The sequence below is a fragment of the Yoonia rosea genome (assembly GCF_900156505.1).
Taxonomy (GTDB): Bacteria; Pseudomonadota; Alphaproteobacteria; order Rhodobacterales; family Rhodobacteraceae; genus Yoonia; species Yoonia rosea.
Genome location: NZ_FTPR01000004.1, coordinates 173015 through 227885, shown reverse-complemented (window position 1 = coordinate 227885; position 54871 = coordinate 173015). Strand labels below are relative to the sequence as shown.

64 protein-coding genes (2 of these 64 cut by a window edge) are annotated in these 54871 nt (G+C 58.7%); 33 read left to right on the top strand and 31 right to left on the bottom strand.

What is annotated here, in order from left to right:
* From B0B09_RS17345 to B0B09_RS17335, 3 genes are all read left to right on the top strand, one after another.
* Window positions 1–478: the end of a sigma-54 interaction domain-containing protein gene (locus B0B09_RS17345; RefSeq protein ID WP_076661132.1), read on the top strand. The gene continues 1370 nt to the left of window position 1, outside the view; 478 of the gene's 1848 nt are visible here — the last part of the coding sequence; its start codon lies off the left edge, out of view; the stop codon is at window positions 476–478.
* Window positions 479–544: 66 nt separating this feature from the next.
* Window positions 545–1147 carry a hypothetical protein gene (locus tag B0B09_RS17340; protein WP_242654492.1) on the top strand — a complete coding sequence of 201 codons (603 nt, stop codon included), beginning with the start codon at window positions 545–547 and terminating at the stop codon, window positions 1145–1147.
* Window positions 1148–1303: 156 nt separating this feature from the next.
* Window positions 1304–1627, top strand: coding sequence for a hypothetical protein (locus B0B09_RS17335; RefSeq protein ID WP_055296015.1), 324 nt, complete (start codon window positions 1304–1306; stop codon window positions 1625–1627).
* On the opposite strand, the gene B0B09_RS17330 is transcribed toward B0B09_RS17335, so the two are convergent.
* Window positions 1584–2012 carry a low molecular weight protein-tyrosine-phosphatase gene (locus B0B09_RS17330; protein ID WP_076661131.1) on the bottom strand — a complete coding sequence of 143 codons (429 nt, stop codon included), beginning with the start codon at window positions 2010–2012 and terminating at the stop codon, window positions 1584–1586. The genes B0B09_RS17335 and B0B09_RS17330 overlap by 44 nt on opposite strands.
* A gap of 106 nt (window positions 2013–2118) precedes the next feature.
* On the opposite strand from B0B09_RS17330, the gene B0B09_RS17325 reads away from it, so the two are divergent.
* The 5 genes from B0B09_RS17325 (at window position 2119) to B0B09_RS17305 (ending at window position 7372) form a co-directional block, all read left to right on the top strand.
* Window positions 2119–2790: an NAD-dependent deacylase gene (locus tag B0B09_RS17325; protein WP_076661130.1), complete on the top strand. Its 672-nt coding sequence runs from the start codon at window positions 2119–2121 to the stop codon at window positions 2788–2790.
* A 39-nt stretch (window positions 2791–2829) separates the two neighbouring features.
* Window positions 2830–3855, top strand: a complete 1026-nt coding sequence (meaB, locus tag B0B09_RS17320; RefSeq protein WP_076661129.1) for a methylmalonyl Co-A mutase-associated GTPase MeaB — start codon at window positions 2830–2832, stop codon at window positions 3853–3855.
* A gap of 153 nt (window positions 3856–4008) precedes the next feature.
* Window positions 4009–4293 (top strand): 50S ribosomal protein L28, encoded by a 285-nt coding sequence (rpmB, locus tag B0B09_RS17315; RefSeq protein ID WP_076661128.1) that lies wholly within the window; start codon window positions 4009–4011, stop codon window positions 4291–4293.
* 147 nt (window positions 4294–4440) lie between these two features.
* On the top strand, window positions 4441–6846 hold the full coding sequence (gene hrpB, locus B0B09_RS17310; RefSeq protein WP_076661127.1) for an ATP-dependent helicase HrpB: 2406 nt from the start codon (window positions 4441–4443) through the stop codon (window positions 6844–6846).
* 67 nt (window positions 6847–6913) lie between these two features.
* A complete protein-coding gene (locus B0B09_RS17305) occupies window positions 6914–7372 on the top strand; it encodes an NUDIX hydrolase (protein ID WP_076661126.1) in 459 nt (152 codons plus the stop codon).
* Between the two features lie 156 nt (window positions 7373–7528).
* Here the strand turns inward: B0B09_RS17305 and B0B09_RS17300 are convergent, their stop codons facing one another.
* The gene (locus B0B09_RS17300; RefSeq protein WP_055296022.1) at window positions 7529–8137 is read right to left on the bottom strand and encodes a GcrA family cell cycle regulator; all 609 of its coding nucleotides are present in this window, start codon (window positions 8135–8137) and stop codon (window positions 7529–7531) included.
* Between the two features lie 212 nt (window positions 8138–8349).
* On the opposite strand from B0B09_RS17300, the gene B0B09_RS17295 reads away from it, so the two are divergent.
* Window positions 8350–9144 (top strand): ABC transporter permease, encoded by a 795-nt coding sequence (locus tag B0B09_RS17295; RefSeq protein ID WP_110550010.1) that lies wholly within the window; start codon window positions 8350–8352, stop codon window positions 9142–9144.
* On the opposite strand, the gene B0B09_RS17290 is transcribed toward B0B09_RS17295, so the two are convergent.
* Together B0B09_RS17290 and B0B09_RS17285 are read right to left on the bottom strand one after the other, a co-directional pair.
* A complete protein-coding gene (locus tag B0B09_RS17290; RefSeq protein WP_076661125.1) occupies window positions 9141–9554 on the bottom strand; it encodes a hypothetical protein in 414 nt (137 codons plus the stop codon). The two genes, B0B09_RS17295 and B0B09_RS17290, sit on opposite strands and share 4 nt — an antisense overlap.
* Window positions 9555–9612: 58 nt before the next feature.
* The gene (locus B0B09_RS17285; protein WP_076661124.1) at window positions 9613–10497 is read right to left on the bottom strand and encodes a DMT family transporter; all 885 of its coding nucleotides are present in this window, start codon (window positions 10495–10497) and stop codon (window positions 9613–9615) included.
* A gap of 259 nt (window positions 10498–10756) precedes the next feature.
* Between B0B09_RS17285 and B0B09_RS17280 the strand changes: the two genes are divergently transcribed.
* From B0B09_RS17280 to rimO, 4 genes are all read left to right on the top strand, one after another.
* Window positions 10757–11938 (top strand): aspartate aminotransferase family protein, encoded by a 1182-nt coding sequence (locus B0B09_RS17280; RefSeq protein ID WP_076661123.1) that lies wholly within the window; start codon window positions 10757–10759, stop codon window positions 11936–11938.
* Window positions 11931–12413: a GNAT family N-acetyltransferase gene (locus B0B09_RS17275; RefSeq protein WP_076661122.1), complete on the top strand. Its 483-nt coding sequence runs from the start codon at window positions 11931–11933 to the stop codon at window positions 12411–12413. Before B0B09_RS17280 ends, B0B09_RS17275 begins: the two co-directional genes overlap by 8 nt.
* Window positions 12414–12451: 38 nt before the next feature.
* A complete protein-coding gene (gene argF / locus B0B09_RS17270; protein WP_076661121.1) occupies window positions 12452–13357 on the top strand; it encodes an ornithine carbamoyltransferase in 906 nt (301 codons plus the stop codon).
* Window positions 13358–13458: 101 nt separating this feature from the next.
* Complete coding sequence (rimO, locus tag B0B09_RS17265; protein ID WP_076661190.1) at window positions 13459–14853, top strand: 30S ribosomal protein S12 methylthiotransferase RimO; 1395 nt, start codon at window positions 13459–13461, stop codon at window positions 14851–14853.
* Between the two features lies 1 nt (window position 14854).
* Here the strand turns inward: rimO and B0B09_RS17260 are convergent, their stop codons facing one another.
* The 4 genes from B0B09_RS17260 to B0B09_RS17250 form a co-directional block, all read right to left on the bottom strand.
* A complete protein-coding gene (locus B0B09_RS17260; protein ID WP_076661120.1) occupies window positions 14855–16213 on the bottom strand; it encodes a hypothetical protein in 1359 nt (452 codons plus the stop codon).
* 169 nt (window positions 16214–16382) lie between these two features.
* Window positions 16383–16523, bottom strand: coding sequence for a hypothetical protein (locus tag B0B09_RS18045; RefSeq protein ID WP_165689347.1), 141 nt, complete (start codon window positions 16521–16523; stop codon window positions 16383–16385).
* A 77-nt stretch (window positions 16524–16600) separates the two neighbouring features.
* A complete protein-coding gene (locus B0B09_RS17255) occupies window positions 16601–16960 on the bottom strand; it encodes a YigZ family protein (RefSeq protein ID WP_076661119.1) in 360 nt (119 codons plus the stop codon).
* Between the two features lie 15 nt (window positions 16961–16975).
* Window positions 16976–17197, bottom strand: coding sequence for a hypothetical protein (locus B0B09_RS17250; RefSeq protein ID WP_076661118.1), 222 nt, complete (start codon window positions 17195–17197; stop codon window positions 16976–16978).
* Between the two features lie 157 nt (window positions 17198–17354).
* On the opposite strand from B0B09_RS17250, the gene ppk2 reads away from it, so the two are divergent.
* Complete coding sequence (gene ppk2, locus B0B09_RS17245; protein WP_084190897.1) at window positions 17355–18209, top strand: polyphosphate kinase 2; 855 nt, start codon at window positions 17355–17357, stop codon at window positions 18207–18209.
* A 127-nt stretch (window positions 18210–18336) separates the two neighbouring features.
* Here the strand turns inward: ppk2 and B0B09_RS17240 are convergent, their stop codons facing one another.
* From B0B09_RS17240 to B0B09_RS17230, 3 genes are all read right to left on the bottom strand, one after another.
* Window positions 18337–18591 carry a DUF6455 family protein gene (locus B0B09_RS17240; RefSeq protein ID WP_055296032.1) on the bottom strand — a complete coding sequence of 85 codons (255 nt, stop codon included), beginning with the start codon at window positions 18589–18591 and terminating at the stop codon, window positions 18337–18339.
* A 71-nt stretch (window positions 18592–18662) separates the two neighbouring features.
* Window positions 18663–19193: a hypothetical protein gene (locus B0B09_RS17235; protein ID WP_076661117.1), complete on the bottom strand. Its 531-nt coding sequence runs from the start codon at window positions 19191–19193 to the stop codon at window positions 18663–18665.
* A gap of 82 nt (window positions 19194–19275) precedes the next feature.
* Window positions 19276–19635, bottom strand: a complete 360-nt coding sequence (locus B0B09_RS17230) for a diacylglycerol kinase (protein WP_076661116.1) — start codon at window positions 19633–19635, stop codon at window positions 19276–19278.
* A gap of 136 nt (window positions 19636–19771) precedes the next feature.
* On the opposite strand from B0B09_RS17230, the gene trhA reads away from it, so the two are divergent.
* Complete coding sequence (gene trhA, locus B0B09_RS17225; RefSeq protein WP_076661115.1) at window positions 19772–20410, top strand: PAQR family membrane homeostasis protein TrhA; 639 nt, start codon at window positions 19772–19774, stop codon at window positions 20408–20410.
* Here the strand turns inward: trhA and B0B09_RS17220 are convergent.
* Window positions 20407–21111: a M48 family metallopeptidase gene (locus B0B09_RS17220; protein ID WP_076661188.1), complete on the bottom strand. Its 705-nt coding sequence runs from the start codon at window positions 21109–21111 to the stop codon at window positions 20407–20409. The genes trhA and B0B09_RS17220 overlap by 4 nt on opposite strands.
* A 150-nt stretch (window positions 21112–21261) precedes the next feature.
* Here B0B09_RS17220 and B0B09_RS17215 point away from each other — a divergent pair, with 150 nt between their 5' ends.
* Together B0B09_RS17215 and B0B09_RS17210 are read left to right on the top strand one after the other, a co-directional pair.
* Entirely contained in the window at window positions 21262–21495 is a 234-nt protein-coding gene (locus tag B0B09_RS17215) for a DUF8831 family protein (protein WP_055296036.1), read from the top strand.
* Between the two features lie 6 nt (window positions 21496–21501).
* Window positions 21502–22599, top strand: coding sequence for a histone deacetylase-like amidohydrolase (locus B0B09_RS17210; protein ID WP_076661114.1), 1098 nt, complete (start codon window positions 21502–21504; stop codon window positions 22597–22599).
* Window positions 22600–22756: 157 nt separating this feature from the next.
* Here B0B09_RS17210 and B0B09_RS17205 read toward each other — a convergent pair whose 3' ends face one another.
* Together B0B09_RS17205 and B0B09_RS17200 are read right to left on the bottom strand one after the other, a co-directional pair.
* Window positions 22757–22990: a hypothetical protein gene (locus B0B09_RS17205; RefSeq protein WP_131825043.1), complete on the bottom strand. Its 234-nt coding sequence runs from the start codon at window positions 22988–22990 to the stop codon at window positions 22757–22759.
* 166 nt (window positions 22991–23156) lie between these two features.
* The gene (locus B0B09_RS17200) at window positions 23157–23603 is read right to left on the bottom strand and encodes a hypothetical protein (protein WP_076661112.1); all 447 of its coding nucleotides are present in this window, start codon (window positions 23601–23603) and stop codon (window positions 23157–23159) included.
* Window positions 23604–23856: 253 nt separating this feature from the next.
* On the opposite strand from B0B09_RS17200, the gene B0B09_RS17195 reads away from it, so the two are divergent.
* Both B0B09_RS17195 and B0B09_RS17190 read left to right on the top strand, forming a co-directional pair.
* Window positions 23857–24435: a nitroreductase family protein gene (locus B0B09_RS17195; RefSeq protein WP_076661111.1), complete on the top strand. Its 579-nt coding sequence runs from the start codon at window positions 23857–23859 to the stop codon at window positions 24433–24435.
* Window positions 24432–25121, top strand: coding sequence for an EI24 domain-containing protein (locus B0B09_RS17190; protein WP_076661110.1), 690 nt, complete (start codon window positions 24432–24434; stop codon window positions 25119–25121). The genes B0B09_RS17195 and B0B09_RS17190 overlap by 4 nt, the downstream gene beginning before the upstream one ends.
* On the opposite strand, the gene B0B09_RS17185 is transcribed toward B0B09_RS17190, so the two are convergent.
* Both B0B09_RS17185 and mce read right to left on the bottom strand, forming a co-directional pair.
* Window positions 25108–25395 carry a DUF1467 family protein gene (locus B0B09_RS17185; RefSeq protein ID WP_076661109.1) on the bottom strand — a complete coding sequence of 96 codons (288 nt, stop codon included), beginning with the start codon at window positions 25393–25395 and terminating at the stop codon, window positions 25108–25110. The two genes, B0B09_RS17190 and B0B09_RS17185, sit on opposite strands and share 14 nt — an antisense overlap.
* 64 nt (window positions 25396–25459) lie before the next feature.
* Complete coding sequence (mce, locus tag B0B09_RS17180) at window positions 25460–25864, bottom strand: methylmalonyl-CoA epimerase (protein ID WP_055296042.1); 405 nt, start codon at window positions 25862–25864, stop codon at window positions 25460–25462.
* A 125-nt stretch (window positions 25865–25989) separates the two neighbouring features.
* On the opposite strand from mce, the gene B0B09_RS17175 reads away from it, so the two are divergent.
* On the top strand, window positions 25990–26703 hold the full coding sequence (locus tag B0B09_RS17175) for a response regulator (protein ID WP_076661108.1): 714 nt from the start codon (window positions 25990–25992) through the stop codon (window positions 26701–26703).
* Between the two features lie 10 nt (window positions 26704–26713).
* Here B0B09_RS17175 and aspS read toward each other — a convergent pair whose 3' ends face one another.
* The 3 genes from aspS to B0B09_RS17160 all read right to left on the bottom strand — a co-directional run bounded on the left by aspS (window position 26714) and on the right by B0B09_RS17160 (window position 29680).
* Window positions 26714–28567, bottom strand: coding sequence for an aspartate--tRNA ligase (gene aspS / locus B0B09_RS17170; RefSeq protein ID WP_076661107.1), 1854 nt, complete (start codon window positions 28565–28567; stop codon window positions 26714–26716).
* 164 nt (window positions 28568–28731) lie between these two features.
* Window positions 28732–29244 carry a bacteriochlorophyll 4-vinyl reductase gene (bchJ, locus tag B0B09_RS17165; protein WP_207552174.1) on the bottom strand — a complete coding sequence of 171 codons (513 nt, stop codon included), beginning with the start codon at window positions 29242–29244 and terminating at the stop codon, window positions 28732–28734.
* On the bottom strand, window positions 29210–29680 hold the full coding sequence (locus B0B09_RS17160) for a cobalamin-dependent protein (protein WP_076661106.1): 471 nt from the start codon (window positions 29678–29680) through the stop codon (window positions 29210–29212). Before B0B09_RS17160 ends, bchJ begins: the two co-directional genes overlap by 35 nt.
* An 89-nt stretch (window positions 29681–29769) precedes the next feature.
* Between B0B09_RS17160 and carB the strand changes: the two genes are divergently transcribed.
* The 3 genes from carB to B0B09_RS17145 all read left to right on the top strand — a co-directional run bounded on the left by carB (window position 29770) and on the right by B0B09_RS17145 (window position 34422).
* Window positions 29770–33099: a carbamoyl-phosphate synthase large subunit gene (gene carB / locus B0B09_RS17155; RefSeq protein ID WP_076661105.1), complete on the top strand. Its 3330-nt coding sequence runs from the start codon at window positions 29770–29772 to the stop codon at window positions 33097–33099.
* 283 nt (window positions 33100–33382) lie between these two features.
* Window positions 33383–33769 (top strand): hypothetical protein, encoded by a 387-nt coding sequence (locus B0B09_RS17150; protein WP_131825042.1) that lies wholly within the window; start codon window positions 33383–33385, stop codon window positions 33767–33769.
* Between the two features lie 8 nt (window positions 33770–33777).
* Window positions 33778–34422 (top strand): TIR domain-containing protein, encoded by a 645-nt coding sequence (locus tag B0B09_RS17145; protein ID WP_076661103.1) that lies wholly within the window; start codon window positions 33778–33780, stop codon window positions 34420–34422.
* A gap of 7 nt (window positions 34423–34429) precedes the next feature.
* Here B0B09_RS17145 and B0B09_RS17640 read toward each other — a convergent pair whose 3' ends face one another.
* On the bottom strand, window positions 34430–34873 hold the full coding sequence (locus tag B0B09_RS17640) for a BrnA antitoxin family protein (RefSeq protein ID WP_207552173.1): 444 nt from the start codon (window positions 34871–34873) through the stop codon (window positions 34430–34432).
* 169 nt (window positions 34874–35042) lie between these two features.
* On the opposite strand from B0B09_RS17640, the gene B0B09_RS17135 reads away from it, so the two are divergent.
* A complete protein-coding gene (locus tag B0B09_RS17135) occupies window positions 35043–36161 on the top strand; it encodes a beta-ketoacyl-ACP synthase III (RefSeq protein WP_076661102.1) in 1119 nt (372 codons plus the stop codon).
* Window positions 36162–36279: 118 nt separating this feature from the next.
* Here B0B09_RS17135 and B0B09_RS17130 read toward each other — a convergent pair whose 3' ends face one another.
* Window positions 36280–36729, bottom strand: coding sequence for a hypothetical protein (locus tag B0B09_RS17130; protein ID WP_055296049.1), 450 nt, complete (start codon window positions 36727–36729; stop codon window positions 36280–36282).
* A gap of 267 nt (window positions 36730–36996) precedes the next feature.
* Here B0B09_RS17130 and B0B09_RS17125 point away from each other — a divergent pair, with 267 nt between their 5' ends.
* The gene (locus tag B0B09_RS17125) at window positions 36997–37596 is read left to right on the top strand and encodes a thymidine kinase (RefSeq protein WP_076661101.1); all 600 of its coding nucleotides are present in this window, start codon (window positions 36997–36999) and stop codon (window positions 37594–37596) included.
* A gap of 46 nt (window positions 37597–37642) precedes the next feature.
* Here B0B09_RS17125 and B0B09_RS17120 read toward each other — a convergent pair whose 3' ends face one another.
* On the bottom strand, window positions 37643–39835 hold the full coding sequence (locus B0B09_RS17120; RefSeq protein ID WP_076661100.1) for a primosomal protein N': 2193 nt from the start codon (window positions 39833–39835) through the stop codon (window positions 37643–37645).
* Between the two features lie 83 nt (window positions 39836–39918).
* Here B0B09_RS17120 and fsa point away from each other — a divergent pair, with 83 nt between their 5' ends.
* The 4 genes from fsa (at window position 39919) to B0B09_RS17100 (ending at window position 43076) form a co-directional block, all read left to right on the top strand.
* A complete protein-coding gene (fsa, locus tag B0B09_RS17115) occupies window positions 39919–40572 on the top strand; it encodes a fructose-6-phosphate aldolase (protein ID WP_076661187.1) in 654 nt (217 codons plus the stop codon).
* 148 nt (window positions 40573–40720) lie between these two features.
* Window positions 40721–41416: a DUF484 family protein gene (locus B0B09_RS17110; protein WP_055296052.1), complete on the top strand. Its 696-nt coding sequence runs from the start codon at window positions 40721–40723 to the stop codon at window positions 41414–41416.
* A 4-nt stretch (window positions 41417–41420) separates the two neighbouring features.
* Entirely contained in the window at window positions 41421–42335 is a 915-nt protein-coding gene (locus tag B0B09_RS17105; protein ID WP_076661186.1) for a tyrosine recombinase XerC, read from the top strand.
* A 42-nt stretch (window positions 42336–42377) separates the two neighbouring features.
* A complete protein-coding gene (locus B0B09_RS17100) occupies window positions 42378–43076 on the top strand; it encodes a CDP-alcohol phosphatidyltransferase family protein (protein WP_055296053.1) in 699 nt (232 codons plus the stop codon).
* Here the strand turns inward: B0B09_RS17100 and B0B09_RS17095 are convergent.
* The 3 genes from B0B09_RS17095 to ileS are packed head-to-tail and all read right to left on the bottom strand — an operon-like array spanning window position 43073 to window position 46859.
* On the bottom strand, window positions 43073–43522 hold the full coding sequence (locus B0B09_RS17095; protein ID WP_076661099.1) for a methylated-DNA--[protein]-cysteine S-methyltransferase: 450 nt from the start codon (window positions 43520–43522) through the stop codon (window positions 43073–43075). The genes B0B09_RS17100 and B0B09_RS17095 overlap by 4 nt on opposite strands.
* Window positions 43519–43956 (bottom strand): PaaI family thioesterase, encoded by a 438-nt coding sequence (locus B0B09_RS17090; RefSeq protein ID WP_076661098.1) that lies wholly within the window; start codon window positions 43954–43956, stop codon window positions 43519–43521. The genes B0B09_RS17095 and B0B09_RS17090 overlap by 4 nt, the downstream gene beginning before the upstream one ends.
* On the bottom strand, window positions 43956–46859 hold the full coding sequence (ileS, locus tag B0B09_RS17085) for an isoleucine--tRNA ligase (protein ID WP_076661097.1): 2904 nt from the start codon (window positions 46857–46859) through the stop codon (window positions 43956–43958). The genes B0B09_RS17090 and ileS overlap by 1 nt, the downstream gene beginning before the upstream one ends.
* A 299-nt stretch (window positions 46860–47158) precedes the next feature.
* Between ileS and B0B09_RS17080 the strand changes: the two genes are divergently transcribed.
* On the top strand, window positions 47159–48340 hold the full coding sequence (locus B0B09_RS17080; RefSeq protein WP_076661185.1) for an FAD-dependent oxidoreductase: 1182 nt from the start codon (window positions 47159–47161) through the stop codon (window positions 48338–48340).
* On the opposite strand, the gene B0B09_RS17075 is transcribed toward B0B09_RS17080, so the two are convergent.
* From B0B09_RS17075 to rpsD, 4 genes are all read right to left on the bottom strand, one after another.
* Window positions 48337–49158 carry an extensin-like domain-containing protein gene (locus tag B0B09_RS17075; RefSeq protein ID WP_076661096.1) on the bottom strand — a complete coding sequence of 274 codons (822 nt, stop codon included), beginning with the start codon at window positions 49156–49158 and terminating at the stop codon, window positions 48337–48339. The two genes, B0B09_RS17080 and B0B09_RS17075, sit on opposite strands and share 4 nt — an antisense overlap.
* Entirely contained in the window at window positions 49155–50078 is a 924-nt protein-coding gene (locus tag B0B09_RS17070; protein ID WP_207552172.1) for a prephenate/arogenate dehydrogenase family protein, read from the bottom strand. The genes B0B09_RS17075 and B0B09_RS17070 overlap by 4 nt, the downstream gene beginning before the upstream one ends.
* Window positions 50078–51163: a histidinol-phosphate transaminase gene (hisC, locus tag B0B09_RS17065; protein WP_076661094.1), complete on the bottom strand. Its 1086-nt coding sequence runs from the start codon at window positions 51161–51163 to the stop codon at window positions 50078–50080. The genes B0B09_RS17070 and hisC overlap by 1 nt, the downstream gene beginning before the upstream one ends.
* A 150-nt stretch (window positions 51164–51313) precedes the next feature.
* Window positions 51314–51934, bottom strand: coding sequence for a 30S ribosomal protein S4 (rpsD, locus tag B0B09_RS17060; RefSeq protein WP_055296059.1), 621 nt, complete (start codon window positions 51932–51934; stop codon window positions 51314–51316).
* A gap of 281 nt (window positions 51935–52215) precedes the next feature.
* On the opposite strand from rpsD, the gene B0B09_RS17055 reads away from it, so the two are divergent.
* The 3 genes from B0B09_RS17055 to B0B09_RS17045 are packed head-to-tail and all read left to right on the top strand — an operon-like array spanning window position 52216 to window position 53525.
* Window positions 52216–52617 (top strand): hypothetical protein, encoded by a 402-nt coding sequence (locus tag B0B09_RS17055; RefSeq protein ID WP_076661093.1) that lies wholly within the window; start codon window positions 52216–52218, stop codon window positions 52615–52617.
* Window positions 52618–52635: 18 nt separating this feature from the next.
* Window positions 52636–53103: a DMT family transporter gene (locus B0B09_RS17050; RefSeq protein ID WP_076661092.1), complete on the top strand. Its 468-nt coding sequence runs from the start codon at window positions 52636–52638 to the stop codon at window positions 53101–53103.
* On the top strand, window positions 53100–53525 hold the full coding sequence (locus tag B0B09_RS17045; RefSeq protein ID WP_076661091.1) for a DMT family transporter: 426 nt from the start codon (window positions 53100–53102) through the stop codon (window positions 53523–53525). Before B0B09_RS17050 ends, B0B09_RS17045 begins: the two co-directional genes overlap by 4 nt.
* Here B0B09_RS17045 and B0B09_RS17040 read toward each other — a convergent pair.
* Window positions 53522–54358: an NAD-dependent epimerase/dehydratase family protein gene (locus tag B0B09_RS17040; RefSeq protein WP_076661090.1), complete on the bottom strand. Its 837-nt coding sequence runs from the start codon at window positions 54356–54358 to the stop codon at window positions 53522–53524. The genes B0B09_RS17045 and B0B09_RS17040 overlap by 4 nt on opposite strands.
* Window positions 54355–54871, bottom strand: partial view of an HpcH/HpaI aldolase family protein gene (locus B0B09_RS17035; RefSeq protein ID WP_076661089.1) — the 3' portion only. 269 nt of this gene lie beyond the right edge of the window; the window shows 517 of its 786 coding nt (coding positions 270–786); the start codon falls outside the window, past its right edge; the stop codon is at window positions 54355–54357. The genes B0B09_RS17040 and B0B09_RS17035 overlap by 4 nt, the downstream gene beginning before the upstream one ends.

The window sequence follows — 54871 nt, the reverse complement described above, 5'->3', positions numbered from 1 at the left end:
GCGACCGGAACTCGTGTTCTTTCTCAACGTTTTTCCGATCCACTGCACGCCCCTGCGCGAACGCCCCGATGATATCCCGCTGCTGGCCGCACATTTCCTCAATCTCGTGTGCAAAAGGCTCAGCCGCACGCCTCCCATCATCACCGAAGGGACAATCCGCACCCTGCAACAATACGACTGGCCCGGAAACGTGCGTGAGTTGGCCAATGTGATCGAGCGCGGCGCGATTGTGTCGCAAGGAGGCAAGCTGGTGGTTGATATCCACCCCGACGCGGCCCCCGCCACACGCAAGATCACGACACTGCTGAGCGAGGCGGATATCGAGCAAATCCGCGTGGCCAATACGATTGCCTGCCTGCAGGAAACCAACGGTCGCGTGTCAGGCCCCAACGGGGCGGCGGCGCTTTTGGGCGTCAAACCAACAACGCTCTATTCGCGGATCAAGACGCTTGGTCTGTCACCCGACGACTGGGCCTAGAAAAACATACCCACCGCAAAATTCGTGATAGGGGTCATTGCAACGCGCAAACATATCGGACCCCAGATGACATCCCCACTTATGAAATTCGGCAAGCCCCGTACCGTCATTGCACTTACTGTCGTACTGGCTGTCGCGGTTGGCGGCATCGCTTTATGGCGCACGAATACCTTCTACTTGTTGTCACACCACATGGCTGGCGGCGGGCACATGCACGGTGCCGACGGGACGGGACATGATGAGGTGAACATGCCGGGCCTGCGCGGCCGAAACGCGACACCCGAAGAAAGCAACGAACTTGCGGTTCTGTTCCGCAATTTTGAAACCATCACGCGCGAAGTTACCAATCTGCCAAACGGGATCACAACAGTGACACGCTCTTCGGATCCAGAAGTGATGGATCAGCTGGTAAGCCATGTCGTTGGTATGATCGCCCGCGTCGAAAACAAGGACGACCCCGAGATCCTGATCCAAAGCGGCACGCTGGATATCTTTTTTGCGCGCGGCGACGAAATCGACACCGATATAGCCGTCACTGACGATGGCATTGTAGTGATGCAGACAGCACTGGACCCCAAACTTGTCGCCGCCCTGCATGAACACGCAGCCGAGGTGACCGCAATGTCCGACCGCGGCATGGCTGCAGTCCATGAGATGATGATGCAGTAGCCCCCTTTTGGCCCAACTGCATCGCCAGAAGACGCGGTGCTGTGCCGCATCGCGAAAATGGATCGTTGCTTTGCACCCTGCATCGGCTAAATTGCACCCGAGACGCGAACATGGATCACCCGGGGCAAACCCGGGGGCCGGGCAGAGGATTGGCAAATGCGGTATTTCTTGATGGCAGGTGCATTGGCATCAGTGGCAGCTTGTGGCGGCGGCAGCCGTGGCGCAACCGGTGACATCTCGCGCGCTTGCCTTGATGCGGACCGTCGCGCGGCGTCACCTGCATTGTGTTCATGCATCCAACAAGTGGCCAACCAATCGCTCTCGGGCAGCGATCAGGCGCGCGTGGTCGGCTTTTTCGCGGACCCGCAACTGGCACAGGATACCCGCCAGTCCGACCGCCCCGGTGATGAAAACTTCTGGGTGCGCTACCGCGCGTTCACAGATCTTGCCGGCGAGATATGTCAGCCAGTAGACGCTTAGCGGCGCGCTCGATCATCGCCAGCGCCCCATCAAAATCCCGCGTGTAGTAGGGATCGGGCACATCATTATCGGCCAGACACTGGACAGGAGTCGCGTTGCCTTTGGGTCTCAGCCGTTCGATATCGGCCTTGTTCTGGCGGTCCATCGCAACGATCAGGTCAAAATTTTCAAAATCCCTGCGCGTGAACTGCCGCGCCCGTAATCCGCTCAGGTCATACCCCCGCGTATGTGCGGCCTCTTGCATCGGCCCGTAAGGGGCATCACCCACATGCCACCCTCCCGTGCCCGCGCTATCCAGCGTCAGATGCGGTGCGAGCTTGCGCATCACCCCTTCGGCAGCAGGTGAACGGCAGATATTACCTAGACAAACAAAAACAATCCGCATTCCTAACCCCTTGTAATGCATCAAGCCTAGCAAACCGAAAACACGGCGACCAGAAAGTTGGGTAAAACACTTGCCGCACCGGCCAATTCGCGCCCACACTCCGGACATGAAGATTGCAATTCTAACAGGCGCCGGCATCTCGGCGGAAAGCGGATTGGGCACGTTCCGCGATGTGGACGGGCTTTGGACGCAATACGATCTGAACGAGGTCGCAACTCCCGAAGGCTTCGCCCGCAACCCTGCGCTGGTGCATGATTTCTACAATGCACGGCGCGCCAATTGCGCCGAGGCGTCACCCAATGCAGCGCATGCGGCGCTTGCCGCCCTTGCCGCAAGCGCGCATGACGTGACCCTGATTACCCAGAACATTGATGATCTGCACCACCGTGCAGGTTCGCCGGATGTAATCCATATGCATGGGGAACTGATGCGCGCGCTTTGTGCGCAATGCGATGCCCGCTGGGACGCGCCCCTCGTCATGTCCACACAAGACCCCTGCCCCGCCTGCCGCGCAGAAGCCACACGCCCCGATGTCGTCTGGTTTGGCGAAATTCCCTATCACATGGACGCAATCGCCCACGCCGTTGCAACCGCTGATCTTTTTGTGGCCATTGGCACCTCGGCCGAAGTCTATCCCGCCGCCGGTCTGGTGGAACTGGCGCAGGGACAGACGCTCGAGATCAATCTGGAACCCTCGGCGCGGGCAAACGCATTTGACGCGCATCGCTTTGGGCCCGCCACACAGGCCGTGCCTGCATGGGTGGCAGAGCTGTGCTGAGGGCTGGACCTTTGGCCCCCACCGGATAAGAAAGGTGCCATGAGCAGGACGACTGATATCAAGGCCCTGGCCGAGGGCGTGCAGCGCGGTGACAGACGCGCACTGGCGCGCGCCATTACGCTGGTGGAAAGCGGCCGTGCGGACCACCGCGCCGATGCGTTGGCGTTACTCGAGACGCTGGGCACCGGAAAACAGGCCCTGCGGATCGGCCTCTCAGGCACCCCAGGTGTGGGCAAATCCACATTTATCGAAAGTTTCGGGCTCATGCTGACCGGTCTGGGCAAGCGCGTGGCAGTTCTGGCGGTTGATCCGTCTTCCGCACGTTCGGGCGGGTCGATTTTAGGTGATAAGACCCGCATGGACCATCTGGCCCGCGATCCAAACGCCTTTATTCGCCCCTCGCCCAGCCAGACCCAATTGGGCGGTGTCGCGCGGCGTTCACGCGAAGCGGTGGCACTCTGTGAAGCGGCTGGATTTGATGTCGTGCTGATCGAAACCGTGGGCGTCGGGCAATCCGAGACTGTCGTGGCACAGATGGCCGATCTTTTTGTGCTGCTGCTTGCCCCTGCGGGCGGGGACGAATTGCAAGGCGTCAAGCGTGGCATCATGGAAATGGCTGACCTGATCCTCGTAAACAAAGCCGATGGCGATCTGAAGCCGCAAGCGATGCGCACCTGCGCCGACTATGCGGGCGCGCTGCGCCTATTGCGCAAACGCATGCAGGACCCCGACGGATTTCCCAAAGCGCTCACGATTTCCGCGCTTGAAGTCGAGGGGCTAGAGGCTGCGTGGAAGGAAATGGAAACACTGATCCAGTGGCGGCGTGACAACAGCATCTGGACGGCCACGCGCGAGGCACAGGCGGCCTATTGGTTCGGCGAAGACGTCCGCAACGGCCTGCTGGATATGTTGCAAAATGATCCGCAAACCGCCGCCTGCATGAAGGCCGCCGAGGCGGACGTCAAAGCCGGCCGTACCCCGCCCACAGCCGCCGCGGAACAGGTCTTGGGGCCATTGCGTCTGCGGCTTGGTGGTGACGCGGGCAAAACGGGGTCAGAAACCTGACCCTTCACGCGGCAAAGCGGTTGACGGGATCAAGGAATCCGCCTATCTCGCGCTAATCTTATTCACGACCCTGCCGATGCGGGGTCCATAACCCGTATCACAGGATACCCCACCACCCGGGTGGCGGATGTCCAAAGAACAAGGATAACGCTCATGTCGCGCCGTTGCGAACTGACTGGAAAAGGCCCGATGTCTGGCAACAATGTCAGCCACGCCAAAAACCGTACCCGCCGCCGTTTTTTGCCAAACCTGCAGGACGTCACTTTGATGTCCGACGTGCTGGGCCGGTCTTTCAAACTGAAAATCTCCAACGCGGCACTGCGCACTGTTGATCACCGCGGTGGTCTGGACGCATTCATGGCAAAAGCCAAAGATGCAGAGCTTTCCGCTGATGCGCTGAAAATCAAGAAAGAGATCGCCAAGGCAACTGCAGCCTAAGCTGATCTTCCTTGAGACAGATTTGAACCCGGTCGTGCAAGCGGCCGGGTTTTTCTGTGTGACGTGGATTGAAACCAACCTTCCGGCATTGGACCGCAGCACCATGTAAGGTGGCGTCTTGATCCGCCTTATGGCAAAGCTTGCGGCATGACCGCCTTGCCGATTGATCCTGTCCTGCCCGAACTGATGGCGGCCCTTGCCGCCTCCGGCTGTGCCGTTCTGCAAGCGCCACCAGGGGCAGGCAAAACCACCCGCGTGCCATTGGCGATGCTTGAGGCAAAGCTCACCACCGGCAAGATCATCATGCTCGAACCCCGCCGCCTTGCCGCTCGCGCCGCGGCCGAGCGTCTGGCCGAAGGGTTGGGTGAGGCACCGGGCCAAACCGTCGGTTACCGTATGCGCGGCGATAGCAAAGCCGGCAGCAGGATCGAGGTCGTTACCGAAGGCATCCTGACCCGCATGATCCAGTCCGATCCTGAACTGACAGGCATCGGTGCCGTGATTTTTGACGAATTCCATGAACGCTCGCTGAATGCAGACCTTGGCCTTGCGCTCACATGGGAAAGCCGCAGCGTGCTGCGCCCCGACCTGATCGTGCTTGTCATGTCCGCAACGCTCGACGCGGCCCCCGTTGCCACAATGCTTGACGACGCCCCCGTGATCACCTCCGAAGGCCGCGCTTTTCCCGTCACCACACATTTCCTTGATCGCTCCGTGCCGAAAACCCAAAGGCTGGAGCAAGCCACAGCCGATCTGGTTGCCACCGCCGTGGCCGAGACGCAAGGCGGCGTCCTTGTTTTCCTGCCGGGTGAAGGTGAAATCCGCCGGACCGCCGCCCTTTTGCAAGACCGCCTGCCCACCGACTGCACCATCCGCCCGCTCTATGGCGCGCTGCCCTTTGCCGAGCAACGCAAAGCGATAGCGCCGCTGAAAGAGGGCCGCAAAATTGTGCTGTCCACCTCGATCGCCGAAACCTCGCTCACCATCGAGGATATCCGCGTGGTCGTGGATGCTGGCCGCGCCCGCCGCGCGCGGTTTGATCCAAGCTCTGGCATGTCGCAGTTGGTCACTGAAAAAGTCAGCAAGGCCGAAGCCACCCAACGTGCAGGCCGCGCAGGCCGTGTGGCCCCCGGCGACGCCTATTGCCTGTGGACCAAGGGCGAACACGGCGCATTGCCCGCTTTCGCGCCTGCCGAAATCGAAGCTGCTGATCTCGCAGGCCTCGCGCTGGAACTGGCCGTCTGGGGCAGCGATGATCTGGCTTTCCTTACCCCCCCGCCGATAGGCGCATTGACCGAAGCCCGCGCCTTGCTGCGAAGTCTTGGTGCGCTGGACGGCGCGCACCGTATTACCCCACATGGGCGCGCACTCGCAGCCCTGCCCTTGCATCCGCGTCTGGCCCATATGCTGCAGATTGCAGGCAAGGCTGCAGCCCCACTTGCGGCCCTGCTGGCGGCGCGCGATCCGCTGCGCGGCGCGCCTGTTGATCTGGCGCTGCGCATCGCGTCACTGAAGGGGCGCTACGACGGGCCCGGCACCGCGCATCCCGCGGCACTGGCGCAAATCAAATCCGAAATCCCGCGCTTGTCTAAAGGCCTGCCCGACAAAGCCCCCCTCACGCTGGGCCAGCAAGCCGCCCTCGCCTACCCGGACCGCATCGGCCTGCGGCGCAAAGGCGATGACCCGCGCTATGTGCTGTCAGGTGGCAAAGGGGCTGTGCTCGACGCCGCCGACCCGATGGCGGGGGCGCGGCTGATCGTGGCCACCGATCTGGATGGCGACACGCGCGAGGCCCTTATCAGGCAGGCTGTCACGGTCACAGAACGCGAATTGCGCGACCTTTTTGCCGACCAGATCGCATGGACCGACATCTGCGAATGGTCCAAACGCGACCGCAAGGTCATGACCCGCCAGCAGGAACGGTTTGGCGCATTGGCACTGGATGACAGGCAGTGGTCGGATGCGCCGGATGAGGCCGTGGCAAAGGCCATGCTTGATGGTGTGCGCCAGCTTGGGCTACGCCCGTCGCCCGCGGCTGATCGCCTGCGCGCGCGCGTTGCTTTGGTAGAAGGCCTGCCAGCAATGGATGATGCAACGCTACTGAACACGCTGGAGGACTGGCTGCTCCCGCATCTGACTGCTGTGCGAAGCGCCGAGGACTGGAAACGCTTTGATATCCTGCCCGCCCTGCGTGCCATGCTGGACTGGGACCAGATGCAGCGGCTTGACCATGCAGCGCCCGCACATTTCGAAACGCCGCTGGGGCGCAAGATCCCGATTGACTACGACGGCGACGCCCCCGCAATCACCCTGCGCCTGCAAGAAATGTTCGGCGTCACCACGCACCCAACCGTCGGACGCACACCATTGAAAATCACCCTGCTGTCACCGGGGCAAAAGCCCGTGCAGGTCACACAGGATATCGTCGGCTTTTGGGCCAGCTCTTATGCTGATGTCAGGCGCGACATGCGTGGGCGCTATCCACGCCACCCATGGCCCGAGGACCCGACCGAAGCAGACCCCACCCTGCGCGCCAAACCCCGCGGCAGCTGACACCATTTGCGCATTGATTCGCTCTGTGTTATCAAGAACGTAATAAAAATACGCCATTGGCAGGTATATGAGTAATCTTGACCGCTCTTTTTGGACGGGCCGCGAGGTCCGTGTCGTTGATCCGACTGCAATTGTGCAGGTCGGCGCGCTTTGCCTGCGCGACGGAAAGGACGAAAAAGAGGTGCTTTTGGTGAAATCCTCGCGTGGGCGCTGGATCGTGCCCAAGGGTTGGCCGATGGACGGCCACACCGACGCCGAAACCGCCAAGATCGAAGCCTGGGAAGAGGCCGGATTACGCAAAGGCAAGGTCAGCAAAGCCCCGATTGGCGGCTACGTGACCGAGAAACGCTTTGACGACGGACGGGTCGCGCCCTGCCATGTCAGCGTGTACCGGATCGACGTGAAACAGATGACCAAAACCTACCCCGAAGCGGGCCTGCGCAAGCGCAAATGGGTGCCGCTGAAAAAGGCGATCAAGAAAGTCGATGATGTGGGTTTGCGGGCGTTCTTGGGCGCGCTGAAGTAGGCTTTGCGCGATGCCTCGCAAGTGGCCGCAATCACTTCGTAGCATCGACCATTTTTTCCGACATTCAAACGCGTCTCGCAGAACGCAAAAAGCCGCCCCTGAGGGCGGCCTTTGCGGCGAGGGCAAATCATGATCTGCCTTATACCGTACATCACCTTAGCGGCGGCGGTCGCGGCGCGAGGACATCGGCTGAAACGCCACGCCGACGTGGGCTTCGCAATAGGGTTTGCCTTGCTGCACAGCCAATCCGCAGAACCAGAAATCATCGGTGGCAGGATCGCCAACCGGCCATTTGCAGGTCTTTTCCGTCAGTTCCATCAAGGTCAACTTCTTGGCAGTCTTTTCGACTTCACTGACTTTGGCCAGTGCTTCGGGGCTGATTTCATTGGCCGACGGCTGTGGCGGCAAAGGTTGACCGGCCGGAATGATCGCGCGGCGCGCGGCAGAAATCGGAATGCCGTTCTCGTCAAGCTCGGGCTCTTCCTTGGGCGGCGTCGAAGCGGGCGCAGCCTTGGGCTTGGGTGCTGCTGCCGGTTTCGCTGCAGGTTTGGCCGCAGCGGCAGGCGCTGCCGCCGGTTTTTCTTTCGGCGCTGCCTTGGCGGGCGCCCCGGCCGAGCCTGCCCTGTTGGATAATCCCAAACGGTGCACTTTGCCGATCACTGCATTGCGGGTGACCCCGCCAAGTTCTTTGGCGATCTGGCTTGCGGACTGGCCTTCGCCCCACATCTTCTTGAGCGTCTCAACGCGCTCGTCTGTCCAGGACATATCTGTTCCTTTGGTTTTTCGGCAGGGATCCATGATGCACGGATCAGGCCTTATTGGTCAACTTGACCTTATATTAAACACTGCGGCAGGTGATGTGAAGGCAGTGGAGTGCCTTTTCGCAATGTTATAACGAGCAGCGCCCCCCGAGGGCTGGCCATCCGCGCGAAAACCACTATGTCAGGGCGCGACAAAGGAAGACTATAATGCAAGATATGAACCAGATGGGCGTACGGCGCTTCGGGCGCGTGAATTGGCTTGGAACCTGGACTTTGGTCCGCCGCGAGGTCAGCCGGTTCATGAATGTCTGGTCGCAGACTGTCATGGCCCCCTTGATCAATGCGGGCCTGTTCTTGTTGATATTCACCATCGCTATCGGATCACAACGTGGCGATGTGATGGGCGTGCCGTTCATGGTGTTTCTGGCGCCCGGCATCCTGACCATGACGGTGATCCAGAACGCGTTTGCCAATACCTCATCCAGCCTCGCCTCTGCCAAGGTGCAGGGCAATATCGTCGATACGCTTATGCCGCCTTTGTCAGCGGGAGAGTTGGTGACAGGCTACATCGGCGGCGCCGTGGCGCGCGGTGGTTTGGTCGCGATTGTGATTGCGGCGGGGTCGGCTCTATTTCTGGGCGTGGGAATGGAAGCACCACTCTGGGTCATCGTCTTCGTGCTGCTTGGGTCCATCCTGATGGGCGGCTTGGGGATGATTGCGGGAATCTTTGCCAATAAGTTCGACCAGCTTTCCGCGATTTCCAACTTTCTGATCACACCTTTGGCGTTTCTGTCAGGCACCTTCTATTCGATCGAGGCGCTGCCGCCATTCATGCAAACCCTGAGCCATGCGAACCCGTTCTTTTATATCATCGACGGGGTGCGCTTTGGGATGATCGGGGTCAGCGACAGCAGTCCTTGGCTGGGGCTTGTGGTGGTGACGGCGGCCTGTGTCGTGGTGTTGGGTATCTGTTTGCGCTGGATGCACACAGGCTATCGCCTCAAGGCCTAAGAGACCTCGCGCACCGGTGTGCCGCGCTCTGCCAGTACGGCAATCAAGGTGTCGATATCTGGCAGATCACCCGAGAATATGTCCTCTACGGTGCCATCGCGGTAAACAATCGCAACTTCGGTATCCAGACCTGCCTCGCTGACACGCAGGTAGGCGATATCATCAAGCGGGATCGGCCGCGGATCGCGCCATGCGGCAAGCGTCAGATGGTCTGAATCAATCCGAACGCCAGACACAGGTTGCGGTAGCAGCATCCAAGCAATCAACACTGCACCGATGACCCATGCAAGCGCCTGCAACTGCGTGGCTTCAAAGTAAAAGATGGCAACAAGAAGCAAAATCATCCCGAGTAAGGCAAGCCAGATAGGCCCCTTGCTCGGTGCGCGGCGGTACTCGTAAACATCACTCATTTATTCATCTTCTCCCAGAAGATGGCATTACTGTGTCCAAGCTAAAGGGGCCGCACGTTTAACGCAAGAAGCGGACCCGCCGTTCGCGCCACGCGAGAAGCGATGCGCCACTCAGAATAATAAGCGCGCCAAGGATGCTTATCCAGTCCGGCCAGACATCGAAAAGCAACAGATCATAAAGACCGGCAAAGATCAGCGTGACATAGCTGAAAGGTGTGATGAAGCTCGCGTCTGCACGTGCCATGGCGTTGACAAAGCATGCCTGTGCGGTGGCCATCAACACACCCAAGGCGGCCAGCGCGCCCCATTGTGCGCCTGTCGGCGGCGTCCAGACGGGCAGAACGGCCAGTGTCGCGATGCACAGCCCGATGGCATTGTTGATCAGCAAGATCTGAAACCCCGGTTCGCGGTTGGCCAGTTTCTTGATGAAGATCAGCTCCATCCCCATCAAAAACGCGGCCCCCAGCGCCAGCAGACCAGCCAGCTGAAAGCTCTCCGGTCCGGGCCTGAGCAAGATCAGCGCACCAATCAAGGCAGTGCCGGCGGCACCCCAGCGCCACGGCCCCACCCGTTCGCCCAGCAGCGGAATAGCAAGAAGCATACCGAACACAGGGTTGAGAAAGCTGATCGCCGTAGCATCTGACAGCGGAATAAACGCCACGGCGGAGAACATGAAGGTCACGCCACCCCAGCCAAAGAGCGTCCGGCCAAAATGTAATTTCAGGTTCGGCTCTGCAATCCTCGGCCGCAGCACTGCTGCCGCTGTCGCAATCGCGATAAATGCAAACAAAAAGCGGCCATGGCTGATTTGCAAAGGGTGTAAGGGCGGGCCCAAAGTATCGGTGCCCAACGATTTCGCCATGACCATCGTCGCCGCAATAAACGCGGTCGCCGTCATCATGAAGGCAATAGCAAGAGGCGGGTTGGCGGCACGCAGGGTCATGTGCCGCTCATTGAACCTGTTCGCACAACCGCGCAAGACAGTTTGTCACGCCAGAACAGACAGTACTGCTTTTTTTTGCAGCTTCCCTTGGGGCAGAAACTGCGCTACGTTTTTCGCATGATGAACCGTGCAACAGTTGAGATCCGACGCCGACGCTAACCTGCGCCGCCCTTTGTCACGTCCATCATAAATCCCTAACATTATTGACAGCCCTCGCTTGGTCCTGCACCAATCGGGCTTACCTTCAAGGAAGATCGCCATGATCCCATCTATTCTGCCGACCTACGCACGCGCGCCGCTGACTTTCGTTTCCGGCGAAGGCTCTTGGTTGACGGAAGCTGATGGACGACGCTTTCTCGATCTGGGCGCGGGAATTGCGGTGAATGCGCTGGGGCATGCCAACCCCGCTCTGGTTGCGGCACTGACCGCACAGGCACAGGCGCTGTGGCATGTGTCGAACCTTTATAACATTCCCGCCCAGCAACAGCTGGCCGATGCGCTGGTCGCGCAGACTTTTGCCGATACCGTGTTCTTCACCAACTCGGGCACCGAGGCCTGCGAGTTGGCCGTCAAAATGGCCCGCAAATACTGGTACGACAAAGGCCAGCCCGAACGGACCGAGATCATCACCTTCACGGGGTCTTTCCATGGGCGCTCCAGTGCGGGGATTGCGGCAGCCGGTTCCGAGAAGATGGTCAAGGGCTTTGGTCCGTTGCTTCCCGGTTTCACCCATCTGGAATTTGGCGACCATGATGCCCTGCAAGCTGCAGTGTCCGACAAGATCGCGGCAATCATGGTCGAGCCAGTGCAGGGCGAAGGCGGCATTCGTCCTTTGCCCGATGTCTGCCTGAAGGGGCTGCGCGATCTGTGCGACCAACACGGCATCCTGCTGATCCTTGATGAGGTGCAATGCGGCATGGGCCGGACCGGTAAGCTTTTTGCCCATGAATGGGCGGGTATCAGCCCTGATATCATGATGGTTGCCAAAGGCATCGGGGGCGGCTTCCCGCTCGGGGCGGTGCTGGCCACGGAAAACGCGGCATCCGGCATGACGGCAGGCACGCATGGGTCCACCTATGGCGGCAACCCTCTGGCCTGTGCTGTGGGTGCCAAAGTCATGGAGATCATCGGCGACGACGCGTTTCTGGCCGAGGTCAACCGTAAGGCCGGTATGATGCGCCAAAAGCTCGAAGGGCTGGTGGCGGCATATCCCGATGTGTTCGAAGCCGTGCGCGGATCGGGCCTGATGCTTGGTCTGAAATGCAAGGCCACAAATAGCGATGTCGTCACGGCAGGTTTTGCCCAAGGGGTGCTGACCGTGCCTGCCGCGGACAATGTCGTGCGCTTGTTGCCCGCGCTTAATATCACTGACGCCGATATCGCGCTGGCGGTGGACAAGCTTGATGCTGCGGCATCCCATGTAAAGGAGGCCAATGCGTAATTACACGTTCCGCCCCCTGACCGAGGCAGACCTGCCTTTGATGCGCCGCTGGTTACAGACGGCGCATGTCAAAGTCTGGTGGCCCGATGCGGACAAGCAAATTGCGCTGATGGAAAGAGACATGGACAGTGCCGCGATTGACATGCGGGTGGTGAGCCTGATCGACCACCCCTTTGCCTATATCCACGATCACGACGCCCGCGCCTTTGAGATGCCGCAATATGCGGACCTGCCGTTTGGCGCCCGGGTCATGGCCACCTTTGTCGGCGATAGCGATTTCATGGGACAGGGCCATTCTGTCGGCTATATCGAAGGGTATATCCGCAGCCTGCGTCTGAAATACCCCATGGTGGCCGTGGCGCCGGGGACGACTGACACCCGCACCATCACAATCTATAAACAGGCCGGTTTCATGAACCGACGTCTGACCACGACAGCCGAAGGACGCCTTGTCCAGGTAATGACCCATCTCTGAACTGACTGGTCGGAAACGGCCCAACAAAAGCGAAACACATGACCCATTTTCTTGATATCCATACGACCCCCACCGATGCGCTGCGCAACATCATCGACAATGCCAAAGCGATGAAAACCGCCCGCGCCGGTCTGCACAAGGGCACGCCGGATGCGGATCAGCCGCTCGCCGGGCATATGGTGGCGCTGATTTTTGAAAAGCCGTCAACAAGGACCCGTGTGTCCTTTGACGTGGGTGTGCGGCAGATGGGCGGGCAGACGATGGTGCTGTCTGGGGCGGATATGCAACTGGGCCATGGCGAGACGATTGCCGATACCGCACGTGTGCTGTCGCGCTATGTCGACCTGATCATGATCCGCACATTCGAGGAACAGACCCTGCTGGATATGGCCGAATACGCCACGGTGCCGGTCATCAACGGGCTGACCAACCGCACGCACCCTTGCCAGATCATGGCCGATATCATGACGTTCGAGGAACATAACGGCCCCATCAAAGGCAAAAAGGTTGTCTGGTCGGGTGACGGCAACAATGTCTTTGCCAGCTTTGCCCATGCCGCCAAACAGTTCGAATTCGATCTGGTGTTCACAGGCCCGCCGCCGCTTGATCCTGAACCTGCGCTCGACGGGCTATATACAACCGTGCGCGATCCCAATGAGGCGGTGCAGGGCGCTGATCTGGTGGTGACCGATACGTGGGTCAGCATGCACGATCCGCAATCCGCACGCGAACGGCGGCACAACCAGCTGCGCGGCTATCAGGTGAATGACGCGCTGATGGCCAAGGCCAAGGATAACGCGCTGTTCATGCACTGCCTGCCCGCCCACCGCGATGACGAGGCGACCAGCAGCGTCATGGACGGGCCCCATTCGGTCATCTTTGACGAGGCCGAGAACAGGCTGCACGCACAAAAGGCGATCATGCGGCACTGCCTTGGGGTCTGAAGGCCCAGCCGATTAGCGGACGACGCCTGCGGCAGCTTTGGCTTGAGGCTTAGGTCAACACCCCCATTCCCAACACCTCCGCCCCGCGCTATATGCGGCGCATGACACAGAACCCGCCAAACCTCCGCCCAGACCTCGCCCCCAAGGCGCGCCTCACCGATACCCCCCGCGCGGGCCAGCCGACGATCGGTATGGTCAGCCTTGGCTGCCCCAAGGCATTGGTTGATAGCGAACGCATCCTCACCCGCCTGCGTGCCGAAGGTTACGCCATCAGCCCTGATTATGCGGGGGCCGAGGCCGTGATCGTCAACACCTGCGGGTTTCTGGATAGCGCCAAGGCCGAAAGCCTTGATGCGATTGGCGAGGCGCTCAAGGAAAACGGCAAGGTCATCGTCACCGGCTGTCTGGGGGCCGAACCCGATTACATCCGCGAACACCACCCGCAAATTCTGGCAGTCACCGGCCCGCATCAATACGAACAAGTGCTCGATGCTGTGCATGGCGTGGTGCCGCCCGCGCCCGACCCGTTCATTGACCTGCTGCCTGCCAGCGGGGTGAGCCTGACACCGCGCCACTACAGCTATCTAAAGATTTCCGAAGGCTGTAACCACAAATGCAAATTCTGCATCATCCCCGATATGCGCGGACGGCTGGCATCGCGCCCGGCCCATGCGGTGCTGCGCGAGGCGGAAAAGCTGGTCGAGGCCGGCGTGAAGGAACTGCTCGTCATCTCACAGGACACATCCGCCTACGGGCTGGACCGCAAGTATGATCTGAACCCGTGGAAAGACGGCGAGGTGCGCAGCCATATTACCGACCTGACCCGCGAGTTGGGGCAACTGGGGGCATGGGTGCGCCTGCACTACGTCTACCCCTACCCGCATGTGCGCGATCTGATCCCCATTATGGCCGACCCCGCCAACGGTGTGCTGCCCTATCTGGATATCCCGTTCCAGCACAGCCACCCCGATGTGCTGCGGCGCATGGCGCGGCCTGCGGCAGGGGCAAAGACGCTGGACGAGATCGCCGCATGGCGGACAGAATGCCCCGATATCACCCTGCGTTCGACCTTTATCGTCGGCTATCCGGGTGAAACCGAGGCCGAATTCCAGCACCTGCTGGACTGGCTGGACGAAGCACAACTCGACCGCGTGGGCTGCTTCCAATACGAAAACGTGGCCGGTGCGCGCTCCAACGCTCTGCCCGACCATGTGGCGTCCGAGGTCAAACAGGACCGCTGGGACAGGTTCATGGAAAAGGCGCAGGCGATCTCGGCGGCGAAACTGGAAGCTAAAGTGGGCCGCACGCTTGAAGTGATCGTGGACGACATCGACGAAGACGGCATCGCCACCTGCCGCACATGGGCGGATGCGCCGGAGATCGACGGGAACCTGTTTATTGATGAAGGGGCCGAGGGGTTGGCCGTGGGGGATGTGGTCAAGGTCGCGGTTGAGGAAGCGGGGGAGTATGACTTGTGGGGGGCTTTAAGCGAATAGCCTACAACTCTCCTGCCTCTTCTGTTGATTGCTCTTCCAGTGCCTCTACCGACACATCCGAAGCGTCTTGTCTGTCAGCTTTGATCTTTGGCGCCGAAGGTCGCCATTCAGTCAAGGACTGGCCGACATCTTGATAGAATTGTGGAACCACTGTTTCGAGATCAGTGATGAAGTTAGCTTGCTGGGTAAATCGGGCCCCTAACCTTTTTGCGTTGAAAATAAAGAAGGAAAGGACCTGCAAGTTTTCCTTTCCGACTTCGCATATACTTACGTCTTCGAGTAACTCCTTGACCGTGAATTGCGTGTCTTCGCTGCGCCCGGGCCACGTCATACGAACATGAAGATCATCAATTTGATCCGTGTTTATTTGACGAAGCAGCCAATTCGCACGTGCCTTTGATGATTTCCGATCACGAGGCGCGCTGAGGGTCATACCAATGTCAATCGTACGTCTTTTCAAATCTGCGCAGATTTCCAAAGGTGCGGCCGCGTTAGGAATATCAAAGACCGCTTTCAGACATTGAGTATCGCGTAGGACTTCGAGCGCCTCTTTATCTCGCAGAGCAATATCGCTTTGATGCGCTCGCTTGATACGCTCGCTGACCGAGGTTTCCGTTTGTCGTGACAGAATAAGAGAGAGGTCTTTGGTTTCTTGGTGCCATGCTCCTACAACAATCTGCGCTTCATCGGATCGTTGCGTGATTTTTCCACCTGCAGAAACAAGTCTGTTCAGTTCAGGCCATTCGGCTGGCATACGGGTGAAACCACGAACACCGGCACTCTCGTGTGTTAGGAACCTACGCAATTCTCGCAAGAGCAAAAGCTGGTCTGAATCGGCAACGGATCCATTGTTGATCAAGAGATCAGCTTCGGTCACGATAAACATCCAAGACCAGTGATAAACTGGAATTTTTGATTTGCTTTTCTGCACCTCACGCATCGGATGATTTGTTGGCAACGACGTAAACTGGTTTGAAATTGTAATCACGCAGTCAATGTCATTCGCTTTGGCAATGCTACGATACTTTTCGATCTGATCGGCGTTTAGCTCTGCTGTCCCAACTTTTGTCTCCAGCAGGGCCCGCCATTCTTTGTTGCCGTTCTTGAGTACAATCAGACCATCTGGCCGATCATTCTTTGCGTCTTTCTCACCTTTGAAAACAACCTCTGTGAAACAATTCAGCGTCGCTCGCTTCCCAACTTTAGAACCAACGGACTTCAACAATTGTAACGCGAATTCATCAACACTCGATAAACATGACAGGAAAATTGATGTGGTACGGCCTTCTTTCGATGTGTCGGCCAGAACCGGGAATAAACGAGCAACTTCACCTTGCTGCAGATAATCAGGTAGTTTCATTAATTATTCTCCAACTCGCCTCAAACCTTTAGGCACACTGTCATAGAACAATCCAAAGTTGTCAATTTTGTACCGCTGCCCGCCCGTCCCCCAAAAAACAAAAGGCGCATCACTCACATGACACGCCTTCGCACATAGTCATATTCGGCAGGGTTGCCCCCGCAGCCCGTTAGCTCTTGGCGGGGGCCTTTGCTTCTGGTGCTTTCGCATCAGGCTTGGCCGCAACCGTTTCAGTCTTTGGCGTTTTCACGGCCGCATCGGGTGTCTTTTGTGTGCTGAGGTCTTTGAAGGACATGGTGATCCCTTTCATAGCGCCGTCCCACAATAGGGCGGCTCTGATACAGGTGACTATGCCCAACCCGCTTTACAAGCCCCGCAGGTCGGGGTTCACCCCGACACCCCCATCGCGTCCAGATAAACCCTCACCGCGTCCTGCACGCGGCGGAACCGGTCACCGCCCAGCTTCACGCCGCCAAACCACCGTGTCACCACGATGATGTGGCCTTCCAGCCCCTCGCGCTCCAGCATCCGCAGGATGACCATGCCTGCGCCGCTTTCGCCGTCGTCATTTTTCAGGGGGCCGTCGGGCAGCAAAACCGCCCATGTGTTATGGGTCGCTTTGGCGAATTTCTTGCGGCGGCACAGCGTTTTGACAAAAGCGCGTGCCTCGTCCGCTGACGAAACAGGACCACCTGCGACCGCGTATTTCGAGCCGCGGTCGCTCAGTGCATTTTCGATGATCCTCAGGACCTTGTCCTCAGATCAGGAAGTGACCTCACGCGCAGCGCCATGGCTGCACCCGCTGCCTTGGGCAGGCACAACCGACTGGGATGTGGATGCACAGGCGGCGGCGCTCGCATCCCATGCGGTGCCTGCAGGGCAGGTCTGGGATTGCGCGACAGGCTCTGTCGGGGTCGGAAGGGTGGTATCTTGGGCAAAAGCTGCCGCTGGCAGCATCGCAAAGGCAAGTACTGTGAGACGCATAATGTCCTCCTACGGTGATTGCGTGAAAGAATGGTAGCCCATCTCGGCACTTAATCAACCGGCGCAATGTCACAGGCTTGACTCACGTCAAGGCAAAACCGCCCCGGCCCTGCTACGCTCTGGCCAAGCGAAAAAGGAGAGTGACGTGAAAGATGCCGTGATAAACGCCGATCCCAAACAGCCTGTACGCCGCAGAGAAGCAAGCCTGCCGAAAATGGCCCGCCGGCCCTATGAGGCGGAAAAGGCGGAACTACAGGCCGAGCTTTTGAAGGTCCAGCTTTGGGCGCAAGAGACCGGTCAGCGCTTTGTGCTGTTGTTTGAAGGGCGTGACGCCGCCGGTAAGGGCGGCACGATCAAGCGCTTCACCGAACACCTCAACCCCCGTGCCGCCCGCGTCGTGGCGCTGAACAAACCCACCGACGAGGAACGCGGCCAATGGTATTTCCAGCGCTACATCGCACACCTGCCCACCTCGGGCGAGATGGTGCTTTATGACCGCAGCTGGTACAATCGTGCGGGCGTGGAAAGGGTGATGGGGTTCTGCAAACCCGAAGAATACCTTGAATTCATGCGCCAGACGCCCGAGCTGGAACGGATGCTCACCCGTTCGGGTATCCGCCTTTACAAATACTGGTTCTCAGTCACGCAGGCCGAACAGAAACGGCGCTTTGACGCGCGTGAGACCGACCCGCTCAAGCAATGGAAACTGTCCCCGATCGACAAGGCAAGCCTTGATAAATGGGCGGATTATACCGAAGCGAAAGAGGCGATGTTCTTCTATACCGACACCGCCGACGCGCCATGGACCGTGGTGAAATCCAATGACAAGAAACGCGCGCGCCTCAATTGCATGCGGCATTTTCTGTCAACGCTGGATTACCCCGGCAAGGATCACACAATCGCCCAAGCCCCCCAGCCCGAGATTGTCGGCAGTGCGCAAAAGGTGATCCATCGTGCAGAGCATATTCTGGGCACCGCGCTGCATCCGGACACGCGCAAGGTAAAGGCCTGACGGCCAACTGCGGGCATAGGATATCCGCCAGTCTTACGCCCGTGCGCAGCATTTCGTCCTTTGGAATGACAAAGATGTCGCACAAGGCCTTGTGCGATCATCCGTTCAAGATCTTACCCTGTGTCGCTCAATCCTGCCGCAGCACTGCAAACATGTCGCGATTTTCACAATAGTCGGGGGCGTGGTCCAACTTTGGTGCATCCGCCAGCAGACGGTCGCATTTTCCGACCTGTGTGCACCCTCGGCAACTGGTGATCATATCGGCGTATTCGTCGATGTTGATCCTGTTTTCATCCAGCGCGGTCGACAGATCGACCTCACAGGCATCGGCCATTTTGATGACACGCCAGAAATGTTCGCGTGCGTCGCCCAAGGTTTGCATCTTTGATCCTCCGATTGCGGGTAATGCTCTGATAGCATCCCGCCGCAACCGGCACCTTGCGCTAGATCAAGTCAGTAGGATGCGGCCTTTCCAGTGGTGATCGCCTGCACCAGCGACGCCTCGGCCCAGGTGTCGCGACCGCCGCGCATCCGGATTTCGGTCAGTTGCGCCTGCGCCAACACCATATCGCCAGAGGCAACATATCCCTGCCCCATGTAGGACCGCGCCAGAAGGTTGTTCGGGTCGGCGGCAAGTGCCGCATCATAATAGGCCATGCCAAGATCGACGCGGCCTGCCTTGCGGTGGTTGAAACCGTAATAGGTCAACGCCAGTGGAGCTTGCGGGTTTTCAAGCGTATCCAGCACATCAAGAGCCGCCTGATAATAGCCCGCGTAGGCCAGTTCACGCACATCATCCAGTCGCGCGCTATCGTCATTTGTACTCTCTGCGGGGTCCATGCAGCTTTGGGTCGCCAAGTCAAAGACCTGTCCGTCGGCACATTCCGTCGTTGTCTCGGATGGTGTCGGGGGCGTGTCGCTCCCGCCACCTGCCGCAACGGCAGCTATCGGGAACAGGGCAAGGGTCAATGTTGTCAGGCGCATCGGTCTCTCCATTATCGTTTGAATACCAGTTAGCCCGCGACACGCCTTTGAAAAGAGCGCCCCCAAAAAGTCGCAAAGGCGGCTACCACAAGAGGCCCACGATCACACAGACCCAGGCAACACCAACCCCGATAGCCGTCACCGCCACAGCCGCCGACCCACAATCCTTGGCCTGCCGCGCAGCGTCGCGTTTTTCTGTGCTGATATCATCCACAACACGTTCGATCGCAGTGTTCATACATTCGGCGGCCAGTACGATGATCCCGCCCATCAACAGCATCCCCCGTTCGCCCGCCGAAAGCGGCAATAGGAATGCCAGCACACCAAAGACCAGATTCGCCACGAGCCATTGCGATAACGACCCTTCTGTTTTGTACACATGGGCAAATCCGTCCCAAGACCAGATTGCCCGTTGCCTGACCCGCAAAACCTGTTGCCACATAATCTTAACCTTTCGCGATCTAGACTGAGACTGCGCCATCAGGCTGCGGCTGCCAAGGCCCGCTCTGACCCAACGGAACATTTGACCGAACAGGCGAACCGACTACCCTCGACTGATCACCAAAAAGGTATCTCATATGTATCCCACCTACGCCCGCTCGGAACGTATCGCTGATGGCACAATGCATGCGGTGGGCGTGTTGGGTGCGATCACAGGGGCCATTGTGCTGATCGTCTGGTCGCTTGGCACAGCAACGCCCGGACAGATTGCTGCGATTTGCGTCTACGGCGCCACGCTTATCGCCACATTCGTCGCCTCGGCCTTTTATCATATGACCCCGTGGGAAGGGATCCGCCCGCTCCTGCGCCGCTTTGATCACGCCGCCATCTATCTCAAGATTGCCGGCACCTATACGCCGCTTGTCGTGATGATCGGCAGCGGCTTTGCTTATGTGATCCTCGCGATCGTGTGGGGGCTGGCTGTGATTGGCATGACACTCAAACTCTTTTTCTGGCAAACGCCGGGGCGGTTCGGGCCGGCGCTCTACCTGATCATGGGCTGGCTGAGCCTTGCCCTTGTCTGGTCGCTCTGGCCCGTCGTACCTGCATCCGTGATGGTACTGATCGCTATCGGCGGTTTGCTCTACACAGCGGGCGTCCCCTTCTATGCCAGCGAAACGCTGAAGTTTTCGACGGCGATCTGGCACGGTTTTGTTGTGACCGCGTCAGGGTGTTTCTTTGCCGCCATCACAATTGCCATGGCGACACTGACCTAAAGCCCTGCCGCGACCCTTTGCACGGTGCGTACGCGGTCTGCGTTGGGCGGGTGCGTACCCAGAAAACGATCTCCCGGATCAGGAATGCGGAAGAAGAACTCTGCCCCCCGCAGCGGATCAAATCCAGCCGCCGCCGCGATCCGCGTGCCCAGCGCATCAGCCTCCAACTCGAACTCCTTCGAATAGGTCCGCGCCCCCACAGTGGCCCCGATCCGTTGAGCGCTCTCGATATCCGCAGCACCCAGCGCACCGGCCAAAGCACCCACCAAGAGCCCGCCGACAGCAGCGTTCTGCTGCTGGCGCGCAATATGCCCGCGAATATGGTGTGCCGCCTCATGCGCCATAACAAAGGCCAGCTCATCGCGGTTACGTGCCTCGGCAATCAACGGCACCGTAAAGCCGATCACCGGACGCCCTGCGCGGTCGAGGGTCTGAAACGCATTCACCCCGCGTTCTGCACGGGTATCTATGACGATCTGAAAATCGCAATTGGATTGCTGTCCGCTTCTGCGGCAAAATTGCTCGGCCACCGGTTTTACGCGGCGCACGACAAAGTCGAAATTCTCGACCGCTTGCCGCTGGGACAGGCGCGGCGCTACCGGTGCGGCCGCTTGCACCACCGGCTGTGGTGGTGGCGCCTCGACCAGCACCGGGGAACAGGCGCTGATAACCGCGCAAAGAACAAGGGGCAAAAAACGGATCATGAGGCTTTCACTGACAACTAACTTTCCAAGATAGACTAGCAGTTACGTGGATGACGGCAACTGCGCACGCAAGCACATGGCACAAGAACGCGCATGACAGGGCATTGCGCAATTGTAAGCCCGCAAATCCCAAGTTAGGCTAACCCCATGTTTACAATCGAACACGACTATGATGCCACCGTTGTCACCCTGGTTGACGAAGGTGCTGCCCCCCTGAAAGAAGACGTCATCATCAACGCCTTTGATGATTGCGTCACAATATCCCAGTTTGATCCGCGCACCGATGAGGTAGTCCGCATCACGCTGTCGCTCACGCAATTGCGCGATCTTGAAGCGGCGCTGGATCTGCCGGAAGGCATCTATCAACTGCGCAAAGGCTAGCAGCACATGACCACAGGTTTCTTTTGGGACGAACGCTGTTTCTGGCACGGGGGCGGCAACTACGCTGGCATGCTGCCTGTGGGTGGGCTGGTGCAACCGCTGGACGGCGGCCTGCCCGAAAGCCCCGAAACCAAACGCCGCCTGAAGAACCTGATCGAGGTCACAGGGCTGGCCAAAGACCTCGCCATGCAAGGTGCCACGCCTGCCACGCACGAAGACCTGCTGCGCATTCATCCTGCGCATTACCTTGATGAATTCAAAGCCCTCTCCGACGCAGGCGGCGGCGAACTCGGGCGCCGCACGCCCTTTGGTCCCGGCGGCTATGAAGTGGCGGCGCTGTCCGCAGGCCTCGCGAAAGCCGCCCTTGCCGCCGTGCTGCGCGGTGAACTTACCAACGCCTATTCCCTCTCGCGCCCGCCCGGCCACCACTGCCTGCCGGACTATCCCAACGGGTTCTGCCTGCTCAACAATATCGGGATCGCGATCGAGGCTGCAAAGGCGGCAGGGCTGGCAAGCCGCTTTGCCGTGCTCGATTGGGACGTACACCATGGCAACGGGACTGAGGCGGTCTTCTACGACCGCGCCGACGTACTCACCGTGTCGCTCCATCAGGAGCGCAACTACCCTATGGACACAGGCGCCTTTACCGACCGTGGCACAGGTGCGGGCAAAGGCTATAACCTCAACATCCCCCTTCCCCCCGGCACAGGGCACGCGGGCTATCTGGCCGCGATGGAGCGCCTCGCCCTGCCCGCCATCCGCGATTTCGCGCCGGATGTGCTGATCATCGCCTGCGGTTTTGATGCCGCGGCGAACGACCCGCTGGGCCGGATGCTGGCCACTGCCGAAACTTTCCAGATGATGACAGCCCAAGTCATGGCGCTTGCGGGTGATGTCTGCGACGGCAAACTGGTGATGGTCCACGAGGGTGGCTATTCGGAAACCTATGTCCCCTTCTGCGGCCACAACGTCTTACAGGAAATGTCCGGCAGCAAAGTCACCGCCCCCGACCCCTTCGCCGAGGTCTTCCCCCTGCGCCAGCCGGATGCACGGTTTGATGCGTTCGTGGACAATTGGCTGGCCGAGATGAAAGCCGTACTCTAGGGAGATGCCTTAAAACTGTTGCGTGCCCAGCGCTACGCAGGCGAAATCAACACAGAAGCCAAGCAGGTGCCCGCAAAGCTGACGTCAGTCCGCTCAACACCTTAGCGTAAGTTATCAAATGCCTTGCCGAATATGTGGGCTCTTTTGGCACCAAGTCCTATCTGCCGTCATTGAGTTCTTTGATCAGACCCGAAATGATAAAAAACCCCAGCGCCATTAGAGCCATGCCGCCAATCTTAAATGTAAAATCAATACAGAAAGCGATTGCCCCGCCGGACGGCACATCGAGCCAACCTATGATCTCCCATGCTAATAGCTGAAAACCATAGGCGAACGCACAAACAACGAAACCTACGACAACGCAGGCACTGAAATACTTAAGTAACCTCATTGATATACTACTCAGTGATGTTCGCTGCCGGATGAAGTAAACGTGGACCCCTTCGTTCAAACAGTCGTTTTTCTATGCATCCTTAAATTCAACAATGATGGTCAAATAAGCAGTGGTTATCCTCGGCCTACAAGGAAATTCTCTCTTAAATGATGACTGCAACAGCTTAGTTCGCTTCAATCATTGACCATGCCATTCGTACAATGCAGAAATGCTGTCTGGCGAGATCGGGCCGCCATTTCTCGCGACACCCTACTGCAATATCCTGCATGATCGAACTTGAGACCCTTCCGTCATAACGACTCGCTAAATAAGGGAAGTCTGCAAAAGCGTCGGTCTGTTCGTCAAAGCAGTCAGCTACAAACGACCAGTTCAAACCCGATCGATCGATACAGAGGTCTAATAGAACTTGGTCCATTGCATCCCCATCATCATATGACACCATCACTTCGTCATAACCATCACGTTCACCAAAAAGGCATAATTCCTGAAGTTCTTGCTCTTGCGGCCAGTCTTCGGCGCACATTGCACGAACTTCGGCTTCATCGAATTCAACCGCAGAGGAAACCGTCGCAAACAGTGTAAACACGTACGTTAGCAAAATTCGCTTCATTTGAGGCTCCCATGTCTTGTGCCTACCAAGTGGGGATATTCATGCAAGATGCAGCATTTGTCAAAGTGGGCTCAAAGCCACCATTCCCTGCGATTTGCGTCAAGGTCCGGTCTGCCGGATTGGATCCGTTCGGACCGCAAGCCACAAAGCCATCCGATGTCTGAAGCCTGCGAATTTCTTTCAACACCCGCCCCCTGTTGCCACGCGGCCCCTGCCTTCATATCTGTAGCGCACAGATAACACAGGAAGACCTATGCCAGACCGCAACCAAGCCGCCCTCGAATTTCTTCTCACCCGCAGGTCGCGCCCGGCCAAGACGCTGACAACGCCGGTGCCGGACCGTGCCACGCTGGAAACCCTGCTGACGGCCGCCGCACGCACGCCCGATCATGGCAAGCTGGAACCTTGGCGTTTCATCGTCCTGTCAAAACCTGCCCTTGCGCGGCTGGCCGCATTGGTGCCGGACCGCGGCACGGCGCTTGGCATCGACCCCGAAAAAATCACCAAGGCACACGACCAGTTCGCCAAGGCCGACCTTGCCGTCGCCGTGATCTGCAGCCCCAAACCAAGCGAGAAAATCCCCCAAATCGAACAGGTCTATTCCGCAGGTGCCGTCTGCCTCGCGCTGGTCAACGCGGGCCTTGCGGCAGGTTGGGGTGCGAACTGGCTCTCGGGCTGGGCGAGCCATGATGAAACCTTCGTCACCGAAGGCCTCGGGCTTGCGCCCCATGAAACCGTGGCCGGTTTCATCCACCTCGGCACAGAAACCAGCGCACCGCCGGAACGCCCCCGCCCCGACCTCGCGGCGATCACCACCTGGGCCGATACATGATCCTTGCGTCTTTTCTCAAGGCCATCGCCCAACTGCCCGACCCCCGCTTTCGCAGCGTGCTGTGGCGCGGGATCGGCCTGACGATTGCTTTGCTGGTGGGCCTTTACGCGGGGCTTCTGTGGCTGATTGAATGGCTGACCGCAACCCCGATCACCCTGCCCGGCGTTGGCGAAGTCACATGGATCGGCGATCTGCTCAGCTGGGGGTCGCTCGGGCTGATCATCGTGATGTCGATCTTCCTGATGGTGCCGGTGGCTTCTGCCATCACGTCACTCTTTCTGGACGAGGTCGCGCAGGCGGTCGAGGACAAGCATTTCCCCACACTTCCCGCGGTCCCCCATGTCACCTTCTGGGACGGGCTGCGCGACAGCGTGAATTTTATGGGTGTGCTGATCGTGGCAAACCTCTTTGCCTTTATCCTCTACGGGCTCTTTCCCTTTGCCGCGCTCTTTATCTTCTATGCGCTGAACGGGTTCCTTTTGGGCCGCGAATATTTCACGCTGGCCGCCATGCGCCGCGTGGGACGGGTCCGCGCCAAAGCGTTGCGCAAGGAACACCAAGCGAAAATCTGGCTCGCAGGCTGCCTGATGGCTGTCCCACTGTCATTTCCGCTGATCAATCTGGTGATCCCGATTTTGGGTGCCGCAACCTTCACCCACCTCTATCACGCCGTTAGTCGCGACTGACCTCGGGGGTCGACATCCGCTCGAACCAGTCGATATCGCGAACCGACACAGCACCCGACAGGATCGTGCCTGCGATGACAATCCAGATCGGCACGGCCCACATCGTGGTCAACCGCGCCTTGCGTTTGAAGCTGAAATTCGCAGGCGACGAGGCATGGGTGCCGGGTACGATCTCGCCTGCCTCGCCTTGGGTTTCAAGACGCAGCGGCAGGACGATAAAGAAAACAACCGTCCAAATGACTGCAAGCAAAACAAGACCGGATACGGGACCCAAAACGATATTCCTTATGTAGCGTGGCTGTCCTTCAGATACGCCGTTTGCGCGTCAGGACAAGGGGCTAAACCTGCTCAAGCTCGATCAGACAGCCATTGAAGTCCTTGGGATGCAAAAACAATACCGGCTTCCCGTGCGCCCCGATCTTGGGTTCACCGCCACCCAGCACGCGTGCACCTTCGGCCAGCAGGTGATCACGGGCCGCAAGAATATCGTCGACCTCATAGCAGACATGATGAATGCCGCCCGAGGGGTTCTTGTCGAGAAAACCCTGTATCGGAGAGCCTTCACCAAGCGGATAAAGCAACTCGATCTTGGTATTGGGCAGAGTGATGAAAACGACTGTCACACCATGGTCCGGCTCATCCTGCGGCGTACCCACGTCGGCCCCCAGCATGGTGCGGTACTGCGCGCTTGCGGCCTCCAGATCAGGCACGGCAATTGCAACATGGTTCAGACGGCCAATCATGCGGGTATCTCCTCTTTTCCACTTTATGGCCTGCGCATACGGCGGGTGCAACGGGCGATGCGGTTAATCACCTCTTCACCTTGTGCTGCTTTGAATGAGGGAGCTGCAACGAAGGGAAGAATCAGATGGCAACGCTTGATGAACTGATGTTTACCCGTGCGCCCACCGCACGCCGCCCACTGCTGGGGCTGACCGTTCTTGTGGTCGAAGACAGCCGCTTCGCAAGCGAGGCGATCCGCCTGATGTGCCTGCGCTCGGGGGCGCGGCTCCGGCGGGCTGACAGTCTGGAAAATGCGCGGCGTCATCTGGCGATATACCGGCCAAATGTTCTCTTGGTCGATGTGGGCCTGCCCGATGGGTCGGGGCTGTCACTGCTGCGGATGCTGGCCGCGGCAACCCCGCGGATCGAGGTGCTTTTGGGGATGAGCGGGGATGATCACGCGCGTGATGTGATCGCCGCAGGTGCCGACGGCTTTGTCGCCAAACCGGTTGACAGCCTGCTGGGATTTCAAACCGCCATTCTGGAGAACCTGCCAAAGGAACGGCAACCAACTACACCCCGCGCCGTATCCGACGAAACAATCCGGCCCGATCTGGTCGCCTATCGGGACGACCTGCACCATATCGCGCAGGTGCTTGACGACACGGACGAAGATGACGCACTGGACTATGTCACACAGTTTCTTGGCGGCGTGGCACGCAGCGCCAAGGATCATGACCTTGACGCCGCTGTCGCAAACCTGATCCGCCTGCGACGCGCCGGCCAGAACGCGGGGCCCGGCGTCATCGCCCTGTCACAGCTGGTGCAGACACGGCTCGCCGCAGCCGGGCCGCTCTAACGACAGCCGCCTAGCTTTCTGGCGGCAGAACGCGCAGACGCAATTCGCGCAGCTGCTCGTTCTGTGGCTCGCTTGGCGCGCCCATCATCAGGTCTTCCGCGCGCTGGTTCATCGGGAACATGATGACCTCACGGATGTTCGACGCGTTCGCCAGCAACATCACGATCCGGTCGATCCCCGCCGCACAGCCGCCGTGGGGCGGGGCGCCATATTGGAACGCATTGACCATGCCGCCAAAGCGCTTCTCGACTTCGTCCTTGCCATATCCGGCCAATTCAAACGCCTTGAACATAATCTCGGGACGGTGGTTCCGGATCGCACCGGACACCAGCTCATACCCGTTACAGGCCAGATCATACTGGTATCCGAGCACCTTGAGCGGATCGCCCTCGAGCGCCTCCATCCCGCCTTGCGGCATCGAGAAAGGGTTGTGTTCAAAATCAATCTTGCCGGTCTCTTCATCCTGCTCGTAGATCGGGAAATCCACGATCCATGCAAAAGCAAAGCGGTCCTGATCCGTCAGGCCCAGCTCATCACCGATAACGGTGCGCGCCTTACCGGCCACACCTTCAAACGCCTTCGGCTTGCCACCAAGGAAAAACGCCGCATCGCCCAGACCCAGACCAAGCTGCTGGCGGATCGCTTCCGTACGCTCGGGCCCGATATTCTTGGCCAATGGTCCCGCCGCTTCCATGCCGCCTTCCACTTCACCGGATTTCAGTTTGGCCTGCGCCTCTTTCACCGAAATACCCAGCTCTTGGGCCACCGCATCGGCGGTCTTTTCGCGCCAGAAGATATAGCCCATTCCGGGCAAACCCTCTTTCTGGGCAAAGGCATTCATGCGATCACAGAATTTGCGCGATCCACCGGTCGGTGCAGGGATTGCGCGCACTTCGGTGCCCTCTTGCTCCAACAACTTGGCGAAAATCGCAAAGCCGGACCCTGCAAAATGCTCGGACACGACCTGCATCTTGATCGGGTTGCGCAAGTCCGGCTTGTCGGTGCCATACCATAGGGCCGCATCGCGATAGCTGATCTGCTCCCATGTCTGGTCAACCTTCCGGCCGCCGCCGAACTCTTCAAAAATTCCCGTCAGCACAGGCTGAATTGTGTCAAACACATCCTGCTGCTCGACAAAGGACATCTCCAGATCCAGCTGGTAGAAATCCGTGGGCGACCGGTCGGCACGCGGGTCTTCATCACGGAAGCACGGGGCAATCTGGAAATACTTGTCATAGCCCGACACCATGATCAGCTGCTTGAACTGCTGTGGGGCCTGCGGCAGCGCGTAAAACTTGCCCGGATGCAGGCGGGACGGCACCAGAAAATCGCGCGCACCCTCGGGGGACGATGCAGTGATGATCGGCGTCTGGTACTCGCGGAACCCGCTATCCCACATCCGGCGCCGCATTGACGCCACAACGTCGGACCGCAGTTTCATGTTGTGCTGCATCGCCTCGCGGCGCAGGTCCAGATAACGGTACTTCAAACGGGTCTCTTCAGGATACTCCTGATCACCAAACACCATCAGCGGCAATTCCTTGGCCGCACCCAGCACCTCAATCGCGCGGATGAACACCTCGACCTCACCGGTGGGCAGTTTGGGGTTCACCAGCTCGGGATCACGCGCCTTTACCTCGCCGTCAATGCGAATGCACCATTCCGAACGCACCTTTTCCACGTCGGCAAAAGCCGCCGAATCCGGATCACAAAGCACCTGCGTAATGCCATAGTGATCACGCAGGTCGATAAACAGGATGCCCCCGTGGTCGCGCACACGATTGACCCAGCCCGACAGGCGGACAGTTTCCCCGACATTAGCGGCGGTCAGATCGGCACAGGTATGGCTGCGATAGGCGTGCATGGGTCAATTCCTCAAGGCATTAGGACGGTGCGGTTGGTCGGCCCGATACACCCCTTTGCCCGGATGAAGTCAACCGTTCCTCATCATCTTGCAAGAAAAACTCCCACCGGAGGCACCAAAATGCGCAGAATTTTGGTATCAAGGTGCCTGACCCTAGCCCCGGTTCAGAACAAACCGGCACGCAGGTGCACCCGTCGCACAACAGCTTTCCTCGACACAGCGCAGACGTTGGTCCACCAAGCTGCGAAAAGCGTCTCAAAGACCGCAGCATGCCAATGGCACAGCGGCGTCTTGCTGACTTCCCCGCGCACGATGGGGTTGTCCCTGATCTCGAAAACCAAAGGCCCCGTGATTGCAGATTCACCCGACCCCGCAAAGGTCCATGCATGTTGCGCAATCGCCTTTGACAGGATCGGCCCGTTCAGCGCAGCGGGCAGAACCCGCAACAACAGCTGTGCAGGTTTCGGAATGCGGCGCGCCATAATATAGCGCGCCGTCCGCTCTCCGGCAGCCCATGCCAGCGACGGGGCCATTTCGGGTTTGATCGCGCGCAAGGCCTGATGCATGCGCGCGGCGGGCCCCTCTGGCATCATTCCCTCATCGCTTGGCGGCGCAAACACCCCTGCAGCGGCCATCACCTGATCACGCAAAGGCACGCCACCCGCGCGTTCCAGCACGGGCAACAGTTGCAGGGGTCGCTACAATCTCGCCCGCATCAATGAACGCAAGCCCCTTGATCTTCCGCTTGTCGGCGGGCCAGCGGCCATCGCGCACCGCAGACATCAACGCGGTCACGATCTCCTCGCCCTCACCCCGCACGATCACATCGACCCAAGGCGCCTCGGAGAGCACTTGCTTATACATAAACGTCGCATGAACCCCGCCCAAGACATGCAGGGCACCTGGCGCATGCTCTTGTGCGATGCGCGGTACCTCTTCGGCCTTGTAGATCGACGGCGTGATGGCGGTGACCCCGACAACACCGGGCTGCAAGGCCGCAATTTTCTCGGCAAGAACCTCATCACTGTAATCATTTGTCATCGCGTCGATGCAATGGATATCATCAAACCCGACACGGCGGAGCGATACGGCCCGCTCCGCAATCCGGCGCATCAAATCGGCGACAAATTTGAACTGCCTCTTGCACACCGCGTCGCCATCCCTATAACCCACGACAATTTGCACATTCAGGGGGCACTGCCATGCCAAAGCGTACCGACATCCAGTCGATCATGATCATCGGCGCGGGCCCTATTATCATTGGACAGGCCTGCGAGTTCGACTACTCGGGCGCTCAGGCCTGCAAGGCCCTGCGCGAAGAGGGCTACCGCGTCATTCTGGTTAACTCCAACCCCGCCACCATCATGACCGATCCGGGGCTGGCGGATGCCACCTATATCGAACCGATCACCCCCGAAGTTGTCGCCAAAATCATCGAAAAAGAACGCCCCGACGCACTCTTGCCGACGATGGGCGGGCAGACCGGCCTGAACACATCGCTGGCGCTGGCCGACATGGGCGTGCTGGAAAAATTCGGCGTCGAGATGATCGGCGCGAAACGCGAAGCCATTGAAATGGCCGAAGATCGCAAACTTTTTCGCGAAGCCATGGACCGCCTTGGCATCGAAAACCCCAAGGCAACCATCATCACCGCCCCCGAAGTCAACGGCAAACGCGACATCAAGGCGGGCCTGCAACTGGCCATTGACGCGATCGAATATGTCGGCCTGCCCGCGATCATCCGCCCCGCCTTTACCCTTGGCGGCACAGGCGGCGGCGTGGCCTATAACCGCGAAGATTACGAATACTATTGCCGCACAGGGATGGAGGCCTCTCCTGTCGGCCAGATCCTTGTCGACGAGAGCCTGCTGGGCTGGAAAGAATTCGAGATGGAGGTTGTGCGCGACAAGGCCGACAATGCGATCATCGTCTGCGCCATCGAAAACGTCGACCCCATGGGCGTGCACACCGGCGATTCGATCACCGTCGCACCCGCGCTGACGCTGACCGACAAAGAATACCAGATCATGCGGACCCACAGCATTAACGTGCTGCGCGAAATCGGCGTCGAAACAGGCGGCTCCAATGTGCAGTGGGCGGTCAACCCGTCAGACGGGCGCATGGTGGTCATCGAAATGAACCCCCGCGTGTCGCGGTCTTCCGCGCTGGCCTCCAAGGCCACGGGTTTCCCGATCGCCAAGATCGCAGCCAAACTGGCGGTCGGCTATACGCTCGACGAACTCGACAACGACATCACCGGCGTGACCCCTGCATCGTTCGAGCCGACAATCGACTATGTCGTCACCAAGATCCCGCGCTTTGCCTTTGAAAAATTCGCAGGCTCCGAACCCCACCTGACAACGGCGATGAAATCCGTGGGCGAGGCGATGGCCATCGGCCGCACCTTTCACGAGAGCATGCAAAAGGCGCTGGCCTCGATGGAAACCGGCCTGACGGGTTTTGACGAAATCGACATCCCCGGCGCACCGGATGCCGCCGCGATCACCAAAGCGCTGGCCAAACAAACCCCCGACCGCATCCGCGTAATTGCCCAAGCCATGCGCCACGGCCTGTCTGACGACGATATCCATGCCGTCACCAAATTCGACCCGTGGTTCCTTGCGCGCATCCGCGAAATCATGGACGCCGAGGCCGAAATCCGCAAAAACGGCCTGCCCGTCACCGAAGACGGCCTGCGCGCAGTCAAGATGCTTGGCTTCACCGACGCCCGCCTTGGCAAGCTGACCGGCCGCACCGAAGACCAGGTCCGCCGCGCACGCCGCAACCTTGGCGTCAACGCGGTCTTCAAACGCATCGACACCTGCGCCGCCGAATTCGAGGCACAAACACCCTATATGTATTCAACCTACGAAAGCCCCGTCATGGGCGAGGCCGAGTGCGAAGCCCGCCCTTCGGACCGCAAGAAAGTGGTCATTCTGGGCGGTGGCCCGAACCGCATCGGGCAGGGGATCGAGTTCGATTACTGCTGCTGTCACGCCTGTTTCGCCCTGACCGATCAGGGCTATGAAACCATCATGATCAACTGCAACCCCGAGACAGTTTCAACCGATTATGACACCTCGGACCGTTTGTATTTCGAACCGCTCACCTTTGAACACGTCATGGAAATCCTGCGCGTTGAACAGGATAACGGCACGCTGCATGGCGTGATCGTGCAATTCGGCGGGCAGACGCCGCTGAAACTCGCCAATGCGCTCAATGATGCAGGCATTCCGATCCTCGGCACGACGCCTGACAGCATTGATCTGGCCGAAGACCGCGAGCGTTTCCAGCAGCTTGTGCAAAAGCTCGGCCTGCGCCAGCCGCACAACGGCATCGCCTCAACCGACGAAGAGGCACTCGCCATCGCCGAAGGCATCGGCTTCCCCCTCGTGATCCGCCCCTCCTTCGTGCTGGGTGGCCGCGCGATGGAAATCGTCCGCGATATGGACCACCTGCGTCGCTACATCTCTGACGCCGTCGTGGTTTCGGGCGACAGCCCTGTCCTGCTCGACAGCTACCTCTCGGGCGCTGTCGAAGTTGACGTCGACTGTCTCTCTGACGGCACCGCGACCCACGTCGCAGGCATCATGCAACACATCGAAGAGGCGGGCGTGCACTCGGGCGACAGCGCCTGTTCCCTACCCCCCTACTCGCTCTCGGACGCGATGATCGCGGAAATCCGCAGCCAGACCGAAAAACTCGCCAAGGCGCTGAACGTTGTCGGTCTTATGAACATCCAGTTCGCGATCAAAGACGAAACCGTCTACCTGATCGAGGTAAACCCCCGCGCATCCCGCACAGTGCCATTCGTGGCCAAAGCCACAGATAGCGCCATCGCCTCGATCGCCGCGCGTCTGATGGCGGGTGAGCCGCTGTCAAACTTCCCACTGCGCGAACCCTATCCGGCGTCGGAAAACCCGATGGACGTGCTGCCCATGGGCGATGCCTTCACGCTCGCCGATCCGCATACCCCGTGGTTCAGCGTGAAAGAGGCCGTCCTGCCCTTCGCCCGCTTTCCCGGAGTCGATACGATCCTCGGGCCGGAAATGCGCTCGACCGGTGAAGTCATGGGCTGGGACCGCTCCTTCCCACGCGCGTTCCTCAAGGCGCAGATGGGCGCAGGCACCAACCTGCCCACGACAGGGACCGTGTTCATCTCGATCAAGGACATGGACAAAACGGCGGATATGATCGAAGCCGGAAAAATCCTCTTGCAGCTTGGGTTCAACATCGTGGCGACACGCGGCACCGCCGCATGGCTGAGTGAAAACCAGATTGATTGCGAAATCGTCAACAAAGTCTACGAAGGCGGCCTGACCATCGTCGACCGCCTGAAAGACGGGCACATCGCACTGGTCTTTAACACCACCGAAGGCGCACAAGCGGTCGAAGACAGCCGCGAAATCCGCGCCGTCGCCCTCTACGACAAAATCCCCTACTTCACGACCGCCGCCGCCTCACACGCAGCCGTGCTGGCAATGCAAGCGCGTGAAGAGGGTGATGTCGGGGTCCGTAGCTTGCAGGGATAATTCCCGACGCGAAACAAAGGGCAGCGCCCGGACCTCGGGGAGAAGCGAAGCGCCCTCCCCATGGGCGAGGTCCGGGCGCTGCCCGGCCAGGCCGGGCGGGACAGCACAACTAAGAATGCGTGAAGAAGGCACATGAAACAAACACGTTCTCGGCACCGTTGGCGGACTACCTGCTGAAGGACACCAAGCCACATGACAAAATGCCCACCACTCAGGTCGAAAAACGACGTAATTCTGGGCTGAGGCGGTTGTAACAAAAATGGTCCGGCACCATATTTTAGTCATGGATGAATTTTCTACCGAGAGATATCGTCAAAGATATGAGACTTGGCGACATCTAGATAAGATAAGATACCAGACGCTCCAGCTATCAATCGCTATAGCTGGCGCTATATCACTTGTAGTTCGTGCCACTGGGATTGGATTTCCGCCATGGTTATGGGTGGTGCTTTCGATAATTTTTTTTCTGTTTTGGCAAATTTTAGCCAAAGTAAATATTGCAATCCTAAAGAACGGTGAAGCCCTGAGAAAATTTGGGGCAGAAGTCGGCGACGATATGATACCGAATACTTCGATCAGGGAAAAGTCCGTCTTTTTCTATATTGAAATCGCATTTGGTGTCGCCGGACTGTTTTTCTTTTTAGGTTTCGTTATTTCAGCATTTCTTTGAGGACCGCAATGATTAAAACATTTGTAAGCTATCACCATCTACTGGACCAACATTATAAAGATTCATTCGTTCAATGGGCAGAAGAATGGGGATTGATTAGCAATCGATCTGTCGAAGTCGGGGACATTGATGAGACTCTTCCAACCCAAACGATAAGGCGCGTCATCCGAGATGATTTCTTGATGGACACTGAAGTCACTGTGTTGCTTTGTGGCAAGGAGACACGATACCGAAAACACATCGATTGGGAACTTAAATCATCGATGATCAACGGTTCTCGAAATACGCAATCAGGAATCTTGGTAATCAACCTACCCAATAGTGGTTCAACTTCGTGGCATTCATGTTTTGGTAGTGAGGAAAAGTCTCTAATTTACCCCGATTATTCTGGCAGTTGGATAAGTATAGAGACCAAGAGTGACTACAAAACTCGTTATCCTAATATGCCAGAACGAATCCTAGAAAACTTGATTGCGCCAGACGTCAAGATTCCAATTGTTCCCTGGGAAAATGTATACGGCTATCCTGATCGACTCAAATTTTTGCTTTCACAATGCGCTCAAGCTGGCAAAATAAACCGCTATGACTTGAGTAGGCCAATGAGGATGAAAAACTACAATCCCCGAGAAGATGCATTCGACTTCCGGGTCTAGCTCCCCCTCACTTCCCCATCTCCTTCAAAACCCGCGCCCTCTTCTCCTCCAACTCCGCTTCCAGCTTTTGCAAGCCACCCCAGCCGGGCCGTTCCATAAGTGTCTTGTCCAGCCGTTCGGGGTGCAGCACGTAATCCGTCGTGTCCGGTCCGTCGATAATCCCCGCCAGCCGGTAGTGCATATAGGCCCGCAGCACACGGTTGATCCGCGGCTGATACCCCGGCCCCATCGCCTTGAAGAATTTCACCACATCCGCGTCCAACCGGATGGTCGCCCGCACGCGCTTGGGGTCGCGGCGGTCTTTGTCTTGCCAGATCTCGTCCCACTCGCGGGGCATGCAGCGCAGTTTCATCGCCACCGAATGCAAGTCATATTCGATCATCCGCAACGCATCGGTGGCATAGCTCCAATGGATGCGCTGGGTCTTGGTCATGTCTTTGGGGTCGGTCATGGGCCTGTCCTCCGCTGGCCTTCAAAATGCCGCCAAATGGTAAACAGCGGGATGCCCAAGCGTCCGCACAGGATGTGTACAGCCTGTGTACGCGTTGTGTACGCAGCGTTCCGGTAGACTTTATCCTCCCACACACCCTAGTCTGTCCGGAACAATCCAAGAGGCCAAAATGCACAACGTCGCCATCACAGGAACAGGGGTTTTCACCCCGTCACAGATTATTACCAATGATGAATTGGTCGCCGCGTTCAACGATTACGCGGACCTCTGGAACGCCGAGCATGCAGATGCCATCGCCGCCGGCGAGGTTGAGGCCAAACCCCATTCCTCCAGTGATTTCATCGTCGCAGCCTCCGGCATCGAGCGCCGCTATGTTCTTGATAAGTCAGGCGTTCTTGACCCCACCCGCATGTTCCCCAAGCTTGAAAAACGCCCCGACGACGCCCCCGGCTACATGGCCGAAATCGGCGTGGATGCCGCGCAAAAGGCGCTGTCTGCCGCTGGTATCGATGCCGCTGACGTCGATCTGGTAATCTGTGCTGCCTCAAATATGGAACGCGCCTACCCTGCAATTGCCGTGGAAATTCAACAGCTTCTGGGCGCGGGCGGTTTCGCCTTCGACATGAACGTCGCCTGTTCCAGCGCCACTTTCGGTATCCAGACCGCCGCTGATATGATCCGCGCAGGCTCGATCCGCCGCGCGCTGGTGATCAACCCCGAGATCTGCTCGGCCCACCTCGAATGGCGCGACCGCGACTGCCATTTTATCTTTGGCGATGTGGCCACAGCGACGCTTCTGGAACGCGACGAAGACCTCAAAGGCCCGCATTTCAAAGTTCTATCCACCCGCTGCGCCACCCAGTTCAGCAATAATATCCGCAACAATAACGGCTACTTACGCCGGACACAGGATGCCATGGAAGACAGCCGTGATATGCAGTTCATGCAAAACGGGCGCAAGGTTTTCAAAGAGGTCCTGCCGCTGGTCAGCGCCCATATTGCGGATCACATGGCCGAAGAAAACATCGCCCCCGAAGACCTGCGTCGGCTCTGGCTGCATCAGGCGAACAAAACCATGAACGACTATATCGGCAAAAAGGTTCTGGGCCGCGCCCCGACGCCAGATGAACAACCCAACATCCTGCAAGACTATGCCAACACGTCCTCAGCAGGGTCCATCATCGCGTTTTCCAAACACTCCAGCGACTTGGCCGCTGGCGATAAAGGTTTGATCTGTTCCTTCGGCGCTGGCTATTCTGTGGGTTCTGTCATTGTTGAACGCGCATAGAACCAGCATCGCCCTATGAAACGGATGATCACCACCCTGCTGCTGCTTACTCTCGCCGCCTGCGGTGTGCCGTTTGTTCCGTTGATCTAGCGGGTCACATCCGAAACGGTGATCGCCATCACGATGTCTCTTCCAGATGCAGTTTCATATCCAGTAACACCTGCTGGAGCGCTGTGGTTTCCCGCAGCATCCGCTTGGCCTCGTTAATTGTAATGACCCCGTCCGCAATGGACTGGTTATACTCTGCCATCAGCATGGCAAAACGCTGGCTTAGCTTGATAACATCGGTGTTGATTTCACCCGTGCTATTGGCGCGCTCTGTGTCGTAAGACAGGGTGACACCCTTCAGTTCGGCCAGCGCAGATGTGACGTGCGGATAGGCCGCCGCCGCTTCGAGAGCGGCCACAGCATCGACCGGCATGAAACGATCTGCGTGCTCGCTACTGTCGGAATAGTAGCGCCCCAAGGTCGCTTTGGATTTCCCTGTCAGCGCGCAGGCGGCTTCGATACCGACATCTTTGACCAAGGCTTCGGTATGTTTTTTCAAGTAGCCGCCATAACCCGCCATAGGTGTACTCCGTCTTCGTGCTGCTGCCTCTTGCGGCAGGGGAAAATCATTCCGCTATTCCCATACAACGCCAATGCCCTGTGTGACAGAAATAATTCAGTCTCTTGTTTCAGAGGCCAGTTAACGAGTTGTCGCGCTGAGTGGCGCGATATGTTTGGACCGCGGTCCGTTTCTATTGGGGTCATTTCATTCCAAAGCTTAACTAACGCCAATTTGCGTTGCGTATCGGTCTTGCCAAGCTGGCAAGACCGGCGCTAATCACCTTTCATGGCTAAGCTCTATTTCAACTATTCCACGATGAACGCGGGCAAATCGACCGTGCTCTTGCAGGCATCGCACAACTACATTGAACGCGGGATGCAAACCTATCTGCTGATCGCGCGCTTCGATGACCGCGCGGGCATCGGTCGCATTGGCAGCCGGATCGGTATCGGCGCGGATGCCGATACTTTTGGCGCCGAAGATGATCTTTTTGAAATGATCGCCGCCCGTTTGAACGCAGGTCCCTGCGCCTGTGTCTTCCTCGATGAGGCGCACTTCATGACGCCCGAGCACGTTTGGCAATTGGCGCGCGTTGTGGATGATCTCAATGTGCCAGTGATGACCTACGGCCTGCGCGTCGATTTTCGCGGCCGCCTCTTTCCAGCCTCGGCGTCGTTGCTGGCGCTGGCCGATGAAATGCGCGAGGTCCGCACAATTTGTCACTGCGGCAAGAAGGCCACGATGGTCGTCCGCCGCGACGAGGATGGGAATGTGCTTGCAGCGGGCGATCAGATCGTTGTTGGCGGGAATGAACGGTATGTCTCGCTCTGCCGCCGTCACTGGCGCGAGGAAATGGGCGACTACGCCGATCCAAATATCGACTAGTGCTTATCATCTTGCCCGAAATACTCCCGCCGGAGGCTCCGGCGCGCTAGTAAAAACTCTGCGGGTCAATATCGATCGCCATGCGCAGATTATTTGGCAAGCGGAATTGCCTGGCCCACTTTGCAAGTGCCTGCTGCAACGGTGCTGATTTCTCGGCCTTCACCAGCAACCGGACCCGATGCCGCCCGCGCACACGTGCAATCGGTGCAGGTGCTGGCCCAAAGACCTGCGCACCGATCTGGCGCAGCGGCCCATCCATCCGCGCCATCTCCGCGCCGAGATCGAAAACCTCCTGCACATTTGGGCTGCTCAGAATGATCCCCGCCATACGCCCATAAGGTGGCACGCCAGCCGCTTTGCGCTCGGACGCTTCTGCCGCCCAGAAACTTTCCTCATCGCCTGCCAGAATAGACCGGATCACCGCATGTTCCGGCTGATAGGTTTGCAACAGCGCCTCACCCGGCGTCTCGGCCCGCCCGGCGCGGCCTGCAACCTGCCGCATCAACTGAAATGTCCGCTCGGCTGCGCGCAGGTCCGACCCCTGCAATCCCAAATCCGCATCAATCACGCCCACCAGCGTCAACAGCGGAAAGTTATGCCCTTTGGCCACCAATTGCGTGCCGATGATGATATCCGTGCCACCTTGGGCGATTTCTTCGATATGCGCCTTCATCGCACGGGCCGAGCCATAAAGATCAGAAGACAGCACAGCGATCCGCGCCTCAGGGAACAGCGCCGTCACCTCCTCGCCCATCCGTTCAACACCGGGGCCGACAGCGCTCAACCGGTCTTCGGCATCGCAGCTTGGGCAATTGGTTGGCAGCGGTTTGGTTTCGCCACATTGGTGGCACATCAACCGCTTGAGGAACCGATGCTCGACCATCCGCGCATCGCAATGATCACAGCCAATCTGATGCCCGCAGGCCCGACAAAGCGTGATCGGCGCATAGCCCCGACGGTTCAGAAAAATCAGCGATTGCTCGCCTTTCTCCAGCCGCTTTTGGATCGCGCCCCGTAGGGTGGGTGAAACCCAAGTCCCCCCCGGAACATCCTCAACCCGCATATCAATCGCCGCCATCTTGGGCATCACCGCCGCCCCAAACCGCGATGTCAGTTCCAGCCGCTGGTATTTTCCCGCCTCCACATTGGCCCAACTCTCAAGGCTGGGCGTCGCCGAGGCCAAGACCACCTGCGCGCCATTGATTGCCGCGCGCAGCACCGCCATATCGCGGGCGTTATACAGCACGCCATCCTCTTGTTTATAGGATGTGTCATGTTCTTCATCGACCACGATCAGCCCGAGGTTTTGATAGGGCAGAAACAGCGCCGAGCGTGCCCCGACCACAAGCTGCGCATCGCCTTGCCCGACCATGCGCCAACAGCGGCGGCGTTCTGTCATGGTGACGCCAGAATGCCATTCGGCCGGTTTCATCCCGAAACGGGCCTCGACACGGCTGATAAACTCACCTGACAGCGCGATCTCCGGCAAAAGCACAAGCGCCTGACGGCCCATGCGCAGGCATTCCGCGACCGCCTCAAGGTAAACTTCGGTCTTACCTGATCCGGTCACCCCTTTCAGCAGGGTGGTGCCGTAAGTATCACTGCGCAACGCGGCGCGCAGCGTTTCCGCCCCTGCTGCCTGATCCGTGCTCAGCGCCTTCCCGCCATAGTCGGGATCAAGCTGCGGATAGGGCACATCGCGCGGGGCCTCTTCCTCCGAAACGGCCCCAAGCTTGACGAGGCCTTTGACCACCGACGTACCAACCCCCGCCATCTCGGCCACCTCGCTCAAGGTGAACGACAGCCCGCCATAATCGCGCAAGACGCCCAGCACCTTTTCGCGCGCATCAGTCATGCGGTCGGGGGTCTGATCACCCAGACGATAGATTTTGCGCATCGACTGCGCCTCGCCCAAACCAGGCGCACGGGTCGCAAGGCGCAGCATTGCTGTCAGTGGGGTCAGGGTGTATTCCGCGGCACGGGTCAGGAAAACGCGCATCTCATCACGCATCGGGGCAACATCCAGCACGCGAATGACCGGCCGGATTTTGGCACGGTCATAGTCACCCTTGCCCGCCCCCCACACGACACCCAGCACCTTACGCGGGCCCAAAGGCACCTCGACAAACGCACCCAGATGGCAGCCGCCTTCGGGTGCTTTGTAGTCAAGCAGGCGATCAAGCGGTTGCGCCGTCAACACGCCAACAAGATCACCTTCGTGGAAAAAGCTATCGGTCATATCCGCCTTTGAGGGTTTCCGCCGCCTTGCAGATCAGGTAAATGCTGCATCATCAAACACCAACCCTGCTTTGGAGTGAACAGATGAAGTTTTTCGTAGATACCGCCGAGATCGACCAGATTAAAGAACTCAATGACCTCGGGATGGTAGACGGGGTCACGACAAACCCCTCGCTGATCGCCAAATCGGGCCGTGACATTCTGGAAGTCACGAAAGAGATTTGTTCCATCGTGTCCGGCCCCGTCTCTGCCGAGGTTGTGGCGCTGGACGCCGACGCCATGCTGGCAGAGGGCCGCAAGCTGGCCAAGATCGCCGATAATATCGCGGTGAAAGTGCCGCTGACATGGGCGGGTCTGAAAACCTGCAAGACCCTGTCAGACGACGGGATCATGGTGAACGTCACACTGTGTTTTTCTGCCAACCAAGCGCTCTTGGCGGCCAAGGCCGGTGCGACATTCATCAGTCCCTTCATCGGGCGTCTGGATGATCTGAACCTCGATGGTCTGGAACTGATCGAGGATATCCGGACAATCTATGACAACTACGGCTTCGAGACGAACATCCTTGCCGCCTCGATCCGGTCCGCCAATCACATGAGCGAATGTGCCAAGATCGGTGCCGATGTCGCGACGGCCCCGCCGAATGTGATCAAGGCAATGGCAAACCATGTCCTGACCGACAAGGGGCTGGACGGGTTCATGGCGGATGTCGCCAAGGCCGGTATCAAAATTCTCTAAAGATGCGTCAGGTAAGGTGGATCTTGATCCACCTTACTTTCGGCACACTAGGGCAAAAGTGCCACGCCCTGTGACTTGAACGCAAAAACCCTGCGACAAGCCCCCCAACCCTCTGCTAGATTGACAAAAAACAAAGCAGAGCAGGCTCATGAATAAAACACTGATGGCCGATGACCTTCGCGAGAAGATTATCGCAAACCCCGATGTTCTTTTGGACGATGCGGATGTGATGCGCGCCCTCGTGGGGGCGAACGCAGACCAGAATGCCGGCAATATTGTCGATCTCCGTTCGGTCGCCATGGAACGGCTCGAGGCACGTTTCGACCGCCTTGAAGACACCCACCGCAGTGTTATCGCGGCCGCCTATGACAATCTTGCGGGCACCAATCAAATTCACCGCGCGATCCTGCGGATGCTGGATGCAAGCACCTTTGAACGCTTCCTTGCGGATCTTTCCGGCGAAGTCGCGGATATCCTGCGCGTTGATGCGGTCCGCCTTGTGCTGGAAAGCAACCTGCAAGACACGCAACGCGCCACAGGCGACGCTATAGCAATCATGCCCGAAGGCTATGTCGACGGGTATATCACCCTTGGCCGCAACATGCCTGCCCGCCAGATCACCCTGCGTGAATTCCATAAAGTGGGTGGAAGCCTCTATGGTGCGCGCGCAGAATACATCAAATCCGAGGCCTGCCTGAAGGTTGATCTCGGCCCCGACCGCCTGCCCGCCATGCTGGTCATGGGCAGTGAAGACCCGCAGCAATTTACACCGCAACAGGGCACCGACCTGCTGACCTTCTTTGTTGGAGTCTTTGAACGGGTCGTGCGCCGCTGGCTGGCCTGATGCGATGATCGCGCCTGCGCTCTCAGACGCCTTGGGCGCGTGGCTCGCGGGTCAGCGTGCGCTGGCCGGAGCCGCCGAGAATACGTTGAAGGCGTATCAGACCGATGTGCTCGGGTTTCTGGCCTTCATGACCCAGCACAATGGTGGCAGCCAGGGTCTTGCCCCCATCGCCCGCATCACAATCCGCGACATGCGCGCGTGGATGGCCCATGAGCGTGGCCGTGGTGTCGGTGCGCGCTCTTTGGCGCGGTCCCTGTCGGCGGTGAAATCCTTTTACCGCTGGCTCGCCGAGCGCGAAGGGTTCGAGCCCACAGCCGTCCTGTCCACCCGCACCCCGAAATTCCAGCGCAAGCTGCCCCGCCCGCTTGAAATAGGGTCCGCCTCGGACATGATTGAGACCGTTGAACTGCAATCAAACGATCCTTGGATTGCCGCACGTGATGCTGCGGTTGTAACGCTCCTTTACGGCTGTGGATTGCGGATATCCGAGGCTTTGGGCCTCACGGGCCGCGACGTGCCCCTGCCCGATGTGCTCCGGATTATCGGCAAAGGGAACAAGGAACGGATCGTCCCCGTCATTGCCCCTGCGCGTGATGCAGTGGACGCCTACCTGCGCCTGTGCCCCTATCCCGTCGCCGACGACGCCCCGATCTTTCGCGCCACCCGTGGCGGCGTTCTTTCACCACGTGCGATCCAGAAAGTGATGGAAAAGGCCCGTCTGCAATTGGGCCTACCCGCAACGGCCACGCCCCACGCGATGCGCCATTCATTTGCCACGCATTTACTGGCCGCAGGCGGCGACCTGCGGACGATTCAGGAACTGTTGGGGCATGCCTCTCTCTCGACCACCCAGGCCTATACGGCAGTCGATGCCGCGCACTTAATGTCTGTTTATGAAAAGGCGCATCCAAAGGCCTGAGAACAGGTTGCCCCTCCGCGCTTTTTCGCTCATGACGGTTCAATGACACTTCGCACCAAAGCCCTTCTTGTTCATCTTCTTACTGCCACCGGCGCCGTTTTTGCCATGCTGGCAATGCTGGCCGCAGTTGAGGAACAATGGAGCCTGATGTTCCTGTGGCTGGTGGTTGCGTTTTTTGTCGATGGCATTGATGGACCGCTCGCGCGCAAATATGACGTCAAAACCAACGCGCCCGCCTTTGACGGTGTGCTGCTCGACCTGATCATTGATTACCTGACCTATGTCTTTGTGCCGGCCTATGCACTTTTCAAATCAGGCCTCTTGCCCGGTTGGACGGGCTGGTTCGCGATCATCATCATCACCTTTGCATCCGCCATGTATTTTGCCGACACCCGGATGAAAACAAAGGATAATTCGTTCTCCGGGTTTCCCGGATGCTGGAACATGCTGGTGCTGGTGATCTTTGCTTTGCAGCCCAATTTCTGGGTGTCTCTTGTCCTGGTCGGCAGTCTTGCCGTCACCATGTTCGCGCCGCTGAAATTCGTCCATCCAGTCCGGACCGAGCGTTGGAGGGTGGTCACCTTGCCGATGGCATTGGGGTGGACATTCTTTGCAGGCTGGGCCGCTTGGGTGGATTTTTATCCCAACAGCTGGGCGCATTGGGGGCTGGTGCTCACGTCGGTTTACCTGCTTTTTGCAGGTGTCGCCCAGCAGATCATCCCAGAACGCAAAGCCGCCTAGATCAAAAGGCCTGCGGCCCCTTCAAGCCGCAGCAAGGCGACCTTCGCCTCAATCCCGCCAGCACCTGAATACCCGCCCAAACCATTGGCCGCCAAGACGCGGTGACACGGGATAATGATGGCAATCGGATTTGCCCCGCAGGCCTGCCCGATGGCTTGGGCGGAAACATCAAGCGTTTTGGCCAGATCACCATAGGTGCGGGTTTCGCCATAGGGGATGGCGCAAAGTGCTGCATAAAAGCGCTGTTGAAACACACTGCCCCGTGGTGCCACAGGCGTGCGGAACTGCCGGAGCGTTCCTGTAAAGTAAGCGGCAAGTTCATCCGCCATCTGCTGGTATAGTGGCCCTTCGGTCAGCGTACCGCTGCGGCCCCAATGCAAGGCCGTCACCGCACCATCGACCGCATCGGCCCCCAACGCGCCCACGGGCGAATTGGCGCAAATCACGGCTTAAGACCGCGCACCGCCATCATGGTGGCCGTGATCGTGGCGATCATCTTTTCCTGCATCCCATCAATGGCGATGGCGCGCCCTTCGGTGAATGTCAGGGTGCGGCCCGATTTGAGCACATTGCCTTCAAACCGGAATGACTGCCCCTTTGCGGGTGCCATGAAGCTGCATTTGAATTCCACGGTCAGCACCTCGCTTTCCGCATCCATCAACGTCAGCGCGGCAAAGCCGCAGGCGCTATCCATGCCCGATGTGATCGTGCCGGCATGGATAAACCCGTGATGCTGGGAAAACGCCGGATTGAATGGCATTTCCAGAACCACACGGCCCGGTACCACGTCCGCAACAGTGATCCCCATGGTCTGCATCGCACCCTGACGGTCGAAATCCGCCCGCATGCGTGCAACCGATTGGGGATCACCATATTCCATCAGCCAAGCGCTTCGTTACAGCGCCCGCAGACACCTGCGTGTGTATGGGTGCCGACATCGGGCAGGATCTTCCAGCAGCGCTGGCATTTCTCGCCTTCCGCACGGCCAAAGACCACGGCAACATTGGCAACTTCATCCAAGGTGAACGCCCCTTCAGGTGCGTCATCCGTTGAAACAACGATGCCCGATGTGATGCAGAGATCATCGAAGCTGACAGTTTCCAACAGCTTGGCGGTGTCCGCGTTGACATAGACGGTCGGTGCCGCTTCAAGCGAGGCACCGATGACCTTTGCCGTACGCTCGACCTCGAGCGCGCCAGTCACGACGCGACGCACCTTGCGTACTTCGGCCCATTTCGCAGCCAGCGCATCGTCACGCCACTCGGCGGGTGTTTCAGCGAAATCCTCAAGGTGGACCGAGCTATCCTCCGCCCCGAACCGTTCCAGCCAGACCTCTTCCATTGTGAAAGTAAGCATTGGCGCTAACCATTTGGTCAGGCGGTGGAAAAGGATATCCAGCACGGTGCGCGCAGCACGGCGGCGGGTCGTGTCGCCATCGCAATAAAGCGCGTCCTTGCGGATATCAAAGTAGAAGGCCGAAAGCTCAACCGTGGCAAAGGTAAACACCGCCTGAAACACGCCTTGGAAATCATAGCGCGCATAGCCTTCGCGCACTTGGGTATCCAGTTCGGCCAGACGGTGCAGGACCCAGCGTTCTAGCTCGGGCATGTCGGCGGGGGCGATCCGGTCACCTTCGGTGAAATCGGCCAGTGACCCCAGCATATAACGCATCGTGTTGCGCAGGCGGCGATAGCTGTCGGCCACACCTTTCAGGATTTCATCCCCGATCCGCAGGTCAGCCGTATAGTCCGACTGCGCCACCCAAAGACGCAGGATATCCGCGCCATATTGGTTGACCACCTGCTCGGGTGCGATGGTGTTGCCGATGGATTTGGACATCTTCATGCCCTTCTGATCCAGCGTAAACCCGTGGGTCAGAACCCCGCGATAAGGCGCGTGGCCCATCGTGCCACAGGCCTGCAACATCGAGGAATGGAACCATCCGCGGTGCTGGTCGGTGCCTTCGAGGTAGAGATCGGCCATACCGTCCTCGGACCCGTCGGCGCGGTCGCGCAGCACGAAAGCATGGGTCGAACCACTGTCGAACCACACGTCCAAAATGTCGAACACCTGCACATAGTCGTCGTGGTTCACAGCATTGCCCAAGAACCGCTCTTTCGCGCCCTCTTTGTACCAAGCATCGGCACCTTCGATCTCGAAAGCATCGAGGATCCGCGCGTTTACCTCTGGATCGCGCAGCAGATAATCGGGGTCAGTGGGCTGCGTGTCTTTCTTGACGAAACAGGTCAGCGGCACACCCCATGCGCGCTGACGCGACAGCACCCAGTCAGGGCGCGCTTCGATCATGGAGTACAGGCGGTTGCGCCCAGTTTTGGGCGTCCAAGTCACCAATTCGTCGATCGAGCGCAGCGCACGTTCGCGGATCGTGGTGCCATAGGTGTCCTGCCCGTCACCGACGGCTTTGTCGATCGCGGCAAACCACTGCGGGCGGTTTAGACGGATGACGGGCGCTTTGGACCGCCAGCTATGGGCGTCCGAGATCGTGATGCGTTTACGCGCCAGCAGCGCGCCGACCGCGACCAGTTTGTCGATGACGGCCTTGTTGGCACCACCGGGTTTTCCGTTGGGCTTCAGAATGCACTCGCCCGCAAAGAAGGGCAGATCATCGCGGTAAGAACTATCGTCAAGGATATTATAGGTCATCGGCAGGCCGTGCTTGACCCCGATGGCATAGTCGTCATCACCGTGGCTGGGTGCTGTGTGCACAAAGCCTGTACCGGCGTCATTGGTCACGTGATCACCGGGCAGAAGTGGCACATCAAAGTCCCATTCGCCATTTGCGCCATCGGCGCCGCGCAGAGGATGCGCTAGAGTGAGCGCCGAGAGCTCTTCTGCGGTCACATCGCGCAGACGGCGGATCATTTCGTCACCGACCAGACGACCGGCAGCAAAAACCTCTTCGGCCAGTGCATCGGCCACAAGGATTTTCTCACCGATTTCTGCCCAGCATTCTTCGGGACGACCGATGATTTCATAGAGGCCGTATGTGATAGCCGGCCCAAAGCAAACCGCGCGGTTCTGCGGGATCGTCCAGGGGGTCGTGGTCCAGATCAGGACTTTGGCGTTGCCCAAGTCAGCCGCGTCAGTGGCAACCACAGGAAAACGCACCCAGATCGCGTCGGTCTGGCGGTCGTGGTATTCCACCTCGGCCTCGGCCAGAGCGGTCTTTTCAACCGGCGACCACATCACAGGCTTGGAGCCTTGATAAAGCGTGCCGTTCATCAGGAATTTCTGGAACTCTTCGGCAATCACGCGCTCGGCGTGGAAATTCATTGTGAGGTACGGATCGGCCCAGTTGCCGGTGATGCCCAGACGCTTGAATTCCTCGCGCTGGATATCAACCCAGCCTTCGGCAAACTTGCGGCATTCCTGACGGAAATCGACGACATCCACGTCATCCTTGTCGCGGCCTTTGGCGCGGTATTTTTCCTCGATCTTCCATTCAATCGGCAGACCATGGCAATCCCAGCCCGGCACATAACGCGCATCGCGGCCCATCATCTGCTGGCTGCGCACAACCATATCCTTGAGGATCTTGTTCAGCGCGTGGCCGATGTGCAGATGCCCGTTGGCATAGGGTGGGCCATCGTGGAGGGTGAAAGGTTTGCGCCCTTCGGCCTTTTCGCGCAGGCGGTCATAGACCCCGATTTGCGCCCAGCGTTCAAGCCACTCGGGCTCGCGCTTGGGCAGTCCGGCCCGCATGGGAAAGTCGGTCTTTGGCAGGTTCAGGGTTTGTTTATAGTCGGGTGTTTCGGCGCACATGGGTGGCGTCCTCTAAGCAGTCATTTAAGGAAATCGTGTTGGATCGGTGCGCACACGCTGACACCTTTTCCCGGCAGGCGTGAAAGGTTTCAGGCCGCCGGGCAAATAATGCTTATGATCATCTGCCGCAACATGTGTGCGCTTATAGGCCCAGCATGCAAAAGGGTAAAGCCAACTCTTGCCTGATTCTGTCGCCACAGATTTCTGCCTCAGGTGACGATCACATCATCATGCCTCTTCCTTGCAATTGGCCAATAAACCGCATTGCAGTTCCCGCAGCACATCACCAGAAAGGCGCCATGAAAAAGCGTTCCTCCATAGCGGTCGTCGGGGCCGGAATTGGCGGTTTGGCCGCCGCCATTCTGTTTGCCGATCGTGGCCATGCAGTGGTGATTTTTGATCAATTCGATCGCCCCAAGCCTGTTGGATCAGGCCTTGTGATCCAGCCCATCGGGCAGGCTGTTCTTGACGCTGTTGGTGCGGGCGACGCGGTGCGGCGCAGCGGCAATCCTATTCAACGGATGCTGGGGCATGAAGCTGATCACCACCGCAAAGTCCTGAATGTCTGGTATAATAAGGATCGCAGCGGTCAATTCGGGCTGGCCATTCACCGTGCCAGCCTGTTCGAAGCGCTTTTGGATCAGGTCAAGACCCGCGATATTGCGCTTCATACACAGAGCATCGTCACGCATACCCATGCAGGCATGATCACAGTGGCAAATGGCCAAAGCCATGGACCATTCGATCTGGTTGTGGACAGTGCTGGTGCGAATTCGCCCCTGTCGCCATTGCGTGACCGCCCCCTGCCCTATGGCGCAATTTGGGGAACCGTGGACTGGCCGGAAACGGACCTGCCCATGTCCCAGCTCAGTCAATGCTATCGCCGTGCCGACCGCATGATTGGCGTACTGCCGATTGGTACCTTGCCCGGAGACACAACTCCGAAGGCTGCAATCTTCTGGTCGATGCCGCGCGATCGCTACGATCAATGGATTGCTGGGGGCCTGGAAAGGTGGAAGTCCGAGGCTGAGAGCCTCTGGCCAGCCTTCGCACCATTTGCGGCGCAGGTGACATCACAAGAGCAGATGACGATGGCCCGCTATTCCCATGGGACCTTACGCAGACCCTGGTCCTCTGGGCTGGTCCACATTGGAGACGCCGCGCATCGCGCCAGCCCACAGTTGGGGCAAGGGGCAAACATGGCTTTGCTTGATGCGCTGGCATTGGCGCGCGCCTTTGAGAAAGCAGACGGTGAGGCCGCCTTGGCACTCTATGCCAAAGCACGCCGTTGGCACGTCATGGCGTACCAGACGATGAGTGCAGCATTCACCCCCCAGTATCAATCAGACAGCAAATGGTTACCTGTTTTGCGTGACCGGTTGCTTTATCCGGTGTCGCAAATCCCGCCAGCGCCCCGTGTCCTGACCGCTATCGTTTGTGGCACAATGCTCCCACCGATGCGCGGCTTGGGGCGCGTTTAACGACAGTATGACCCGCTGCGATAGCGCGCTGTGTCGAAATGAAAATGATCGCGGTGAAACCGGTTGGCTTCGGGGCCAAGCACTGTGCCAAATGGTCCACACGCCGCCCGCCACATTGCGCGCAATTGCGCCCCGTGATCAGCTGAGTTCCAATCGGTCAGCAACGTCATCTCGCTGCCATCACGCAACTGGATGCCCGCAATATCAATCGCCCGTCCAAAAGCATGTTCCGAAAGCCGCCCACCAGGTTGGTTGTTCCGCGTCCGGCAGGCATAGTGTGACACAACGCGTAAAGAGGACACGCCACCACCCTCGCCGCCCACCGCAGGCAGGACGCCACGTTCGACCCACGTGTTCAGCGCACGCGCTGTGCGGCAATCAATCGTCGGCTGCGGCCTGAGCGAGACACCGGCAACAGAGCGCAGTTTCACCGCATCCGTCACCCCGCAGGCCCCTGCCCCGTTGATCATGCCGACGACCGTTCCTTGGATCGCGGGATTGCCGCAGACCTGCCCGCGTGCCCTTGCAAGGCGCCGTTCTTCTGCAGCGGCTTCGATCGACGCAGGACGTAGTGCAGGACGCAGAGACTGCGCGATGGCATTCGGACTAAAGGCGAAAAGGTTGCGTTCAGCGCGGAACAGTGGTCGGGTCTGCGCGCCATATTCCAGAAGCGGGCGCTCGGCGGGGCGCGACACAGGTCTGACGATATCTGCCGGCGGCACTTCGGACACAGAGCGCGCCACGGGGCGGACACTATCTTGCGCGTGCAAAGGGCCAGACAGGACCATGGCGATACAAAGGATCGCCCAGCGCTTCACTCTTTGCGCACTTTCACGCGGCCAAAATCAGGTGCATCCGTATCCTGGCCCGCTTCAATAATGCCGCGCCGGATCGCGCGGGTGCGGGTGAAATAGTCATGCAAATGATCCCCATCCCCTTGGCGGATGGCGCGTTGCAGCGCGAACAATTCTTCGGTGAAACGTCCCAGAATTTCCAGTGTCGCTTCTTTGTTGTTCAGGAAAACATCGCGCCACATGACAGGGTCCGACGCCGCGATACGGGTGAAATCACGAAATCCGGCGGCGGAGTATTTGATCACTTCGCTATCAGTGACACGGCGCAGATCGTCTGCGACACCGACCATCGTGTAGGCAATCAGGTGTGGCGTGTGACTGGTCACGGCAAGCACCAGATCGTGGTGTTCGGCATCCATTTCATCAATCAATGCACCCATGCCGCGCCAAAGGTCGATCAGTCGGTCAACGGCAGCACGATCTGTCCCCTCAACAGGGACGATGATGCAAAAACGGTTGTCAAAAAGCTCCGCAAAGCCAGAGCGCGGGCCCGAATGTTCGGTGCCTGCCAGCGGGTGCGCCGGAACAAAGTGTACACCCTCGGGGATATGCGGACCAACGGCTTCGATCACCGTGCTTTTGACAGAACCGACATCACTGACAGTGGCACCTTGTTTCAGGACCGGAGCGATTTCCTGCGCGACGCTTTCCATAGCGCCAACCGGCACGCAAAGCACGACGAGGTCCGCATCTTTGGCCGCCTCTGCTGCCGTGTCATAAATCTGATCGCAAAGCCCGATTTCACGCGCCGTGTCGCGCGTTTCGGCCGACCGTGCGTAGCCGACGATCTCACCGGCAAGCCCCGCCCGCCGCATGGCGTGGCACATGGATGAGGCAATCAGGCCAAGCCCGATCAGCGCAACGCGGTCGTAAATCCGGGCCATCACTTGGCCCCTTTGAACTGCGCAACCGCATGGGCCACGCGGCGACAGGCGCTTTCATCACCGATCGTAATCCGCAGGCAATGCGGCAGGCCGTAACCCGCGACACGGCGCACGATGATCCCATTGGCGCGCAGGTGCGCGTCGCAGGCCGAAGCCTCGGCCTCATCGGCAAACCGCGCAAGGATAAAGTTGGCGGTTGAGGTATCAGACGGCACGCCCAGTTCGGCAAGCGCATTGGCGAGCCAGTCACGCCATTTGGCGTTCTCGATACGGCATTTTTCGGTATGCGCGGTATCGCGCACCGCTGCTTCCGCTGCAGCGAGTGCAGCTGAAGAAAGATTGAAAGGCCCTCTGATGCGATTGAGCACATCAATGATCGCCTGAGGGCCATAGCCCCAACCCACACGCATACCGCCAAGCCCGTAGATTTTCGAAAACGTGCGCGACATGAAGACATTCTCGCGGGATTCGACCAAGGCTTTGCCTGCGTCGAACCCGTCGACAAATTCCGCATATGCGCCGTCCAGCACCAAAAGCGCTTGCGGCGGAAGACCCTCGGCCAGACGTGCCACCTCGGCGCTGCCGATCATCGTGCCCGTGGGGTTGGCCGGATTGGCAATAAAGACCAGTTTGGTTTTATCCGTGCAGGCCGCAAGGACCGCATCCACATCAACGACGCGCTCGTTCTCGGGCGCCACCACAGGGGTTGCGCCACAGGCGTGGGCATAGATCGGATACATGGAAAACCCGTGTTCGGTAAAGACAACCTCATCACCGGGGCCGGCATAGGCTTCTGCCAGAAGTTTCAGGACATCGCCAGAACCAACGCCGCAGAAAATACGCTCGGCATCGACATGCCAGACCTCTGCTATGGCTGCACGCAGTTTCGCGTGGTCGGTTGGCGGGTAGCGGTGCAAGTCATGGGTTGCCCGCACAATAGCCTCTTTGACGGCATCGCTTGGACCTAAAGGGTTTTCGTTTGACGACAGCTTGAGCACATTGCTGACGCCGTCCAGATGTGCATCGCCACCTTTGTAAAGTGCGATGTCCAGAATGCCCGGTTGGGGTTGAATGCCGTCCGCCATGAAAGTCCGTTCCCGTCTCGTTTCGCCCGTTCTATCGCCCCGCAGGATGCAAAGCCAGTGGATTGGTGGGCCTTGGAAATGAAAAGGCCGCCCCGGATCGGAGCGGCCTTGAAGAGTGTGCTCCGGCATATCGCCGAAGAATTGCCAAGATTAGTTCTTGGCGTAGAATTCGACGACGAGGTTTGGTTCCATCGTGACCGGATATGGCACATCGCCAAGGCCCGGTGTGCGCACGAAGGTCGCTGTCATCTTGTTATGGTCGACGTCCATGTAATCAGGCACATCGCGCTCTGGCAGTTGGGACGCAACCAGAACCAGCTCAAGCTGCTTGGACTTCTGGCGCACTTCGATCACGTCACCTTCTTTTACGCGGTAGGACGGGATGTTGACGCGCTTGCCGTTCACTGTGACGTGGCCGTGGTTCACGAACTGGCGGGCAGCAAAAACAGTTGGCACGAATTTGGCGCGGTAAACAACGGCATCCAAACGACGCTCGAGCAGACCGATCAGGTTTTCACCTGTATCGCCTTTTACACGCTCGGCTTCGCCATAAATGCGGCGGAACTGCTTTTCGGTCAGGTCGCCGTAATACCCCTTCAGCTTTTGCTTCGCGCGCAGCTGTGTTCCGAAGTCGGACAGTTTGCCCTTGCGGCGCTGACCGTGCTGGCCGGGGCCGTATTCACGACGGTTGACGGGTGATTTTGGACGACCCCAGATGTTTTCGCCCATCCGGCGGTCAATTTTGTACTTGGCAGCGGTACGTTTGGTCATACGCTGATCTCCTTCTTTATATTGCGAAGGGCGTTGTCCTTTCCCCGGATTTGGCCGGGACGACAGGGTTCCGCTTGCGCGGGCCACCAACACCAATGAATGAGCGGCTTATAAAGCGGCTGCATGAGGTGTCAACGACGAAACGACATATTCATCTTCTGTTATCTGAACGACTTGGGAATGTACTAATTAAGACGAATTATCGACAAACGTGTACTACATAAGGTATCATGGGGCGGTAAAATGGATCGGTGTTGCCAGTGAGTATTTTGTTCTTGTTCATGAGTGTTGCGGCAATCTGGCTTTTTGGTCATCAATTGGTGCGGCGTCGCTTCGCCAAGTTGAATGATCAATTGGCTGACCGGTATCTCACAACATTTGCTGTCCCAACCCTTGATGACGCGGAACAGAGCCTGATGGCGCTTTGTGTTGACCTGATGCGCAGGGAAACCTGTGAGGTGCCTTTTGACCAGTTGACTGCGCAGGAAAGAAAGATGGTCCTGCATGCCCATGCGGTAGAAGAACTGCCCTCGTGGATGTCGCGCTATGCATCTTACGGGCTGCCCAGGGCCGGGCGGGAGCTAATCGGCAAACTGCGCGATATCAAATCGTCACGTCCCGAGCGGCCCAAGCAATATTTTGGTGCGATAAAGCGCCAACAGCAATTGCGTTCCCGCGTCTAAAGAGTGACACCTGCGACTATGTCGCAGCCTGAGCTTTCAAATCATCCACTGCATTTTGCCGCCGCCTTTGGCACGGGCGGGTTGTTATCTTTTATGGTGCTCTTCAATGGTACTTTGGCGGCCTACGGGTCGCTGTTCTTTGCATCATGGGTGCCCCATCTGACGGGCAGTGTCGCGGCGCTATTGTTTTTGCTTGTCTTGCGTCCAAAACGTGCGCAGGCGACGCGCCCGCCGCTCTGGGTCTATCTGGGCGGCGTGTCAGGGGCAGTAACGGTGATGTTGACATCGGCCACGTTGAATTCAGCGCTGGCCCTGTCAGGGACCATTGCACTGGGGCTGGCGGGCCAGATGGTGTTTAGCCTGTTTGCCGATATGCGCGGGTTGTTCGGCCTGCCGCAGCGGATGCCGGTGCGGCGCGATTTTGTGGCTTTGGCGCTGATCATCGCGGGCAGTCTGATCCTGATCTTTTTTGGCAGCGGCACATGATCTTTTTTGCCGCCCTCGCCATTCTTGCCGGCGTTCTGGTGTCACTCAGCCGCCAGATCAACGGGCGCTTGGCGCTGTCGACCTCGGCGATGGAATCATCGTTCTGGAATCATCTGGTGGGGCTGGTCTTTATCACCTGTGTTGCCTTGGCGGTCGGCGGGCTTTTTGCCGGCGACCCCGCCGAGGCCCCTTGGTGGGCTTTTTTGGGCGGGCCTGTGGGTGTGGTCTTTATCGCTGCTGGAAGCTGGCTGATCGCGCGGATCGGGGCGGCGCAAACGGCGCTTTTGATCATCGCAGGGCAGATGATTTCCGGCGTGTTGCTGGATATCGTGATGGGCGCGCCCGGCAATCTGTGGGCGCGCACTTTAGGTGTCGGTCTGATCCTTGCAGGGATGTGGGTGGCGCAAGGGCGCAAACGCTAGGTTTCCTTGCGATCATCCACAACGCCAAGGGCGGCCACACCAGAGTTGCCCAGTTCCACCGTCGCGAAAGGCCCGCCGATACACAGATTGGCTAGGTCCTTGTTGTCCAGCGGCGGGGTATCGGCAAAGACCGCTTTGGCGAAAACCTCGGCGTTGTCTTTCGGCCGATACCCCAGATGGCCTGCCTTGCTATTATCAACCACCGCGCGGTCATTATTGGAAATGCCGTAGACCACGGTGAACCCCACCACGGGGCTGTCGATGGACCGTTCCACAAGATGGATCAGATCGTCATAGGACAGCCACGTGCCGATGCTGCGGGCATTGGTGGCCTGCGCACAAGAGAAAATGCGCATGCATACGCTTTCGACCCCGCGCTTGTCCCAATAAAGGCTGGCCAGATCCTCACAAAAGCATTTGGCCAGCCCATAGTAGGTGTCAGGGCGGTGGGGTGCGTCCAATCCAATGGTGTCGGTTTTCAGGTGCATGCCCACCGCATGGACAGAACTGGCATAGACCACACGTTTGACGCCGCAACGATAGGCCGCCTCCCAGACGTTATAGGCGCCAATGATGTTGGATTGCAGGATATCATCCCATGGCGCCTCATCCCCGATAGCCCCGAAATGGACAACCATATCGGCCCCTTTGATCACCTCGAGCATGGCATCAAGGCTGGAAAGATCGGCCTGCACATAACTTTCGCCTGGATAAAGCGTGCCGATATCATCAACGCGATCAGTCGAGACAAGCTCATCGCACATCTTTGTCAGCGGCTCGCGCAGATATGATCCAAGACGGCCCGCGGCCCCTGTGAGAACGAGTTTCTTCATGTGTCTTCCCTTTCTGTCGCTGCGCGCATCTGCGCCAGCAATGCATCGGCCCCTTTGGCCAGCAAATTCGTATCCGTGCCGCAGGCCACAAAGGTGAACCCGTCAGAGAGCAGCTTTGCAGCGAACACAGGGTCCGTCACCAAGGTGCCCACAGGGATGCCCGCATCCATCAGCTTGCGCGCCGCAGGCAGGATCAGGTCCCAGACTTCCTGCGACATGTGTTTGCCGAGTAGCCCCATATCCGCTGCAATATCGGCGGGTCCGAAAAAGACACCATCCACCCCGGCGACCTGACCGATCTCTAACGCCTGCGCCACGGCCATGCGGGTTTCGACCTGCACCAGCACGGCTGTTTCATCACCTGCTTTGGCATAATAGTCGGTGATCCGCCCAAAGTTGTTGGCGCGGATGGACCCAGCCACGCCCCGCACACCTTGGGGTGGATAACGACAGGCGGCGACGGCGGCCTGCGCTTCCTGCACCGACTGGACCATCGGGAAAAGCAACCCCGGC

Coding starts and splice junctions, on each gene's coding strand:
- mce (WP_055296042.1), bottom strand. CDS start 25,864: ATGATTGGCCGTCTGAACCATGTTGCAATTGCCGTGCCTGATCTGGAG.
- B0B09_RS17250 (WP_076661118.1), bottom strand. CDS start 17,197: ATGCGTCTCACAGTACTTGCCTTTGCGATGCTGCCAGCGGCAGCTTTT.
- B0B09_RS17230 (WP_076661116.1), bottom strand. CDS start 19,635: ATGTGGCAACAGGTTTTGCGGGTCAGGCAACGGGCAATCTGGTCTTGG.
- B0B09_RS17275 (WP_076661122.1), top strand. CDS start 11,931: ATGCGTAATTACACGTTCCGCCCCCTGACCGAGGCAGACCTGCCTTTG.
- trhA (WP_076661115.1), top strand. CDS start 19,772: ATGTATCCCACCTACGCCCGCTCGGAACGTATCGCTGATGGCACAATG.
- fsa (WP_076661187.1), top strand. CDS start 39,919: ATGAAGTTTTTCGTAGATACCGCCGAGATCGACCAGATTAAAGAACTC.
- carB (WP_076661105.1), top strand. CDS start 29,770: ATGCCAAAGCGTACCGACATCCAGTCGATCATGATCATCGGCGCGGGC.
- B0B09_RS17640 (WP_207552173.1), bottom strand. CDS start 34,873: ATGACCGACCCCAAAGACATGACCAAGACCCAGCGCATCCATTGGAGC.
- B0B09_RS17135 (WP_076661102.1), top strand. CDS start 35,043: ATGCACAACGTCGCCATCACAGGAACAGGGGTTTTCACCCCGTCACAG.
- B0B09_RS17080 (WP_076661185.1), top strand. CDS start 47,159: ATGAAAAAGCGTTCCTCCATAGCGGTCGTCGGGGCCGGAATTGGCGGT.
- rimO (WP_076661190.1), top strand. CDS start 13,459: ATGACACAGAACCCGCCAAACCTCCGCCCAGACCTCGCCCCCAAGGCG.
- B0B09_RS17210 (WP_076661114.1), top strand. CDS start 21,502: ATGACCACAGGTTTCTTTTGGGACGAACGCTGTTTCTGGCACGGGGGC.
- B0B09_RS17200 (WP_076661112.1), bottom strand. CDS start 23,603: ATGAAGCGAATTTTGCTAACGTACGTGTTTACACTGTTTGCGACGGTT.
- B0B09_RS17175 (WP_076661108.1), top strand. CDS start 25,990: ATGGCAACGCTTGATGAACTGATGTTTACCCGTGCGCCCACCGCACGC.
- B0B09_RS17285 (WP_076661124.1), bottom strand. CDS start 10,497: ATGACCCTGCGTGCCGCCAACCCGCCTCTTGCTATTGCCTTCATGATG.
- B0B09_RS17280 (WP_076661123.1), top strand. CDS start 10,757: ATGATCCCATCTATTCTGCCGACCTACGCACGCGCGCCGCTGACTTTC.
- B0B09_RS17040 (WP_076661090.1), bottom strand. CDS start 54,358: ATGAAGAAACTCGTTCTCACAGGGGCCGCGGGCCGTCTTGGATCATAT.
- B0B09_RS17130 (WP_055296049.1), bottom strand. CDS start 36,729: ATGGCGGGTTATGGCGGCTACTTGAAAAAACATACCGAAGCCTTGGTC.
- B0B09_RS17055 (WP_076661093.1), top strand. CDS start 52,216: ATGAGTGTTGCGGCAATCTGGCTTTTTGGTCATCAATTGGTGCGGCGT.
- argF (WP_076661121.1), top strand. CDS start 12,452: ATGACCCATTTTCTTGATATCCATACGACCCCCACCGATGCGCTGCGC.
- B0B09_RS17290 (WP_076661125.1), bottom strand. CDS start 9,554: ATGAGTGATGTTTACGAGTACCGCCGCGCACCGAGCAAGGGGCCTATC.
- B0B09_RS17160 (WP_076661106.1), bottom strand. CDS start 29,680: ATGCGCCGGATTGCGGAGCGGGCCGTATCGCTCCGCCGTGTCGGGTTT.
- B0B09_RS17325 (WP_076661130.1), top strand. CDS start 2,119: ATGAAGATTGCAATTCTAACAGGCGCCGGCATCTCGGCGGAAAGCGGA.
- B0B09_RS17100 (WP_055296053.1), top strand. CDS start 42,378: ATGACACTTCGCACCAAAGCCCTTCTTGTTCATCTTCTTACTGCCACC.
- B0B09_RS17240 (WP_055296032.1), bottom strand. CDS start 18,591: ATGCAAACCTTGGGCGACGCACGCGAACATTTCTGGCGTGTCATCAAA.
- rpmB (WP_076661128.1), top strand. CDS start 4,009: ATGTCGCGCCGTTGCGAACTGACTGGAAAAGGCCCGATGTCTGGCAAC.
- rpsD (WP_055296059.1), bottom strand. CDS start 51,934: ATGACCAAACGTACCGCTGCCAAGTACAAAATTGACCGCCGGATGGGC.
- B0B09_RS17125 (WP_076661101.1), top strand. CDS start 36,997: ATGGCTAAGCTCTATTTCAACTATTCCACGATGAACGCGGGCAAATCG.
- B0B09_RS17070 (WP_207552172.1), bottom strand. CDS start 50,078: ATGGCCCGGATTTACGACCGCGTTGCGCTGATCGGGCTTGGCCTGATT.
- B0B09_RS17120 (WP_076661100.1), bottom strand. CDS start 39,835: ATGACCGATAGCTTTTTCCACGAAGGTGATCTTGTTGGCGTGTTGACG.
- B0B09_RS17050 (WP_076661092.1), top strand. CDS start 52,636: ATGTCGCAGCCTGAGCTTTCAAATCATCCACTGCATTTTGCCGCCGCC.
- B0B09_RS17105 (WP_076661186.1), top strand. CDS start 41,421: ATGATCGCGCCTGCGCTCTCAGACGCCTTGGGCGCGTGGCTCGCGGGT.
- B0B09_RS17205 (WP_131825043.1), bottom strand. CDS start 22,990: ATGAGGTTACTTAAGTATTTCAGTGCCTGCGTTGTCGTAGGTTTCGTT.
- B0B09_RS18045 (WP_165689347.1), bottom strand. CDS start 16,523: ATGAAAGGGATCACCATGTCCTTCAAAGACCTCAGCACACAAAAGACA.
- B0B09_RS17090 (WP_076661098.1), bottom strand. CDS start 43,956: ATGGAATATGGTGATCCCCAATCGGTTGCACGCATGCGGGCGGATTTC.
- B0B09_RS17045 (WP_076661091.1), top strand. CDS start 53,100: ATGATCTTTTTTGCCGCCCTCGCCATTCTTGCCGGCGTTCTGGTGTCA.
- aspS (WP_076661107.1), bottom strand. CDS start 28,567: ATGCACGCCTATCGCAGCCATACCTGTGCCGATCTGACCGCCGCTAAT.
- B0B09_RS17260 (WP_076661120.1), bottom strand. CDS start 16,213: ATGAAACTACCTGATTATCTGCAGCAAGGTGAAGTTGCTCGTTTATTC.
- B0B09_RS17335 (WP_055296015.1), top strand. CDS start 1,304: ATGCGGTATTTCTTGATGGCAGGTGCATTGGCATCAGTGGCAGCTTGT.
- B0B09_RS17110 (WP_055296052.1), top strand. CDS start 40,721: ATGAATAAAACACTGATGGCCGATGACCTTCGCGAGAAGATTATCGCA.
- B0B09_RS17145 (WP_076661103.1), top strand. CDS start 33,778: ATGATTAAAACATTTGTAAGCTATCACCATCTACTGGACCAACATTAT.
- meaB (WP_076661129.1), top strand. CDS start 2,830: ATGAGCAGGACGACTGATATCAAGGCCCTGGCCGAGGGCGTGCAGCGC.
- hisC (WP_076661094.1), bottom strand. CDS start 51,163: ATGGCGGACGGCATTCAACCCCAACCGGGCATTCTGGACATCGCACTT.
- B0B09_RS17340 (WP_242654492.1), top strand. CDS start 545: ATGACATCCCCACTTATGAAATTCGGCAAGCCCCGTACCGTCATTGCA.
- B0B09_RS17150 (WP_131825042.1), top strand. CDS start 33,383: ATGGATGAATTTTCTACCGAGAGATATCGTCAAAGATATGAGACTTGG.
- B0B09_RS17190 (WP_076661110.1), top strand. CDS start 24,432: ATGATCCTTGCGTCTTTTCTCAAGGCCATCGCCCAACTGCCCGACCCC.
- B0B09_RS17300 (WP_055296022.1), bottom strand. CDS start 8,137: ATGTCCTGGACAGACGAGCGCGTTGAGACGCTCAAGAAGATGTGGGGC.
- B0B09_RS17195 (WP_076661111.1), top strand. CDS start 23,857: ATGCCAGACCGCAACCAAGCCGCCCTCGAATTTCTTCTCACCCGCAGG.
- B0B09_RS17215 (WP_055296036.1), top strand. CDS start 21,262: ATGTTTACAATCGAACACGACTATGATGCCACCGTTGTCACCCTGGTT.
- B0B09_RS17295 (WP_110550010.1), top strand. CDS start 8,350: ATGAACCAGATGGGCGTACGGCGCTTCGGGCGCGTGAATTGGCTTGGA.
- ileS (WP_076661097.1), bottom strand. CDS start 46,859: ATGTGCGCCGAAACACCCGACTATAAACAAACCCTGAACCTGCCAAAG.
- B0B09_RS17235 (WP_076661117.1), bottom strand. CDS start 19,193: ATGCGCCTGACAACATTGACCCTTGCCCTGTTCCCGATAGCTGCCGTT.
- B0B09_RS17330 (WP_076661131.1), bottom strand. CDS start 2,012: ATGCGGATTGTTTTTGTTTGTCTAGGTAATATCTGCCGTTCACCTGCT.
- hrpB (WP_076661127.1), top strand. CDS start 4,441: ATGACCGCCTTGCCGATTGATCCTGTCCTGCCCGAACTGATGGCGGCC.
- B0B09_RS17305 (WP_076661126.1), top strand. CDS start 6,914: ATGAGTAATCTTGACCGCTCTTTTTGGACGGGCCGCGAGGTCCGTGTC.